Origin of the sequence: Klebsiella sp. Q11 (assembly GCF_964241505.1) — a bacterium.
GTDB lineage: Bacteria > Pseudomonadota > Gammaproteobacteria > Enterobacterales > Enterobacteriaceae > Klebsiella > Klebsiella michiganensis.
Genome location: NZ_CAXSXW010000023.1, coordinates 1 through 57,671 on the forward strand (window position 1 = coordinate 1; position 57,671 = coordinate 57,671).

Annotated in this window: 50 protein-coding genes and 1 other annotated feature; of the genes, 36 read left to right on the forward strand and 14 right to left on the reverse strand. The window is 54.0% G+C overall.

Features of this window, described 5'->3' with window-relative positions; genetic code table 11:
• Positions 1 to 98: 98 nt before the first annotated feature.
• Positions 99 to 1,766, reverse strand: coding sequence for an energy-dependent translational throttle protein EttA (gene ettA / locus ACESQ2_RS26875; protein ID WP_014227837.1), 1,668 nt, complete (start codon positions 1,764 to 1,766; stop codon positions 99 to 101).
• Between the two features lie 273 nt (positions 1,767 to 2,039).
• On the opposite strand from ettA, the gene sltY reads away from it, so the two are divergent.
• A complete protein-coding gene (gene sltY / locus ACESQ2_RS26880; RefSeq protein ID WP_014227838.1) occupies positions 2,040 to 3,977 on the forward strand; it encodes a murein transglycosylase in 1,938 nt (645 codons plus the stop codon).
• Between the two features lie 117 nt (positions 3,978 to 4,094).
• Entirely contained in the window at positions 4,095 to 4,427 is a 333-nt protein-coding gene (gene trpR, locus ACESQ2_RS26885) for a trp operon repressor (protein ID WP_004098417.1), read from the forward strand.
• On the opposite strand, the gene yjjX is transcribed toward trpR, so the two are convergent.
• The gene (gene yjjX, locus ACESQ2_RS26890) at positions 4,414 to 4,929 is read right to left on the reverse strand and encodes an inosine/xanthosine triphosphatase (protein ID WP_134897128.1); all 516 of its coding nucleotides are present in this window, start codon (positions 4,927 to 4,929) and stop codon (positions 4,414 to 4,416) included. The genes trpR and yjjX overlap by 14 nt on opposite strands.
• A gap of 114 nt (positions 4,930 to 5,043) precedes the next feature.
• Here yjjX and gpmB point away from each other — a divergent pair, with 114 nt between their 5' ends.
• Positions 5,044 to 5,691: a 2,3-diphosphoglycerate-dependent phosphoglycerate mutase GpmB gene (gpmB, locus tag ACESQ2_RS26895; protein WP_046878148.1), complete on the forward strand. Its 648-nt coding sequence runs from the start codon at positions 5,044 to 5,046 to the stop codon at positions 5,689 to 5,691.
• Here gpmB and robA read toward each other — a convergent pair.
• Positions 5,688 to 6,557: an MDR efflux pump AcrAB transcriptional activator RobA gene (gene robA, locus ACESQ2_RS26900; protein WP_014227841.1), complete on the reverse strand. Its 870-nt coding sequence runs from the start codon at positions 6,555 to 6,557 to the stop codon at positions 5,688 to 5,690. The genes gpmB and robA overlap by 4 nt on opposite strands.
• Positions 6,558 to 6,766: 209 nt before the next feature.
• Here robA and creA point away from each other — a divergent pair, with 209 nt between their 5' ends.
• Genes creA through creD form a run of 4 tightly spaced genes read left to right on the forward strand, consistent with a single transcriptional unit; the run spans position 6,767 to position 10,782 of the window.
• On the forward strand, positions 6,767 to 7,240 hold the full coding sequence (gene creA, locus ACESQ2_RS26905) for a protein CreA (RefSeq protein WP_004098425.1): 474 nt from the start codon (positions 6,767 to 6,769) through the stop codon (positions 7,238 to 7,240).
• 12 nt (positions 7,241 to 7,252) lie between these two features.
• On the forward strand, positions 7,253 to 7,942 hold the full coding sequence (creB, locus tag ACESQ2_RS26910; RefSeq protein ID WP_373171562.1) for a two-component system response regulator CreB: 690 nt from the start codon (positions 7,253 to 7,255) through the stop codon (positions 7,940 to 7,942).
• Positions 7,942 to 9,366, forward strand: coding sequence for a two-component system sensor histidine kinase CreC (gene creC, locus ACESQ2_RS26915; protein ID WP_014227844.1), 1,425 nt, complete (start codon positions 7,942 to 7,944; stop codon positions 9,364 to 9,366). The genes creB and creC overlap by 1 nt, the downstream gene beginning before the upstream one ends.
• Before the next feature lie 57 nt (positions 9,367 to 9,423).
• On the forward strand, positions 9,424 to 10,782 hold the full coding sequence (creD, locus tag ACESQ2_RS26920) for a cell envelope integrity protein CreD (protein ID WP_046878146.1): 1,359 nt from the start codon (positions 9,424 to 9,426) through the stop codon (positions 10,780 to 10,782).
• 54 nt (positions 10,783 to 10,836) lie between these two features.
• On the opposite strand, the gene arcA is transcribed toward creD, so the two are convergent.
• Positions 10,837 to 11,553 (reverse strand): two-component system response regulator ArcA, encoded by a 717-nt coding sequence (gene arcA, locus ACESQ2_RS26925; protein ID WP_002887843.1) that lies wholly within the window; start codon positions 11,551 to 11,553, stop codon positions 10,837 to 10,839.
• A gap of 95 nt (positions 11,554 to 11,648) precedes the next feature.
• Between arcA and yjjY the strand changes: the two genes are divergently transcribed.
• The 6 genes from yjjY to thrC all read left to right on the forward strand — a co-directional run bounded on the left by yjjY (position 11,649) and on the right by thrC (position 17,914).
• Positions 11,649 to 11,789: a protein YjjY gene (gene yjjY, locus ACESQ2_RS26930; RefSeq protein ID WP_001541509.1), complete on the forward strand. Its 141-nt coding sequence runs from the start codon at positions 11,649 to 11,651 to the stop codon at positions 11,787 to 11,789.
• A 398-nt stretch (positions 11,790 to 12,187) separates the two neighbouring features.
• Positions 12,188 to 12,874 (forward strand): tRNA/rRNA methyltransferase, encoded by a 687-nt coding sequence (locus tag ACESQ2_RS26935; RefSeq protein WP_025106860.1) that lies wholly within the window; start codon positions 12,188 to 12,190, stop codon positions 12,872 to 12,874.
• Between the two features lie 212 nt (positions 12,875 to 13,086).
• Positions 13,087 to 13,155, forward strand: a complete 69-nt coding sequence (gene thrL / locus ACESQ2_RS26940; RefSeq protein WP_004222578.1) for a thr operon leader peptide — start codon at positions 13,087 to 13,089, stop codon at positions 13,153 to 13,155.
• Positions 13,094 to 13,211, forward strand: a sequence feature (Thr leader region). It overlaps the preceding gene by 62 nt.
• Positions 13,212 to 13,236: 25 nt before the next feature.
• Positions 13,237 to 15,699 (forward strand): bifunctional aspartate kinase/homoserine dehydrogenase I, encoded by a 2,463-nt coding sequence (gene thrA, locus ACESQ2_RS26945; RefSeq protein WP_116280477.1) that lies wholly within the window; start codon positions 13,237 to 13,239, stop codon positions 15,697 to 15,699.
• Position 15,700: 1 nt separating this feature from the next.
• Positions 15,701 to 16,630: a homoserine kinase gene (gene thrB / locus ACESQ2_RS26950; RefSeq protein WP_004128739.1), complete on the forward strand. Its 930-nt coding sequence runs from the start codon at positions 15,701 to 15,703 to the stop codon at positions 16,628 to 16,630.
• Positions 16,631 to 16,633: 3 nt separating this feature from the next.
• Entirely contained in the window at positions 16,634 to 17,914 is a 1,281-nt protein-coding gene (gene thrC / locus ACESQ2_RS26955) for a threonine synthase (RefSeq protein ID WP_373171563.1), read from the forward strand.
• A gap of 52 nt (positions 17,915 to 17,966) precedes the next feature.
• Here thrC and yaaA read toward each other — a convergent pair whose 3' ends face one another.
• Both yaaA and ACESQ2_RS26965 read right to left on the reverse strand, forming a co-directional pair.
• Entirely contained in the window at positions 17,967 to 18,740 is a 774-nt protein-coding gene (gene yaaA / locus ACESQ2_RS26960; protein ID WP_004098454.1) for a peroxide stress protein YaaA, read from the reverse strand.
• A gap of 77 nt (positions 18,741 to 18,817) precedes the next feature.
• The gene (locus ACESQ2_RS26965) at positions 18,818 to 20,248 is read right to left on the reverse strand and encodes a sodium:alanine symporter family protein (RefSeq protein WP_049069364.1); all 1,431 of its coding nucleotides are present in this window, start codon (positions 20,246 to 20,248) and stop codon (positions 18,818 to 18,820) included.
• A gap of 203 nt (positions 20,249 to 20,451) precedes the next feature.
• On the opposite strand from ACESQ2_RS26965, the gene tal reads away from it, so the two are divergent.
• From tal to ACESQ2_RS26980, 3 genes are all read left to right on the forward strand, one after another.
• Entirely contained in the window at positions 20,452 to 21,405 is a 954-nt protein-coding gene (gene tal / locus ACESQ2_RS26970; RefSeq protein ID WP_004098458.1) for a transaldolase, read from the forward strand.
• 99 nt (positions 21,406 to 21,504) lie between these two features.
• Complete coding sequence (gene mog / locus ACESQ2_RS26975) at positions 21,505 to 22,092, forward strand: molybdopterin adenylyltransferase (RefSeq protein ID WP_004098459.1); 588 nt, start codon at positions 21,505 to 21,507, stop codon at positions 22,090 to 22,092.
• 120 nt (positions 22,093 to 22,212) lie between these two features.
• Entirely contained in the window at positions 22,213 to 23,523 is a 1,311-nt protein-coding gene (locus ACESQ2_RS26980) for an MFS transporter (RefSeq protein WP_014227850.1), read from the forward strand.
• Between the two features lie 42 nt (positions 23,524 to 23,565).
• On the opposite strand, the gene satP is transcribed toward ACESQ2_RS26980, so the two are convergent.
• The 3 genes from satP to ACESQ2_RS26995 form a co-directional block, all read right to left on the reverse strand.
• Positions 23,566 to 24,132 (reverse strand): acetate uptake transporter, encoded by a 567-nt coding sequence (satP, locus tag ACESQ2_RS26985; protein WP_373171564.1) that lies wholly within the window; start codon positions 24,130 to 24,132, stop codon positions 23,566 to 23,568.
• A gap of 88 nt (positions 24,133 to 24,220) precedes the next feature.
• The gene (msyB, locus tag ACESQ2_RS26990) at positions 24,221 to 24,970 is read right to left on the reverse strand and encodes an acidic protein MsyB (protein ID WP_049082063.1); all 750 of its coding nucleotides are present in this window, start codon (positions 24,968 to 24,970) and stop codon (positions 24,221 to 24,223) included.
• Between the two features lie 27 nt (positions 24,971 to 24,997).
• Positions 24,998 to 25,402 carry a DUF2541 family protein gene (locus ACESQ2_RS26995; protein WP_368768142.1) on the reverse strand — a complete coding sequence of 135 codons (405 nt, stop codon included), beginning with the start codon at positions 25,400 to 25,402 and terminating at the stop codon, positions 24,998 to 25,000.
• A 386-nt stretch (positions 25,403 to 25,788) separates the two neighbouring features.
• On the opposite strand from ACESQ2_RS26995, the gene dnaK reads away from it, so the two are divergent.
• From dnaK to ACESQ2_RS27015, 4 genes are all read left to right on the forward strand, one after another.
• Positions 25,789 to 27,705 carry a molecular chaperone DnaK gene (gene dnaK / locus ACESQ2_RS27000; protein WP_004128758.1) on the forward strand — a complete coding sequence of 639 codons (1,917 nt, stop codon included), beginning with the start codon at positions 25,789 to 25,791 and terminating at the stop codon, positions 27,703 to 27,705.
• Positions 27,706 to 27,792: 87 nt separating this feature from the next.
• Entirely contained in the window at positions 27,793 to 28,929 is a 1,137-nt protein-coding gene (gene dnaJ / locus ACESQ2_RS27005) for a molecular chaperone DnaJ (protein WP_014837364.1), read from the forward strand.
• 167 nt (positions 28,930 to 29,096) lie between these two features.
• Positions 29,097 to 30,044, forward strand: coding sequence for a LysR family transcriptional regulator (locus ACESQ2_RS27010; protein ID WP_025106854.1), 948 nt, complete (start codon positions 29,097 to 29,099; stop codon positions 30,042 to 30,044).
• A 124-nt stretch (positions 30,045 to 30,168) separates the two neighbouring features.
• Positions 30,169 to 30,516, forward strand: coding sequence for a phage holin family protein (locus ACESQ2_RS27015; RefSeq protein ID WP_046878141.1), 348 nt, complete (start codon positions 30,169 to 30,171; stop codon positions 30,514 to 30,516).
• A gap of 77 nt (positions 30,517 to 30,593) precedes the next feature.
• Here the strand turns inward: ACESQ2_RS27015 and ACESQ2_RS27020 are convergent, their stop codons facing one another.
• Positions 30,594 to 31,127: a glycoside hydrolase family 108 protein gene (locus ACESQ2_RS27020; RefSeq protein ID WP_046878140.1), complete on the reverse strand. Its 534-nt coding sequence runs from the start codon at positions 31,125 to 31,127 to the stop codon at positions 30,594 to 30,596.
• Between the two features lie 16 nt (positions 31,128 to 31,143).
• On the reverse strand, positions 31,144 to 31,587 hold the full coding sequence (locus ACESQ2_RS27025) for a transcriptional regulator (RefSeq protein WP_014227858.1): 444 nt from the start codon (positions 31,585 to 31,587) through the stop codon (positions 31,144 to 31,146).
• A 385-nt stretch (positions 31,588 to 31,972) separates the two neighbouring features.
• Here ACESQ2_RS27025 and ACESQ2_RS27030 point away from each other — a divergent pair, with 385 nt between their 5' ends.
• The 5 genes from ACESQ2_RS27030 (at position 31,973) to nhaR (ending at position 40,838) form a co-directional block, all read left to right on the forward strand.
• Entirely contained in the window at positions 31,973 to 34,072 is a 2,100-nt protein-coding gene (locus tag ACESQ2_RS27030) for a glycosyl hydrolase family 18 protein (RefSeq protein ID WP_224260765.1), read from the forward strand.
• 90 nt (positions 34,073 to 34,162) lie between these two features.
• Positions 34,163 to 37,222: a chitinase gene (locus ACESQ2_RS27035; RefSeq protein WP_224260766.1), complete on the forward strand. Its 3,060-nt coding sequence runs from the start codon at positions 34,163 to 34,165 to the stop codon at positions 37,220 to 37,222.
• Between the two features lie 328 nt (positions 37,223 to 37,550).
• Positions 37,551 to 38,243, forward strand: coding sequence for a winged helix-turn-helix transcriptional regulator (locus ACESQ2_RS27040; RefSeq protein WP_025108496.1), 693 nt, complete (start codon positions 37,551 to 37,553; stop codon positions 38,241 to 38,243).
• 467 nt (positions 38,244 to 38,710) lie between these two features.
• Positions 38,711 to 39,886, forward strand: a complete 1,176-nt coding sequence (gene nhaA, locus ACESQ2_RS27045; RefSeq protein ID WP_025108497.1) for a Na+/H+ antiporter NhaA — start codon at positions 38,711 to 38,713, stop codon at positions 39,884 to 39,886.
• A 52-nt stretch (positions 39,887 to 39,938) separates the two neighbouring features.
• Complete coding sequence (gene nhaR / locus ACESQ2_RS27050) at positions 39,939 to 40,838, forward strand: transcriptional activator NhaR (protein ID WP_014227863.1); 900 nt, start codon at positions 39,939 to 39,941, stop codon at positions 40,836 to 40,838.
• A 166-nt stretch (positions 40,839 to 41,004) separates the two neighbouring features.
• Here the strand turns inward: nhaR and rpsT are convergent, their stop codons facing one another.
• A complete protein-coding gene (rpsT, locus tag ACESQ2_RS27055) occupies positions 41,005 to 41,268 on the reverse strand; it encodes a 30S ribosomal protein S20 (protein WP_003018940.1) in 264 nt (87 codons plus the stop codon).
• Positions 41,269 to 41,598: 330 nt separating this feature from the next.
• Here rpsT and ribF point away from each other — a divergent pair, with 330 nt between their 5' ends.
• The 6 genes from ribF to rihC all read left to right on the forward strand — a co-directional run bounded on the left by ribF (position 41,599) and on the right by rihC (position 48,331).
• Positions 41,599 to 42,537, forward strand: a complete 939-nt coding sequence (ribF, locus tag ACESQ2_RS27060; protein WP_004098483.1) for a bifunctional riboflavin kinase/FAD synthetase — start codon at positions 41,599 to 41,601, stop codon at positions 42,535 to 42,537.
• A 44-nt stretch (positions 42,538 to 42,581) separates the two neighbouring features.
• Entirely contained in the window at positions 42,582 to 45,398 is a 2,817-nt protein-coding gene (gene ileS / locus ACESQ2_RS27065; RefSeq protein ID WP_373171565.1) for an isoleucine--tRNA ligase, read from the forward strand.
• Entirely contained in the window at positions 45,398 to 45,898 is a 501-nt protein-coding gene (lspA, locus tag ACESQ2_RS27070; RefSeq protein ID WP_004098485.1) for a signal peptidase II, read from the forward strand. The genes ileS and lspA overlap by 1 nt, the downstream gene beginning before the upstream one ends.
• 51 nt (positions 45,899 to 45,949) lie before the next feature.
• Entirely contained in the window at positions 45,950 to 46,399 is a 450-nt protein-coding gene (gene fkpB, locus ACESQ2_RS27075; RefSeq protein WP_004098486.1) for an FKBP-type peptidyl-prolyl cis-trans isomerase, read from the forward strand.
• Between the two features lies 1 nt (position 46,400).
• Positions 46,401 to 47,351: a 4-hydroxy-3-methylbut-2-enyl diphosphate reductase gene (ispH, locus tag ACESQ2_RS27080; RefSeq protein ID WP_014227866.1), complete on the forward strand. Its 951-nt coding sequence runs from the start codon at positions 46,401 to 46,403 to the stop codon at positions 47,349 to 47,351.
• Positions 47,352 to 47,416: 65 nt separating this feature from the next.
• The gene (gene rihC / locus ACESQ2_RS27085) at positions 47,417 to 48,331 is read left to right on the forward strand and encodes a ribonucleoside hydrolase RihC (RefSeq protein ID WP_025108499.1); all 915 of its coding nucleotides are present in this window, start codon (positions 47,417 to 47,419) and stop codon (positions 48,329 to 48,331) included.
• A 28-nt stretch (positions 48,332 to 48,359) separates the two neighbouring features.
• Here rihC and ACESQ2_RS27090 read toward each other — a convergent pair whose 3' ends face one another.
• Positions 48,360 to 49,298 carry a LysR family transcriptional regulator gene (locus ACESQ2_RS27090; RefSeq protein WP_004098489.1) on the reverse strand — a complete coding sequence of 313 codons (939 nt, stop codon included), beginning with the start codon at positions 49,296 to 49,298 and terminating at the stop codon, positions 48,360 to 48,362.
• Between the two features lie 280 nt (positions 49,299 to 49,578).
• Between ACESQ2_RS27090 and ACESQ2_RS27095 the strand changes: the two genes are divergently transcribed.
• From ACESQ2_RS27095 to ACESQ2_RS27110, 4 genes are all read left to right on the forward strand, one after another.
• Positions 49,579 to 50,634: a 4-oxalomesaconate tautomerase gene (locus tag ACESQ2_RS27095; RefSeq protein ID WP_046878532.1), complete on the forward strand. Its 1,056-nt coding sequence runs from the start codon at positions 49,579 to 49,581 to the stop codon at positions 50,632 to 50,634.
• Positions 50,635 to 50,742: 108 nt separating this feature from the next.
• Entirely contained in the window at positions 50,743 to 52,176 is a 1,434-nt protein-coding gene (locus ACESQ2_RS27100) for an anion permease (RefSeq protein WP_064406663.1), read from the forward strand.
• 108 nt (positions 52,177 to 52,284) lie between these two features.
• Positions 52,285 to 53,544, forward strand: coding sequence for an SLC13 family permease (locus tag ACESQ2_RS27105; protein ID WP_032747884.1), 1,260 nt, complete (start codon positions 52,285 to 52,287; stop codon positions 53,542 to 53,544).
• Between the two features lie 69 nt (positions 53,545 to 53,613).
• Positions 53,614 to 55,902 carry a hydratase gene (locus ACESQ2_RS27110; RefSeq protein WP_345911821.1) on the forward strand — a complete coding sequence of 763 codons (2,289 nt, stop codon included), beginning with the start codon at positions 53,614 to 53,616 and terminating at the stop codon, positions 55,900 to 55,902.
• Between the two features lie 66 nt (positions 55,903 to 55,968).
• Here ACESQ2_RS27110 and ACESQ2_RS27115 read toward each other — a convergent pair whose 3' ends face one another.
• Complete coding sequence (locus ACESQ2_RS27115) at positions 55,969 to 56,913, reverse strand: LysR family transcriptional regulator (protein ID WP_046878536.1); 945 nt, start codon at positions 56,911 to 56,913, stop codon at positions 55,969 to 55,971.
• 92 nt (positions 56,914 to 57,005) lie between these two features.
• Between ACESQ2_RS27115 and ACESQ2_RS27120 the strand changes: the two genes are divergently transcribed.
• Positions 57,006 to 57,635 (forward strand): alanyl-tRNA editing protein, encoded by a 630-nt coding sequence (locus tag ACESQ2_RS27120; protein ID WP_163586400.1) that lies wholly within the window; start codon positions 57,006 to 57,008, stop codon positions 57,633 to 57,635.
• The last annotated feature ends 36 nt before the right edge of the window (positions 57,636 to 57,671 follow it).

Sequence of the window (57,671 nt, forward strand, 5' to 3'; positions counted from 1 at the left end):
TGGTAAAGGAAAGACCCTGGAGATACCCCACAGCCCCGAAAAAGGGCCAGTCAGTTGCTTAACTGACTGGCATTACAACCTGCGTTGCCCTTTTGCTTTTATTTCGCGATACGTTTGTACTTAATACGCTTCGGCTCCAGCGCATCGGCGCCGAGGGTGCGTTTCTTGTACTCTTCGTATTCGGTAAAGTTACCTTCGAAGAACTCCACCTTACCTTCATCCTGGTAGTCCAGAATGTGGGTCGCGATGCGGTCGAGGAACCAGCGGTCGTGCGAGATAACCATCGCGCAGCCCGGGAACTCCAGCAGGGCGTTTTCCAGCGCGCGCAGGGTTTCGATATCCAGGTCGTTGGTGGGCTCATCGAGCAGCAGGACGTTACCGCCCACCTGCAGCAGCTTCGCCAGGTGCAGACGACCGCGCTCACCGCCGGACAGCTCGCCAACGCGCTTGCCCTGGTCAACGCCTTTGAAGTTAAAGCGGCCCACGTAGGCGCGGCTCGGCATCTCGGTGTTGCCAATCTTCATGATATCCAGCCCGCCGGAAACTTCTTCCCATACGGTTTTGCTGTTGTCCATCGCGTCGCGGAACTGATCGACGGAGGCCAGCTTGACGGTTTCACCCAGGGTGATTGAACCGGCATCAGGCTGTTCCTGACCGGACATCATGCGGAACAGGGTGGATTTACCCGCGCCGTTCGGGCCGATGATGCCGACGATAGCGCCTTTCGGTACCGAGAAGCTCAGGTCGTCAATCAGCAGACGGTCGCCGTAGGACTTACGCAGGTTGCTGACTTCAACCACTTTATCGCCCAGACGTGCGCCTGGCGGAATAAACAGTTCGTTAGTCTCGTTACGCTTCTGGTACTCGACGTTGTTAAGCTCTTCAAAGCGTGCCAGACGGGCTTTGCCCTTAGACTGACGGCCTTTCGCCCCCTGACGGACCCACTCCAGCTCTTTCTCGATTGACTTACGGCGCGCCGCTTCCTGAGAAGCTTCCTGCGCCAGACGCTGATCTTTCTGCTCCAGCCAGGAGGAGTAGTTGCCTTCCCACGGAATACCTTCGCCGCGGTCAAGCTCAAGGATCCAGCCGGCGACGTTATCGAGGAAGTAGCGGTCGTGGGTAATCGCCACGACGGTGCCTTCGAAATCGTGCAGGAAGCGTTCCAGCCACGCGACGGACTCTGCATCCAGGTGGTTAGTCGGTTCGTCGAGCAGCAGCATGTCTGGTTTTTCCAGCAGCAGGCGGCACAGCGCGACGCGGCGGCGCTCACCGCCGGACAGGTTGGCGATTTTCGCATCCCAGTCCGGCAGACGCAGGGCATCCGCCGCGCGCTCAAGCTGGACGTTCAGGTTATGGCCATCGTGCGCCTGGATAATCTCTTCGAACTTGCCCTGCTGAGCGGCGAGCTTGTCGAAGTCGGCATCCGGCTCCGCGTATTTGGCGTACACCTCATCCAGACCTTTCAGGGCGTTGACCACTTCGGCCACCGCTTCTTCAACCGACTCACGTACGGTCTGCTCCGGATTGAGCTGCGGCTCCTGCGGCAGATAGCCGATTTTCAGGCCCGGCTGCGGACGGGCTTCGCCTTCGATATCGGTATCGATGCCGGCCATGATGCGCAGCAGGGTAGACTTACCGGCGCCGTTCAGACCGAGAACGCCGATTTTTGCGCCAGGGAAAAAGCTCAGGGAGATATTTTTCAGAATATGACGTTTCGGCGGAACCACTTTGCCGACACGATGCATGGTATAAACGAATTGAGCCACGTTGGACTTCGCCTCTTTTATATACTCTTCATCCCTCAGGCTCGCTTGATGCAGCCAGAATGATTTTGAGTAGGGTAGTGAATAGTTTTCAAAGGCGAAGTGTAGCCTTTTTCGCGCTTTAATCCCAGCGAGGCGATGGGATTCACAAAAGCGTAAAAAAATGTCCGGGACGTGGCGCGATTCGCGTTGTCTGATTAGCATATCTACGTAATACCTGAAATTTTTGCCCGCGGCATGATGCTGCTGTGGTGTATCTGAATAGAGGAAGAGCTTGTGGAAAAAGCCAAAACTGTGACGTGGCGTCTTCTGGCCGCCGGCGTAAGTCTGCTGACGTTAAGCCAACTGGCGCATGCGGATTCACTGGATGAACAGCGCAGCCGCTATGCTCAAATTAAACAGGCGTGGGACAGTCGACAAATGGACGTCGTCAATCAGCTGATGCCCACCCTGACGACCTATCCGCTCTATCCTTATCTCCAGTACCGGCAGATTACCGACGATCTGATGAACCAGCCGGCGCTGGTGGTGACCAACTTTATCGCCGCCAACCCGACGCTGCCTCCCGCGCGCTCGCTGAAATCACGGTTCGTCAATGAACTGGCGCGCCGTAGCGACTGGCGCGGCCTGCTGGCCTTCAGTCCGGATAAGCCGACCGGCACCGAGGCGCAGTGCAATTACTACTATGCGAAGTGGAACGTCGGCCAGGCTCAGGAGGCCTGGGACGGCGCCAAAGCGCTGTGGCTGAGCGGCAAAAGTCAGCCAAACGCCTGTGATCAGCTGTTTGGCGCCTGGCGCGCCTCCGGCCAGCAGGATCCGCTGGCCTACCTTGAACGCATTCGCCTGGCGATGAAAGCGGGCAATACCAGCCTGGTGCGGGTCCTGGCCCAGCAGATGCCTGCCGATTATCAAACGATTTCGACGGCGGTCATCGCGCTGGCTAACGATCCCAATAGCGTGATGACGTTCGCCCGGACAACCGGCGCGACGGATTTTACCCGCCAGATGGCGGCGGTCGCGTTTGCCAGCGTTGCGCGGCAGGATGTGGAAAATGCGCGCCTGATGATCCCCTCATTAGCGCAGGCGCAGCAGCTCAATGAAGATCAGATTCAGGAGCTGCGGGACATCGTCGCCTGGCGCCTGATGGGCAGCGACGTGACCGAAGAGCAGGCCATCTGGCGCGACGATGCCATCATGCGTTCGCAATCCACCTCGCTGGTGGAGCGCCGGGTACGTATGGCGCTGGGTCTTGGGGACCGCCGGGGCCTGAACACCTGGCTGGCGCGCTTGCCGATGGAGGCGAAAGAGAAGGACGAATGGCGCTACTGGCAGGCCGATCTGCTGCTGGAGCGCGGGCGCGATGACGAAGCGAAAGATATTCTCCGCTCGCTGATGCAGCAGCGCGGCTTCTATCCGATGGTCGCCGCGCAGCGCCTTGGCGAGGAGTACAGGTTCCGCATCGATAAAGCGCCAGCGAATCTCGATCCGGCGCTGACCTCGGGGCCGGAAATGGCGCGGGTGCGCGAACTGATGTACTGGAATATGGATAACACCGCCCGCAGCGAGTGGGCCAATCTGGTCACCAGCAAGACCAAAGACCAGCAGGCGCAGCTGGCTCGTTACGCGTTTAATCAGAACTGGTGGGATCTCAGCGTCCAGGCCACCATCGCCGGTAAATTGTGGGATCAGCTGGAAGAGCGTTTCCCGCTGGCCTATAACGACCTCTTTACCCGCTATATCAGCGGTAAAGATATTCCGCAAAGCTACGCGATGGCCATTGCGCGTCAGGAGAGCGCCTGGAACCCGAAAGCCGGTTCACCGGTTGGCGCCCGCGGTCTGATGCAGATTATGCCGGGGACGGCAACGCATACGGTGAGCATGTTCAGTATCCCCGGCTATAGCGGTCCATCGCAGCTGCTCGATCCGGAAATGAACATCAACATTGGTACCAGCTATTTGCAATATGTTTATCAGCAGTTTGGCAATAACCGTATCTTCGCCTCCGCGGCCTACAACGCCGGTCCCGGGCGGGTGCGCACGTGGCGGGGCAACAGCGGCGGCCGCATTGACGCGGTGGCGTTTATTGAGAGCATTCCGTTCTCTGAAACGCGCGGCTACGTGAAAAACGTTTTGTCCTATGACGCCTACTATCGCTATTTTATGGGCCAGAAAGAGACGCTGCTGAGCGATGCGGAGTGGAAGCTGCGCTATTAATATCGCCGTCGTCGGGCAACATCGTATTTCGCGATGTTGCCCGAAATCCGTAGAGTCCGGACAGAAGTATGTTATGCTTTGTACTCGTTAGTGAGTACATTCGACAGGTGGCGTAACATGACCCAACAATCCCCCTATTCAGCGGCGGTGGCCGAACAGCGTCATCAGGAGTGGCTGCGTTTTGTTGCTCTCCTGCAGCAGGCGTACGCCGACGATCTCCATCTGCCGCTTTTACAGCTCATGCTGACGCCCGACGAGCGCGAGGCGCTGGGCACGCGGGTGCGTATTATTGAAGAGCTGCTGCGCGGCGAGATGAGCCAGCGCGAGCTGAAAAACGAGCTCGGCGCCGGGATCGCCACCATTACCCGCGGTTCGAACAGCCTGAAGTCAGCCCCGCCGGAGCTGCGTCTGTGGCTGGAGCAGGCGTTGATTAACGTTAACGATAAATAGCGTTATGAAACGGGCTTAGCGCCAGCACGACGGCCTGATGATAAACGCTGCTGCGCGTCAGTTTTCCGGCCGTAAATACGCCGATAGCGCCCTCTTTACGGCCAATTTCATCGATGCCGGTATACTGAGACATCACCGGCCCCAGCGCTTCTCCTGCCTGGACTTTTTCAAGAATGACCTGCGGCAGCGGCAGGGTCGCCGAGCGCGCTTCGCCGCGCAGGCTGCCGTTCTCGATCGTCACCCAGCTAAAGGTGCTGCCCTCATCGATGCCGGCTTCAATAGCGACCCAGAAGTCAGCATTGGGCTGCGCGCGACGCGCGTTAGCCACGCGGTTTCGTGCGCCAGCGCGCGTTTCGTCGCTGCCGAAAGGCTGTTCCGGCACGCCGCTCTCGACGGAGACGGACTCAATGTGGCAGGATCCTTCGCCGAAGATCTCGTTAAAAGCCTGCAGAATTGCCTGAATTTTGGCGGGATTAGTGGTAGCTGAGACAACATGGTGCATAATCAAAACAACTCAGAAATACTAAACATCATCGCAGTATACTCCAAATCATTCTTGTTGCAGGCGGCTATGCTTGTAGCTTAATGGTTAAGAGCTCATAACGGATAATAAAGCATGTTACAGGTATACCTTGTTCGCCACGGTGAAACGCAGTGGAACGCCGAGCGACGTATTCAGGGCCAGTCCGACAGTCCGCTTACCGCCCACGGTGAGCGTCAGGCCTGGCAGGTAGGCGAGCGCGCCAGAACGCTGGGGATTACGCATATTATCGCCAGCGATTTAGGCCGGACGCGGCGTACCGCAGAAATCATCGCTGAAGCCTGCGGATGCAGCGTCACGACCGATTCACGCTTGCGTGAGCTGGATATGGGCGTGCTGGAAAAGCGCCATATCGACTCGCTGAGCGAAGAAGAAGAGGGCTGGCGTCGACAGCTGGTTAACGGTACGCCCGACGGGCGCATCCCGCAGGGAGAGTCAATGCAGGAGCTGAGCGACCGTATGCACGCGGCGCTGACCTCTTGTCTGGAGCTGCCCGCAGGTAGCCGGCCGCTGCTGGTGAGCCACGGCATGGCGCTGGGGTGTCTGGTGAGTACGATTCTTGGCTTGCCCGCCTATGCGGAGCGTCGCCTGCGTCTGCGCAACTGCTCTATCTCTCGCGTTGACTATCAGCAAAGCCCCTGGCTGGCGTCGGGATGGGTCGTGGAAACCGCGGGGGATGTCTCGCATCTTGATGCCCCCGCGATGGATGAGCTACAGCGTTAACGACGAATCGGAATCAGGTATTCGCAGCGCAGCTGAATAGGCGGTTCCTGATTCCGGTTTTCATCTTCCGGGAAGAAGCGTTCGATATCCAGGCCCTTACGACGAGTGAGATTGAGCATCGGCATGCAGGTGCCGTAAACCGTCAGAATAAATTCCTGTAGCCCGGTGCCCAATCCTTCGTAGGTAAACATCACGTATTCGCCGCCTTCCAGCGTCACCGGGTGGGCGTTGTGCAGATGGCCGTTAGCCAGCTCCGGCGTCAGCGCGGTGGTGTAAAACACCTCCTGCTCATCGTCTTTATCGAGGCTCGGACGCGGCTCATGCAGGCCGTACAGCGTCGGAGGAATCGATGGCGTATTGGCGAGGAATTCACGCCAGAACTGCACGCGCATCTGATTACGGAAATCGGAGATCTCTTCCAGCTTGCAGGTATAGCTCTGGGTCACGCCGACCAGCTGAGTGGTGTTCAGCGTGACGAATTCGTACTGCGGCATGGTGAACTCGCCCAGGCGCAGCGGAGGACGCATACCGTAAGAGCTCCAGTCGGGGGAGCGTCGGTAAAGGGCTGGCGTCAACGAGAACTGTTTTTTAAATGCGCGAGTAAAAGTCTGCTGCGAGTCAAAGCGATACTGCAGCGCAATATCGAGAATCGGACGCGCGGTCAGGCGTAGGGCAACCGCTGACTTAGATAAGCGACGGGCGCGAATATAGGCACCAATGGCATGGCCGGTCACGTCCTTGAACATTCTTTGCAGATGCCACTTGGAATAGCCCGCCTTCGCTGCCACATTGTCCAGTGAGAGTGGCTGATCCAGGTGACCTTCCAGCCAGCTAAGGAGATCGCGAATAATCCCTGCTTGATCCATAAAATATCCCCATCCTTAAACTCAGGTGCCTGATACTAAAGGTAGCGGATAATAGCATTTTTTGATGTTTTAGCATTCAGTGTTTTTTTTGCTTTTAAATGCGATTCTTCCAGAAGTATCGGTGGTAATTTTGTAAAGCTGTGATCTATAAAACTTTTCTGCTTAATGTGTGATAATCACTCAGCTAAATTTTTAAGAATGGTAACAATATGAAATACAAGAAGTTAGTGGCAGGTATGCTTTTACTGGCGGGGTCTCAGATGGCGCAGGCGGAGCAAATTGGCTCTGTGGATACCGTGTTTAAGTTCCTTGGGCCGGATCATAAAATTGTCGTAGAGGCCTTTGACGACCCGGATGTACAAAACGTGACGTGCTACATCAGCCGGGCGAAAACCGGGGGAATTAAAGGCGGGTTAGGGCTGGCGGAAGATACCTCTGATGCCGCGATCTCCTGTCAGCAGGTGGGGCCGATTGAGCTGACGGATAAAATCAAAAACGGTAAAACGCAGGGCGATGTCGTGTTCCAGAAACGCACCTCGCTGGTATTTAAAAAGCTGCAGGTGGTACGCTTTTACGATGCCAAACGCAATGCGCTGGTCTATCTGACCTATTCGGATAAAATCGTCGATGGCTCGCCGAAGAACGCGATTAGCGCGGTGCCGATTATGCCATGGAATAAATAACAGGGAACGCCGATGCAACAACCGCGGATCTGGTTGGTGGAAGATGAGATGAGCATCGCCGATACGCTCGTCTACCAGCTGCAGCAGGAAGGATTTATCGTTACGGCGTTCGAGCGCGGGCTGCCGGCGCTCGATGCGGCACATCACCACCAACCCGACCTGGCGATTCTCGACGTCGGGCTGCCGGATATCAGCGGGTTTGAGCTCTGTCGGCGGCTGCTTGCCCGCTACCCGGCGCTGCCGGTGCTGTTCCTGACGGCCCGCAGCGAAGAGGTGGATAAGCTGCTTGGCCTGGAAATCGGCGCTGATGACTATATTGCCAAGCCATTTTCCCCTCGTGAAGTTTGCGCCAGAGTTCGCACCGTTCTGCGGCGGCTGCAGAAGTTCGCCGCCCCTCCACCGCTCTTGCATGTGGGGGAGTTCACATTGAACGACGCCGCGGCTCGGGTCACCTGGTGCGGTCAGAGCCTGAATCTGACCCGCTATGAGTTTTTATTATTAAAAACGCTACTGCACTCTCCGGGGCGTATTTTTTCCCGCCAGCAACTGATGGAGCAGGTATGGGGCGATGCGAACGAGAGCTTCGATCGTACCGTGGATACTCATATCAAAACGCTGCGCGCTAAGCTGCGAGAAGTGAACCCTGACATCTCCCCCATCAATACGCACCGCGGCATGGGATACAGCCTTGGAGGCTTCTGATGCGCATCGGTATGCGGCTGCTGATGGGCTACTTTTTGATTGTGGCGATCGCGGCCTGGTTTGTGCTTTCCATCTTCGTTCAGGAGATTAAACCCGGGGTCCGGCGGGCAACCGAAGGGACGCTGATTGATACGGCTACCCTGCTTGCCGAGCTGGCCCGCGAGGATTTACTCTCCGCCGATCCCCAGCACGGGCGCCTGGCCCAGGCTTTTCAAACGCTGCATCGCCAGCCGATCAACGCCAACATTGCCGGCATTAATAAAGTTCGCAATGAATATCACGTCTATATGACCGATGCGCAGGGCAAGGTGGTGTTTGATTCTGCGGGCAGTGCGCTGGGGCAAGACTACTCGCGCTGGAACGATGTCTGGCTCACTTTACGCGGGCAATACGGCGCGCGCAGCACGCGCAGCGATCCGAACGATGATAACAGCTCGGTGATGTATATTGCCGCGCCGGTGACTGACAGCGGCCGAATCATTGGCGTGCTAAGCGTCGGGAAACCCAATCTGGCCATGGCGCCGGTCATTAAACGCAGCGAGCGGCGTATTCTGTGGGCCGGCGGGGCGCTGCTGGGGATCGCGCTCCTGATAGGCGCTGCGATGGTATGGTGGATTAACTTTTCCATCGGCAAGCTGGTTCGCTACGCGGACTCCGTGACCGCCGATCGTCCGGTTCCGCTGCCGAATCTGGGCGGCAGCGAACTGCGTAAGCTGGCGCAGGCGCTGGAGAGTATGCGCCTTAAGCTTGAAGGTAAAAACGCCATTGAAAACTATATTTATGCGCTGACCCATGAGCTGAAGAGCCCGCTGGCGGCGATTCGCGGCGCGGCAGAAATTCTCCGTGAGGCTCCTCCGCCTGAGGTCGCCGCCCGTTTTACCCGTAATATTCTGGCGCAGAACGCGCGAATGCAGTCGCTGGTGGAAAATTTGCTTCAGCAGGCCCGGCTGGAGAACCGGCTGGAGATCGCCCGACGTCCCGTCCCCGTCGCTGAGCTATTTCATCGCCTGGCCGAGGAGCGCGAGATCGCGCTGGCGGCGAAAAAAGTGACGCTGCGCTGGCAGGATACGCCTCTGATGGTTGAAGGCGATCGGGAGCTTCTGGCGCAGGCGTTGGGTAATCTCCTTGATAATGCTATCGATTTCACGCCTTCCGCAGGTGAAATCCTGCTTGGGGCGGAAGAGCGTGATGGCGGCGTGCTGTTAACCGTATGCGATACGGGATGCGGCATTCCCGACTACGCCCTGGGGCGTATTTTTGAACGTTTCTATTCCCTGCCTCGTGAAAATGGGCAAAAAAGCAGTGGCCTGGGGCTGGCGTTTGTTCGTGAAGTCGCGCGCCTGCATCAGGGGGATATCCAGCTGGTTAATCGCCCTGAAGGCGGCGCGTGCGCTTTGCTGACACTTCACGCTCACTTCACATAGCTTCAAAGTCTCCCCACACGGCCCCTTTAAGGTGAGCGCATCACTAAGGAGAGGGCTATGTTGAAATCACCACTATTCTGGAAAATGAGTACCCTGCTGGGGTGCATTTTACTGTTGTCGATCCCGCTGATGCTGGTCCGGCAGCTGATCGTTGAACGCGCGGACTATCGTAGCGACGTGGTTGACGCGCTGGAGAGCAGCACCAGCGGATCGCAGAAACTGGCCGGACCGCTGATTGCCATTCCGGTGACTGAGACGCTAACGCGGGTTGAGGGAACGAAAACGGTAGAATATCAAACCCAATGGGTACACTACTGGCTGCCGGAGACGCTGGCGGTCACCGGTAATCAGGATGTTGAATCCCGGCGAATCGGTATCTATGAGGGGCAGATCTGGCACAATAATCTCAGCGTCAAAGCGCATTTTGAACCTTCGCGCATCAAGGCGCTCAGGAAGCAGACGATTACGCTGGGCAGACCGTTTCTGGTCGTCAGCGTCAGCGATGCGCGCGGTATTGGCGAGATTAAGTCACCAGAGCTCAATGGCGAGAGGCTACCCGTTGAGCCTGGGCCGGGTCTCGACGATAGCGGAGAGGGCATTCATATGCCGATGCCGCTGTTACTCCCTGAACAAAAAGGGCTGGATATTGAATTCACGCTCAATCTGAATGGCAGCGGCAGCTTCTCGGTGGTTCCGCTTGGGCGCAACAGTACCTTACAGCTTGCCGGCAACTGGCCGCACCCGGGTTTCCTTGGCGACTTTTTACCTGCAAAGCGGAAAGTCAGCCCAACAAGCTATAGCGCCCAGTGGCAAAGCACCTGGTTTGCCAACAATATGGCGAAGTTTTTTGTTGAGGGTCGGCAGATTGAGTGGCGTCAGTTGCCCGCTTTCAACGTGAATGTCACCACGCCCGCCGATCAATATCAGCTGACCGATCGGGCGACAAAATATGCCGTTCTGTTGATAACGCTGACGTTTATGGCATTTTTTGTTTTTGAAAGCTTAACGCGGTATCGCATGCACCCCATGCAGTATCTGCTGGTGGGGCTGTCGCTGGTCATGTTCTATCTGGTGCTGCTGGCGCTGTCCGAACATATCGGTTTTACGGCATCGTGGATTGCCGCCAGTTTGATCGGCGCGCTTATCAATGGCGTGTATCTTCAGGCGGTGCTGAAAGGGTGGCGTAACAGTTTACTGTTCGTCTGTGCGCTACTGCTGCTGGACGGCGTCATGTGGATGCTGTTGCGATCGGAAGATAGCGCATTGCTGCTGGGGACCGGCGTATTGCTGCTGGCGTTAAGTGCGCTGATGTTCCTGACCCGCCACGTTGACTGGTACGCGTTATCTCTGCCGAAGGCAAAAGGTGAGCTGCCGGACGCTGGTCAGGATGACGATAAGCTCAGGATCTGGAAATAAAAAAAACGGCGCGAATTGCGCCGTTTTTACGTTATGACAGCAAGAAAAACGGTGTTATTCCTGCAGGTCGCCACAGAAGCGGTACCCCTCGCCATGGATGGTGGCGATAATTTCCGGGGTGTCCGGAGTGGATTCAAAATGCTTACGAATGCGACGGATGGTCACGTCCACGGTACGGTCGTGCGGCTTCAGCTCACGGCCGGTCATTTTCTTCAGCAGTTCCGCACGCGACTGGATTTTGCCTGGATTTTCGCAGAAGTGCAGCATGGCGCGGAATTCACTGCGCGGCAGCTTGTACTGCTCACCATTGGGGCTTACCAGCGAGCGGCTATTGATATCCAGCTCCCAGCCGTTGAACTTATAGCTTTCCACGCTACGGCGCTCTTCGCTCACGGTACCCAGGTTCATGGTACGGGAGAGCAGGTTGCGCGCGCGGATCGTCAGTTCACGTGGGTTGAACGGTTTAGTGATATAATCATCGGCGCCAATTTCGAGGCCAAGGATTTTATCCACTTCGTTATCGCGGCCGGTGAGGAACATCAGCGCGACGTCCGCCTGCTCACGCAGTTCGCGTGCTAGCAGGAGACCATTTTTACCCGGCAGGTTGATATCCATGATCACCAGGTTGATATCATTTTCAGACAGGATCTGATGCATTTCCGCGCCATCGGTCGCTTCGAATACATCATAACCTTCTGCTTCGAAAATACTTTTTAACGTGTTGCGTGTTACCAACTCGTCTTCAACGATAAGAATGTGCGGGGTCTGCATGTTTGCTACCTAAATTGCCAACTAAATCGAAACAGGAAGTACCAAAGTCCCTGACCTGCCTGGTGCATGTCGCAAATTAACATGCCCGGCGTAACATGACTAAAGTACGTAATTGCGTTCTTGATGCACTTTCCATCAACGTCAACAACATCATTAGCTTGGTCGTGGGTACTTTCCCTCTGGACCCGACGGTGTCAAAAACGGCTGTCATCCTAACCATTTTAACAGCAACATAACAGGCTAAGTGAGGCATGACACCCAATAAAACTACGCTTCGTTGACATATATCAAGTTCAATTGTAGCACGTTAACAGTCTTGTGAAATCATTGCATCTAAACGGGATTCATCTTCACAATTTATACTTCGCTCAATTAGTTGCAATGAGAAAATAATAAACGCGGTGAATCCAAAGCCTCAAAACGTACTCGGACGTAAATTTCATTGCCAAACATACGGATAAAGCCGTTCTGTTAACATACTCTGTGTCATGGTGCCTTGGGAATAGTTTAGTTTTTTTTATGGGTGATAAAGCTCAAATTTAGTGATTTTTGTTGCAAATTTGTAAATTCACGGCGCGTAAAATGAGGGAAAAAATCGTTATTCCCACCGCCTAAAAGGTAAAAGAGAAACCGAATGCGTTTATCAATTGTATTAGTGTCCCCGGCTCGGGCGGAAAACGTCGGGGCGGCAGCCAGAGCGATGAAAACCATGGGGTTTAGCGACATGCGTATCGTCGATAGCGAGGCGCATTTGCAGCCCGCCGCGCGCTGGGTCGCGCACGGTTCTGGCGATATCCTCGATAATATCAACACTTATGCCACGCTGGAGCAGGCGCTGCACGATGTTGATTTCACCGTGGCCACGACCGCCCGCAGCCGGGCGCGTTTCCACTACTACGCGACGCCGCAGCAGCTCCTGCCGCTGCTGGAAGAAAAAGCGCAGTGGATGCATCATGCCGCGCTGGTGTTTGGTCGGGAAGATTCTGGTCTGACGAATGAAGAGCTGGCCCTTGCCGATGTGTTGACCGGTGTGCCGATGGCGGCTGACTATCCTTCGCTAAACCTGGGGCAGTCGGTGATGGTCTATTGCTATCAGCTGTCCTCATTGCTGCAGCAGGCCCCGTCAACCTCCGCCGACGCAGATGATAATCAGCTGCAGGCGTTACGCCTGCGAACGCGCGATCTGCTTAACCGCCTCGGCGCGGGTGACGATGTAAAACTGTCCGACTGGCTGGAGCAGCGGATAGGACTTTTGCAGCAGCGAGACACCGCGATGCTGCATCGTTTACTGCACGATATTGAAAAAAACCTCCCAGGGTAAAATGCTGTCATATTATTTTCATATGGTCTTATGTGCTAATTATTGGCGTCTGGATGCGTAAATCCGGATGAATTGTCAGGTTGCTATGGCGTATTGGCCAGGTGTGAAAAAAAGGGTTAAAAGTAGAAATTCGTTGACTTAAGTCGACAGATACTTTAACCAATATAGGCACAGGACACAGACAGATAAAAATTACAGAGTACACAACATCCATGAATCGCATCGGCATGATCACCACGATTATCACCACCACTATTACCACAGGTAACGGTGCGGGCTGACGCGTACAGGAAACACAGAAAAAAGCCCGCACCTGAACAGTGCGGGCTTTTTTTTCGATAAAAAATCAAGGGGTCATAACCATGCGTGTGTTGAAGTTCGGCGGTACATCAGTGGCAAATGCAGAACGTTTTCTGCGTGTTGCCGATATTCTGGAGAGTAATGCCAGGCAGGGGCAGGTAGCGACCGTACTGTCTGCCCCGGCGAAGATCACTAACCATCTGGTTGCGATGATCGAAAAAACCATTGGCGGGCAGGATGCGCTGACCAATATCGCTGATGCCGAACGCATTTTCGCCGAACTTCTGCAAGGCCTCGCCGATGCCCAGCCGGGCTTTCCGCACGCTCAGTTGAAAATGTTTGTCGAGCAGGAGTTTGCGCAAATCAAACACGTCCTGCACGGTATTAGCCTGCTCGGACAGTGCCCGGATAGCGTCAATGCGTCTCTGATCTGCCGGGGAGAAAAGCTCTCCATCGCTATTATGGCCGGCTTACTGGAAGCGCGCGGTCATAACGTCACGGTGATTAATCCGGTTGAAAAACTGCTTGCCGTTGGCCATTACCTCGAATCCACCGTGGATATCGCCGAGTCGACCCGCCGCGTTGCCGCCAGCCAGATCCCGGCTGACCATATGGTGCTGATGGCGGGCTTCACCGCCGGTAACGAAAAGGGCGAACTGGTGGTGCTGGGCCGTAACGGCTCTGACTACTCCGCAGCCGTGCTGGCCGCCTGCCTGCGCGCCGACTGCTGTGAAATCTGGACCGACGTTGACGGCGTTTATACCTGCGACCCGCGGCAGGTGCCGGATGCGCGTTTGCTGAAGTCGATGTCCTATCAGGAAGCGATGGAGCTCTCCTACTTCGGCGCCAAAGTTTTGCACCCGCGTACTATCGCCCCCATCGCCCAGTTCCAGATCCCCTGTTTAATTAAAAATACCGGCAATCCGCAGGCGCCGGGTACGCTTATCGGCGGCAGCAGCGATGAAGACGATCTGCCGGTGAAAGGTATCTCTAATCTCAACAATATGGCGATGTTCAACGTCTCCGGGCCGGGGATGAAGGGGATGGTTGGCATGGCGGCGCGCGTGTTCGCCACTATGTCCCGCGCGGGAATCTCCGTTGTTCTTATCACCCAGTCCTCTTCCGAATACAGCATCAGCTTCTGCGTGCCGCAGAGCGATTGCGCTCGGGCGAAGCGGGTAATGGAAGATGAATTTTATCTGGAGCTGAAAGAGGGGCTGCTTGAGCCGCTGTCGATCATGGAACGCCTGGCGATTATTTCGGTTGTCGGCGATGGTATGCGTACCCTGCGCGGGATTTCCGCTAAATTCTTCGCTGCGCTGGCGCGCGCCAATATCAACATTGTGGCTATTGCCCAGGGTTCTTCCGAGCGCTCTATTTCCGTTGTCGTGAGCAACGATGATGCGACCACCGGCGTTCGCGTGACCCACCAGATGCTGTTCAATACCGATCAGGTGATTGAAGTGTTTGTCATTGGCATCGGCGGCGTCGGCGGCGCGCTGATCGAACAGATCAAGCGCCAGCAGAGCTGGTTGAAGAGTAAACATATCGACCTCCGCGTTTGCGGGGTGGCTAACTCGCGCGCCTTGCTGACCAACGTACACGGCCTGAACCTTGAACACTGGCGCGATGAGCTGGCGGAAGCCAAAGAGGCGTTCAACCTGGGACGACTTATTCGTCTGGTGAAAGAGTACCATCTGCTGAACCCGGTGATTGTCGACTGTACCTCCAGCCAGGCGGTGGCCGATCAGTACGCCGATTTCCTGCGCGAAGGTTTCCACGTGGTAACGCCGAACAAAAAGGCCAATACCTCATCGCTGGATTACTATCATCAGCTGCGTCATGCCGCGAGCAGCTCACGACGTAAGTTTTTATACGATACCAACGTCGGCGCGGGGCTGCCGGTAATCGAAAACCTGCAAAATCTGCTGAACGCCGGCGATGAGCTGCTGCGCTTCTCCGGTATTCTGTCCGGCTCGCTGTCATTTATCTTCGGTAAGCTGGACGAAGGCGTAAGCTTCTCTGCGGCGACGAAGCTGGCGCGTGAAATGGGCTATACCGAACCGGATCCGCGCGACGATCTTTCCGGCGTGGATGTCGCGCGTAAGCTACTGATCCTCGCGCGTGAAACCGGGCGCGAACTGGAGCTGTCTGACATTATCGTAGAGCCGGCGCTACCGGCGGGTTTTGACGCCAGCGGCGATGTCGACAGCTTTATGGCTCGCCTGCCTTCTCTGGATGACGAGTTTGCCTCGCGGGTCTCAAAAGCGCGCGATGAAGGTAAGGTCTTGCGCTATGTCGGTAATATCGAAGAGGATGGCACCTGCCGCGTGAAAATCGCCGCGGTTGATGGAAACGATCCGCTGTTTAAAGTGAAAAACGGCGAGAATGCGCTGGCGTTCTACAGCCACTATTACCAGCCGCTGCCGCTGGTGCTGCGCGGTTATGGTGCGGGTAACGATGTGACGGCAGCTGGCGTTTTCGCCGACCTGCTGCGTACCCTGTCATGGAAGTTAGGAGTTTAAGATGGTCAAAGTATATGCCCCGGCTTCCAGTGCTAATATGAGCGTCGGGTTTGACGTGCTGGGCGCGGCGGTAACGCCGGTTGACGGCACGCTGCTGGGGGACAATGTCTCGGTTGAGGCGGCGACGAGCTTTAGCCTGCAAAACGTGGGTCGCTTCGCCAGCAAACTGCCGACGGCGCCGCAGGAAAATATCGTCTATCAATGCTGGGAGCGTTTCTGCCAGGAGATTGGCAAGAAGGTACCGGTGGCGATGACCCTGGAAAAAAACATGCCGATTGGTTCCGGCCTGGGTTCCAGCGCCTGTTCCGTCGTCGCCGCGCTGGTCGCGATGAACGAGTTCTGCGGCAAGCCGCTCAATGAGAGCCGAATGCTGGCGCTGATGGGCGAGATGGAAGGGCGGATTTCCGGCAGTATCCATTACGATAACGTCGCGCCGTGCTATCTGGGCGGGATACAATTGATGCTTGAGGAAAACGGCATCATCAGCCAGCAGATCCCGGCCTTCGACGAGTGGCTGTGGGTGTTGGCCTATCCGGGTATTAAGGTCTCCACCGCGGAAGCGCGGGCAATTTTGCCGGCGCAGTATCGCCGTCAGGACTGTATTGCCCACGGTCGTCATCTGGCGGGCTTTATTCACGCCTGCTACTCCCGTCAGCCTCAGCTGGCGGCGAAGTTGATGAAAGATGTGATTGCCGAACCGTATCGTACCAAACTACTGCCGGGCTTCAGCGAAGCGCGTCAGGCAGCAATGGAAATTGGCGCGCAGGCGTGCGGCATTTCCGGTTCCGGTCCAACGTTGTTTGCATTATGCGATAAACCGGAAACCGCGCAGCGCGTCGCCGACTGGCTGGCTACGCACTATCTGCAAAATCAGGAAGGCTTCGTTCATATTTGCCGGCTGGACACGGCGGGCGCTCGAGTAGTGGGATAACCAATGAAACTCTATAACTTAAAAGATCATAACGAACAGGTCAGCTTTGCGCAGGCCGTCACGCAGGGGCTTGGCAAGCATCAGGGGCTTTTCTTCCCGCACGATCTGCCGGAATTCAGCCTGACTGAAATCGACGAGATGCTGAAGCAGGACTTTGTGTCGCGTAGCGCAAAAATCCTGTCGGCATTTATCGGCGATGAGATCCCGCAGGGCGTTCTGCAAGAGCGCATCGGCAACGCCTTTACCTTCCCGGCCCCGGTCAGCAAAGTGCAGGACGACGTCGGCTGCCTCGAACTGTTCCACGGCCCGACTCTGGCGTTTAAAGACTTCGGCGGCCGCTTTATGGCGCAGATGCTCACCCATATCGCAGGCGACAAACCGGTCACTATTCTGACGGCCACCTCCGGGGACACCGGTGCGGCGGTTGCGCACGCGTTTTATGGCCTGCCAAACGTCAAAGTGGTGATTCTCTATCCGCGCGGCAAAATCAGCCCGCTGCAGGAAAAGCTGTTCTGCACCCTCGGCGGTAACATTGAAACTGTGGCAATCGACGGCGACTTTGACGCCTGCCAGGCGCTGGTTAAACAGGCCTTTGATGATGAAGAGCTGAAAGCTGCGCTGGGTCTTAACTCGGCTAACTCAATCAATATCAGCCGCCTGCTGGCGCAGATTTGCTATTACTTTGAAGCCGTGGCTCAGCTGCCTCAGGAAGCCCGTAACCAGCTGGTTATCTCGGTACCCAGCGGTAACTTTGGCGATCTGACCGCCGGCCTGCTGGCCAAATCTCTGGGTCTGCCAATCAAACGCTTTATTGCGGCGACTAACGCCAACGACACCGTGCCGCGCTTCCTGCAGGACGGTAACTGGTCGCCGAAAGCAACCCAGGCCACGCTGTCTAACGCCATGGACGTCAGCCAGCCGAACAACTGGCCGCGCGTGGAAGAGCTGTTCCGTCGTAAAATCTGGCGCCTGAACGAGCTCGGCTACGCGGCGGTGGATGATGAAACCACCAAAGAGACCATGCGTGAGCTGAAGGCTATCGGCTATACCTCAGAACCGCATGCGGCGATTGCTTATCGCGCGCTGCGCGACCAGCTGCAGGCGGGTGAGTACGGCCTGTTCCTCGGCACGGCGCATCCGGCGAAGTTTAAAGAGAGCGTGGAAGAGATTCTGCAAGAGACGCTGCCGCTGCCGAAAGAGCTGGCCGATCGTGCCGATCTGCCGCTGCTGTCGCATAATCTGCCGGCCGATTTTGCCGCGCTGCGTAAGCTGATGATGGGCTAAGTCTGAATCAGCGCTTCCCTGCTGCGTGATTGGCGGCAGGGAAGCGGTTTTTTTATTGCTCGTGGCGTTTAAAGACCAGCTCTCCGTTACCCGAAGCGTCGGCGTCAAAGAAATAACCTTCGCTATCAAAGCGGGTCAGCTGCTCCGGCTTCGTTAAGCGATTCTCAATGATGTAACGACTCATCAAGCCGCGCGCTTTTTTAGCGTAGAAGCTGATCACTTTAAACTTACCGTTTTTCTCATCAAGGAATACCGGCTTAATCAGCTGGCCCTCAAGCCGTTTGGGTTTCACCGACCTGAAGTACTCATCAGAGGCCAGATTTACCACGATATCGTCGCCCTGGGCTTTCAACGCCTGATTCAGCTTATCGGTAATAACGTCTCCCCAATACTGATACAGATCTTTGCCTTTCGCGTTCTCAAGCTTAATCCCCATCTCCAGACGATAGGGCTGCATCAGATCCAGCGGGCGCAGAACGCCGTACAGGCCGGAAAGCATCCGCAGATGCTGCTGGGCAAAATCGAAATCGGCTTCGCTAAAGGTCTCTGCCCGCAGGCCGGTATAGACATCACCCTTAAACGCCAGGATCGCCTGACGGGCGTTGTCCGGGGTGAAGTCTGGCTGCCAGTCGTGAAAGCGGGTCGCGTTCAGGTCAGCCAGCTTGTCGCTGATGCCCATCAGTTTACCAATCTGCGGTGCCGACAGCTGACGGGCAATGCCGATAAGCTCCTGAGAGTGTTCCAGTAGCTCTGGCTGGGTATAACGCGTCGTTGCCAGCGGGCTTTGATAATCGAGCGTTTTTGCAGGTGAAATCAGAATGAGCATATCCAGTCCTTACAGGAAATTTTTGACGACTTTAGCAAAAAAACGTCATGAGAGGATCGATAGCTGCGATTGCCGCGCTATTCGCGCGGCAGGTTGTCCCATGTTCCCGGTACCAGCTGCTGATGAATTTCAGGGTAGCGGGTGACGTCAAATTCCGGCCGCTGGCCCAGCTTCCGCTGTCGCAGATAATCGCTGGCAATGATCCGCACCGTCGGCGACAGCAGCAGGATAGCCGTCAGGTTAGTTATAGCCATCAGCGCCATGATGATATCCGCCATCTGCCAGACCACCGGTAGGCTGACCATCGCGCCGGTGACGACCATACACAGCGTGAGCAGACGCAGCAGCCAGATGTTACGCAGGCTATCCATGCGGAGAAAAATGAGATTATTTTCGGCATAGATATAGTTTGCGACGATCGAACTGAAGGCGAACAGCAGCACGATAAAAGCGACAAAGCTGGAACCCCAGTCGCCGACGAGGTTGCTCATCGAATGCTGGATAGCCTGAATGCCGCTTGCCGCTTCTTCGTTGCCGTCTCGCGGCGCCAGCATGATGATCACTGCGCTGGCGGTACAGATCACGATGGTATCAATAAAGACGCCAATCATTTGTACGATCCCCTGCGCCGCGGGATGAGGGGGCCAGGAGGCGGCAGCGGCGGCGGAATTTGGCGTCGAACCCATACCCGCTTCATTGGAAAACATCCCGCGCTGAAAGCCGCTGGTGAGCGCCTGGCTGATGGTGTAGCCCACCGCGCCCGCAGCGGCCTCTTGCCAGCCGAAAGCGCAGCGGAAAATGATTTCAAAAATCGTCGGCAGGGCGGTGATATGCCACAGGCCGATAATCAGGCTGGTCAGCACCCACAATAAAGCCATAAGCGGCACGAGCCACTGCATCAGCCGCGCTACGCCGCGAATCCCGCGAACGATGACCAGCAGGGTCAGCGCCGCCAGGACGCCGCCGGTGATAACATCGGGTAAACGAAACGCATACTCCATGGCATGGGCAACGGAGTTGGCTTGTACGGTATTAAAGATGACGCCGTAGGCCAGCAGGAGAAGAATAGAAAACAGCACGCCCATCCAGCGCATGCCGAGTCCCCGGGCCATATACCAGGCCGGGCCACCGCGAAAGTGCCCGCGGGAGTCGCGCTCTTTATAAAGCTGCGCGAGAGAACATTCGGCGAAACTGCTGGCCATGCCGAGCAGCGCCGAGACCCACATCCAGAAAACGGCGCCGGGGCCACCTGCGGCAATGGCCAGCGCCACGCCTGCCATATTGCCGCTGCCCACGCGGGCCGCCAGACTCATACAGAGCGCCTGAAAAGAGGTTAACCCGCCGGGCTGCGGCTGAAGGCTCTTTTTCAGACTTCTGCTAAACTGGCGGATATAACGGAACTGAATATATTTTGTTCGCCAGGTAAACCAGACGCCAGCGCCCAGTAACAGATAAATCATTACCGAGCCCCAGAGTATTTCATTGATAAACGACAGAAAATCAGGCATCAAGCATCCTCTTGCCCATATCGGTGCGCGAGTGTAAGCGCTACCAATCCAGTGACAATCCTTTAGTGTTCAGGGAATTAATTGGCCCAGTTTATCACACTCTGCGCTCATGCATTGTAGGCGGTTGCGCTGCCCCGGCAGCGTGTTATCATCTTGGCAGACCGGTTACATCCCCTTAACTGCTGTTTAAGAGAAACACTATCATGACGGATAAATTGACTTCTCTGCGTCAGTACACCACTGTCGTAGCTGATACCGGAGATATCGCGGCAATGAAGCTGTATCAGCCTCAGGACGCCACGACTAACCCTTCTTTGATTCTCGGCGCGGCTCAGATCCCTGAGTACCGTAAGCTGATTGATGACGCCGTTGCCTGGGCTCGCGGCCAGAGCAGCGACCGCGCGCAGCAGATTATCGATGCTTCCGATAAGCTGGCGGTGAACATTGGTCTCGAAATTCTTAAGCTGATCCCTGGCCGTATTTCCACCGAAGTTGATGCTCGCCTGTCCTATGACACCGAGGCTTCTATCGCCAAAGCTAAGCGCCTCATCAAACTGTACAACGATGCTGGTATCGGCAACGATCGCATTCTGATTAAACTGGCTTCTACCTGGCAGGGCATTCGCGCCGCTGAGCAGCTGGAAAAAGAAGGCATCAACTGTAACCTGACGCTGCTGTTTTCCTTCGCTCAGGCGCGTGCCTGTGCGGAAGCGGGCGTATTCCTGATTTCTCCGTTCGTTGGTCGTATCCTCGACTGGTACAAAGCCAACACCGATAAGAAAGAGTACGCGCCGGCAGAAGATCCGGGCGTGGTGTCCGTAAGCGAAATCTACGAATACTACAAACAGCACGGTTACGAAACGGTGGTTATGGGCGCAAGCTTCCGTAACCTCGGCGAGATCCTCGAACTGGCCGGCTGTGACCGTCTGACTATCGCTCCTGCGCTGCTGAAAGAGCTGGCGGAAAGCGAAGGCGCCATCGAGCGCAAACTGGCCTTCAGCGGCGAAGTTAAAGCGCGTCCGGCGCGTATCACCGAATCTGAATTCCTGTGGCAGCACAACCAGGATCCGATGGCGGTAGATAAACTGGCGGAAGGCATCCGCAAGTTTGCGATCGACCAGGAAAAACTGGAAAAAATGATCGGCGATCTGCTGTAATCCCCCATGTGGCCGGCGTCCGTCGGCCACATTAAACTGTCTGCCTTGCTCCCCTCGGTGTATTATTCTGTCTATTAATACTGTTTGAACGGAATAATCATGAACACCTTACGAATCGGCTTAGTTTCCATTTCCGATCGCGCCTCCAGCGGCGTCTATCAGGATAAAGGCATTCCCGCGCTTGAAGCGTGGCTGGCCCGTGCGCTCTCCACGCCTTTCGAATTGCAAACCCGCTTGATCCCGGATGAACAGGTTATTATCGAGCAAACCCTATGTGAACTGGTCGATGAAATGGGCTGCCATCTGGTCCTGACTACAGGCGGCACGGGCCCGGCCCGCCGTGATGTCACCCCGGATGCGACGCTGGCGATTGCCGATCGGGTGATGCCCGGCTTTGGTGAGCAAATGCGCCAGGTGAGCCTGCACTTTGTGCCGACGGCCATTCTGTCTCGTCAGGTTGGCGTTATCCGCAAGCAGGCGCTGATCCTTAACCTGCCCGGGCAGCCAAAGGCGATTGAGGAAACGCTGGAAGGTGTGAAAGATGCGGAAGGTAACGTGCTGGTGCACGGCGTTTTCGCGAGTGTACCGTATTGTGTACAGCTGCTTGAGGGGCCTTACGTGGAAACAAACGGCGAAGTAGTAGCAGCTTTCCGTCCTAAAAGCGCCAGGCGTGAAACATTATCCTGAATTTACCGTATTCCTGATATAACCTGCATCACCAGTGGTGTGTTGTTTTATTTACGATATAGTGTTTTTTACTTTACACCGTGCGTAGAATATCTTCATACCTCTGGATGATTGCCCGTTATGTCACACTACACCCGACCTCTGAATCGACAGGATTATAAAACGCTGACGCTGGCCGCCCTCGGCGGCGCGCTGGAGTTTTACGATTTCATTATCTTTGTCTTCTTCGCCGCCGTTGTCGGCGAGCTATTTTTCCCGGCCGATATCCCGGAATGGCTGCGCCAGGTGCAGACCTTCGGCATTTTTGCGGCGGGCTATTTAGCTCGTCCTCTTGGCGGCATCATTATGGCCCATTTTGGCGATCTGGTCGGGCGTAAGAAGATGTTTACCCTGAGTATTTTACTGATGGCGCTGCCTACGCTGGCGATTGGCCTGCTGCCCACCTACGCGTCGGTAGGCATCGTGGCGCCGCTTTTGCTGCTGCTTATGCGCATTCTTCAGGGGGCGGCGATTGGCGGTGAAGTCCCCGGCGCCTGGGTCTTTGTGGCGGAGCATGTACCGGAAAAAAGAATAGGTATCGCCTGCGGTACGCTGACCGCTGGCCTGACGGTGGGGATATTACTGGGGTCGGTCGTCGCGACGCTGATTAATACTCATCTGACTCCTCAGGGTATCCACGATGGCGGCTGGCGTATTCCGTTCCTGTTAGGCGGCGCGTTTGGTCTTGTCGCCATGTATCTGCGCCGTTGGCTCCAGGAGACGCCGATTTTCCTCGAAATGCAGCAGCGTAAAGCGTTAGCGCAGGAGCTGCCGGTTAAAGCCGTCGCGCTGAAGCATCAGAAAGCGGTGGTGGTCTCAATGCTGCTGACCTGGCTTTTATCCGCCGGCGTGGTGGTGGTGATCCTGATGTCGCCGGTCTGGCTGCAAAAGCACTACGGTTTTGCCCCCGCAATCACCCTGCAGGCGAACAGTATTGCCACTATCATGCTGTGTATCGGCTGCCTGCTGGCAGGGCTGGCCGCTGACCGTTTTGGCGCCAGCCGCACGTTTATTGTCGGCAGCGTATTCCTCGCGGCGGCAAGCTGGGCGTTCTATCATCTTTCCGGCGATAGCCCGCAGCGCCTGTTCCTGCTTTACGGTGCGGTGGGGCTGTGCGTCGGCGTGGTCGGGGCGGTTCCGTATGTGATGGTGCGCGCGTTCCCGGCTGAAGTGCGTTTTACCGGTATCTCATTCTCTTATAACGTCTCTTACGCCATCTTTGGCGGTCTGACGCCGATTGCGGTGACCATGCTGATGGGCGTTTCGCCGATGGCGCCCGCGTGGTACGTGCTGGCACTGTCGTTGATGGGATTGGGGCTGGGGATCTGGCTGCGCCAGGGGCTGGAACAACAGGTCGCTGCGCCGAAAGCTGAACTGCAGCGCCTGCCGTAAATCGATAGGGCTCACGTCGCCGCTCGCGAGCGGCGACGTTAATTAATGCTTTTCGCCGATTGGCAGAACGGTGCGGCCAAACTGCTCGTTCAGCACTTCACCCATCGCCAGATAGATGGCGCTAGCGCCACAGACCAGACCGACCCAGCCCGCAATCTTAACGATGCCTTCGTTATCAGCCAGGTGACCAATCGCCAGCAGCGCGAACAGCATGGTCAGACTGAGGAAAACAAACTGCAGCATACGCGCGGCTTTCAGGGTGCCAAAGAACATAAACAGGGTAAAAACGCCCCATAGTCCCAGGTACATACCGAGGAAGTGCGCGTTGGGTGCTTCTGCAAGGCCCATTTTCGGCATCAGAAGAATAGCAACCAGCGTCAGCCAAAAAGCGCCGTAAGACGTGAATGCGGTTAAACCAAAGGTGTTGCCTTTTTTAAACTCCAGCAGGCCGGCAAAAATCTGCGCAATGCCGCCGTAAAAAATGCCCATCGCCAGGATAGCTACATCAAACGCGAACAGGCCGCTATTTGCCAGGTTAAGCAGAATAGTGGTCATGCCGAAGCCCATAAGGCCCAGCGGTGCCGGATTAGCCAACTTAGTGTTGCCCATAATTCCTCAAAATAATGATTAGAAAGGGAAGCATTCCCCGTCTCTCAGCGACGGGGCGCGGCATAATAATTAGGCGCTGCGAAACTGTCTATGATCTGGCGGGGTATTTTTCACCAATTTCATTTTTCACCTGATAAAGACTGGTCATTTGCCGTAAACAGGCAATATGCAGTACGGCCGGGATGGTCACGCGATAAGCGCTGCCGCTCACGGCTTTGACGCCATTAAACGCGGCGCCGAGGGGGCCGCCAAGCCCCGCGCCGCGAACCAGACCGTGGCCGATGACGCTAACCGCGGCGTGCGTGCGCAGGATCTTCGCCAGCCGGATTTCCAGAAGGTGGTTGACGCCCTGCGCCAGCTTATTTGTCTGCAGCAGATGGGGAAGTAATGCTTTATGGTCGTTGACCCGACACTCAACGGCAGTGAAGAAGTCAGCTTTCTGCCGATCGTCCATCTTCTTCCAGCTGTGTTCAAGGAAGTGCTCCAGAAGATGCTGTTCTATTTCCGGCGTAGAGGTGTGCTTATCGGCTTTGATTTTTAGCCGCTTGCAAACATCCAGCAAAATTTCCCGGTAGAACTTTCCGTGACGACGCAGCGTGTTGGCGATGCTGTCGCCGCCGAAGTGCTGGAGCTCGCCGGCAATGAGCTGCCAGTTGCGACGATAGCGTTCGGGATGCCCTGCCATCGCCTGGAAAGTTTGATTACGTAATAGCGTACTTGAAAGGCGCGGCTTTCCATTCTCATTGTGGGTCAGAATTCGGGTGAATGTTTCCAGATGCTCTTCGCTACAGCGATGAAGAAAAGAGAGGTCTTCATCATCCAGATAATTAATTTTCATAAATACCAGACAAGGTGAACAGTAATATTAATCGTCGCCAATGATTTTTAGCGAGGCCATGTCAGAAGAGTTAATCGTGTGGCCAGAAAAAGCGATTTTTTTTACGCAGCGCTTGTTATCGTTGTCGCTATTAATGTTAATCCAGTCGGTGGTTGCCCCCTGTTTGATGGTTGATGGAACGTTGAGGCTCTGGCTGGCGCTATTGCTGGCTTTAAAGTACACCGTCGCGCCGGAGAGCTGGATGTCGCCGCGATCGGCAGTGAGCTGGATACGCTTAATCACCCGGCATACCGGTAGCTTCAGCGTGAGATCGTTAGTCTCATTTCGCGGCATGGCGACAATCCCTAAAATTTTATGATCGTTAGCGGATGCTGACGTTATTAAGGCGGTGCTTAAAAATAACCCTGCTGATATATGAATCAGTGATTTCATGAGGATTTCCTGAATATTGGATGAGTCATAGCGGGGGCGTATTTTATCACCGGAACTTTATTGTCTTTAGCACGTAATCATTGCGGATTATGTCAATTGTTTTATGAATATATTTAACTTTAATTATTATCATTAATTATATTTTGTGCGTTTTTAGGCCCGCTTTCCGGACCGCTTATGAGGCCTGCTTGCCACCCGTCGGCGCGGGCAGGGCAAAAATTTTTTTGTATCCCCCCTTGATGCCGCGGTGGGCGACCCCATCTTGTAGTCAACCGCAGTGAATGAACCTGAAAAAAAATGATGTCTGGGTAGTTGAAACCGCACGTTTCGCCCTTATTACAGGTTCACAACCACATGTTGACTGAATTTTTAGTGGAGACGTTTAGATGGGTAAAATTATTGGTATCGACCTGGGTACTACCAACTCTTGTGTAGCGATTATGGATGGCACTACTGCACGCGTGCTGGAGAACGCCGAAGGCGATCGCACCACGCCTTCTATCATTGCCTATACCCAGGATGGTGAAACTCTGGTTGGTCAGCCGGCTAAACGTCAGGCAGTGACAAACCCGCAAAATACCCTGTTTGCGATTAAACGCCTGATTGGCCGCCGCTTCCAGGACGAAGAAGTCCAGCGTGACGTTTCTATCATGCCGTACAAAATCGTTGCCGCAGACAATGGCGACGCATGGCTTGATGTGAAAGGCACTAAAACCGCACCGCCGCAGATCTCTGCCGAAGTGCTGAAGAAAATGAAGAAAACGGCTGAAGATTACCTGGGTGAACCGGTAACTGAAGCGGTTATTACCGTACCTGCTTACTTTAACGATGCTCAGCGTCAGGCAACCAAAGACGCCGGCCGTATTGCAGGTCTGGAAGTCAAACGTATCATCAACGAACCGACTGCCGCTGCGCTGGCTTACGGTCTGGATAAAGAAGTCGGCAACCGCACTATCGCGGTGTACGACCTCGGTGGTGGTACCTTCGATATCTCCATTATCGAAATCGACGAAGTTGATGGCGAAAAAACCTTCGAAGTTCTGGCGACCAACGGTGATACCCACCTGGGCGGTGAAGACTTCGATACCCGTCTGATCAACTACCTCGTTGACGAGTTTAAGAAAGATCAGGGCATTGACCTGCGTAACGACCCGCTGGCGATGCAGCGCCTGAAAGAAGCCGCTGAGAAAGCGAAGATTGAACTCTCTTCCGCTCAGCAGACCGACGTGAATCTGCCGTACATCACCGCAGATGCCACCGGTCCGAAACATATGAACATCAAAGTGACCCGTGCGAAACTGGAAAGCCTGGTAGAAGATCTGGTTAACCGTTCCATCGAGCCGCTGAAAGTTGCTCTGCAGGATGCTGGCCTGTCCGTATCCGATATCCAGGACGTTATCCTGGTCGGTGGTCAGACCCGTATGCCGATGGTGCAGAAAAAAGTTGCTGAGTTCTTCGGTAAAGAGCCGCGTAAAGACGTTAACCCGGACGAAGCCGTTGCCATTGGCGCTGCTGTTCAGGGCGGCGTCCTGACGGGTGAAGTGAAAGACGTTCTACTGCTGGACGTTACCCCGCTGTCTCTGGGTATCGAAACCATGGGCGGCGTGATGACTGCGCTGATCAATAAGAACACCACCATCCCGACCAAGCACAGCCAGGTGTTCTCAACTGCTGAAGACAACCAGTCTGCGGTAACCATCCATGTTATTCAGGGTGAGCGTAAACGCGCATCGGATAACAAATCTCTGGGTCAGTTCAACCTGGATGGTATCAACCCGGCACCGCGCGGTATGCCTCAGATCGAAGTGACTTTCGACATCGATGCTGACGGTATCCTGCATGTGTCCGCGAAAGATAAAAACAGCGGTAAAGAGCAGAAGATCACCATCAAAGCCTCTTCTGGTCTGAACGAAGAAGAGATTCAGAAAATGGTACGCGATGCTGAAGCTAACGCGGAAGCTGACCGTAAGTTTGAAGAACTGGTACAGACCCGTAACCAGGGTGACCACCTGCTGCACAGCACGCGTAAGCAGGTTGAAGAAGCAGGCGATAAACTGCCGGCTGACGATAAAACCGCTATCGAGTCTGCGCTGACCGCGCTGGAAACTTCGCTGAAAGGTGAAGATAAAGCCGATATTGAAGCGAAAATGCAGGCGCTGGCCCAGGCTTCCCAGAAGCTGATGGAAATCGCTCAGCAGCAGCACGCTCAGCAGCAGGCTGGCGGCGCTGACGCTTCCGAGAGCAACGCGAAGGACGACGATGTTGTTGACGCTGAGTTCGAAGAAGTGAAAGACAAAAAATAATCGCCCTTTGAACGGGTAAAACACTGGCACGGGCGAAGAGGTTTCCTCTCCGCCCGTGCACGCATGTTAAGGGGCTGAAAAACACCAATGGCAAAGCAAGACTATTACGAGATTTTAGGCGTTTCCAGAACAGCGGAAGAGCGTGAAATCAAAAAGGCGTATAAGCGCCTGGCCATGAAGTATCACCCGGACCGTAACCAGGGTGATAAAGAGGCTGAAGCTAAATTCAAAGAAATCAAAGAAGCGTATGAAATCCTGACCGATGCCCAGAAGCGTGCAGCCTACGATCAGTACGGTCACGCCGCATTTGAGCAGGGCGGCATGGGCGGCGGCGGCGGTGGTTTTGGTGGCGGCGCGGATTTCAGCGATATCTTTGGCGATGTTTTCGGCGATATCTTTGGCGGCGGACGCGGTCGCCAGCGCGCAGCGCGCGGCTCGGACCTGCGCTATAACATGGATCTGACGCTCGAAGAAGCCGTTCGCGGCGTAACCAAAGAGATCCGTATCCCGACTCTGGAAGAGTGCGACGTTTGCCACGGCAGCGGAGCCAAAGCGGGTAGCCAGCCGCAGACTTGCCCAACCTGTCACGGTGCGGGCCAGGTCCAGATGCGCCAGGGTTTCTTCGCCGTTCAGCAGACCTGTCCGCATTGCCAGGGGCGCGGTACGCTGATTAAAGATCCGTGCAATAAATGCCACGGTCATGGTCGCGTTGAGAAAACCAAAACGCTGTCGGTTAAAATCCCGGCGGGCGTCGATACCGGCGACCGTATTCGTCTGGCAGGTGAAGGTGAAGCGGGCGAGCATGGCGCACCTGCTGGCGATCTGTATGTACAGGTCCAGGTTAAGCAGCACGCCATTTTCGAGCGTGAAGGAAATAATCTGTACTGCGAAGTCCCGATTAACTTCACCATGGCTGCTCTCGGCGGAGAGATTGAGGTTCCGACGCTGGACGGTCGTGTAAATCTTAAAGTGCCGGGCGAGACGCAGACAGGTAAGCTGTTCAGGATGCGCGGTAAAGGCGTGAAGTCCGTGCGCGGCGGTGCGCAGGGCGATCTGCTGTGCCGCGTGGTGGTTGAAACTCCGGTTGGTCTTAACGATAAACAAAAGCAGCTGCTGAAAGATCTTCAGGAGAGCTTTGGTGGACCAACGGGTGAGAAGAACAGTCCGCGCTCTAAAAGTTTCTTCGATGGTGTGAAGAAGTTTTTCGATGATTTGACGCGCTAATTGCTATTCATTTCCTGACTTTCTCCAAGCCCGGGCCTTCGTGCCCGGGCTTTTTTCTATCCGGCTTCCACACTATTTAAATTAACCTATTATTTATCAGGGCTAACAATTGATTTATTTTGAGTATTATCTATATTGCTTTTTTCATTTTTAGAGGCCTGCAGCGGATGGGATCGAAAGGTGCCAATAAGGATTTTGATTATAATTTAATCAAGACTCTTGACGCTGTTATTTCGGCTGGAAATGCTGCTAAAGCAGCCAAAAAACTTGGAATTACCCCTTCTGCCGTGTCATTGGCGCTCCGCCGTTTACAAGGGTATTATCAGGAAGAGTTGTTTGTTCGTGGTAAAGATGGTTTGTTACCTACCGCGAAGGCGATTGAAATCTATCAAAATTTCCGTCAGGTGATGGAATTGGTAGAGAGCACATTTATTTCCGACAAAAAAGATAACGCTGACGCCAGGATGACTATTTTAGGCGGAGATATCGTTGAGACTTACTACCTCTCTCAGCTTTATGCAGACGATATCTTTGAGCACGTGTTACTAAATCATTATTCATCACGAAATCTTTCCCGCGAGGTGCTGGCTGATTTACTACTCACTGCGGAATGCGATCTTCTGATTAGCAGCGAGCCGTTGAATATCCCGGGAATTGATAATCAGCTTATCGACAGCTTCAGGAGCTTTGTTTGCATTTTCGCCAGCAACCATATCCTGAGTACCTTACCTCATATCTCATTACATCATTTCTATTCTTCTCGTCACGCGATGTATCAACTGGGTAGGTATTCTCCGATGATTATAAATGATAAAGGCCTTTTTAAAGATAATCTTTATTATAAAGGATCACGCATTATCGGCTATCGCACCGATTCACTTAATGGGATGTTAAGTATGATTGAACGCACCTCATTAATCGCATTAATGCCGTTAAAGCTGGCACTTTTTTATAAAAATCAGCGCAAATATGATATTAAGTTTGTTCAGCCGCCACCTGAACTCACGTTCAAATCTATACAGATTTATGCATCATGGGACAAAAATAGTAAAAATATATCCATCATTAACGAAGTTGTCTCCCGGTTACACACGCTGTCATCATTTCGTCGCTGAGGAGTATCTTTTCAAACACTATATCAAATATGGTTTGGTTTGATACTCTTTGATTATTTTAAAATAGTCAACCTACCTACACTCTGGTGGTGCCTTTTTATATGAGTTAATCAAGGAGTGTACTATGTCTATTCCCAACCATCTCGAAACCACGGAAGTCGTTTTGCTGGAAGTCGAAATATTGTTCACAATTATTGCTACCGGCGCCTGGGGGGGATTTGTTAGCTATCTTATCCGCCGTGATAAGCAAGAGGGTGACGACCATTCCCATAAGGGAATTATGCACTGTCTGACCCAGGTGGTGGTTTCCTGTTTTACCAGTTTTTTGCTCAGCGCTGTGGCGATTGAAAAAGAGCTTAGTTTTAATATGGTGCTAATCGCCGCCGGTCTTGGCGGAGTATTCGCAGGGCCGATTTTAAAAATTCTTGGCGAGAAAATTAAAAAAGCGCTGGACGACGCAAAAATACATTAACTACATATTTAATGTATATCGATCATGATAAAAGGCTCATCCCTGAGTCTTTTATTAGCTATAATTAAATGATCGTGTTATTTGACTCTGGCTTTCATCCAGCCAAAAATGAACTCTTCATTTTGTCTGTTTTTTTCAGTGATATCCAGGTAGTAGGCGCCCTGGCTACAGTTAAGCGCTTTGACTAATACCTCCTCCCCCTGCTGACCCCGCAAGGTCAGAAAATGCTTGAGGGCCGCGAGCGTTCGGGGGCCAATCTTGCCATCGGTGTTGATATCCTGGTAGCTTCTTTCTTCCCGATTGAGTGCATTTAGCCAGCGCTGTAGCCACACGCAGGGATAGTGGGGGCCAATATTGACTGCGGCATCGCAGAGTTCAAAGGAAATGGGCCAGGAGAGTGTTGATATCTGCTCGAAGCCGGGTTTAATCCAATAATCCTCTTCGAGAATAGAAAATGCTTCAGTGCGCGTCAGGTTGATCATCTCACCGGTATAACCATGGGCCCGGGCTGTTGCCTCAGTGATTCCCCAGTTGGTTGCACCACCTTTATCTTTCGGGTTCAGGCTATAACCGCCTTCCATCGCCAAAATACCATCAATGATTGGGTTCATTTTTTCTCTCCTTGAATTAATGAATATGCAAATACATCACTGTGCCGAGGGTGACAGAAAATACCGTGGTTAATGCTGCCAGCGTCTTTCTGAAAACCTGTCTTTTATTTTCTTTCTTTTTGCTTTCCATTGCTTTAATCGGGATCTCTTTATTAACCTGAATGCCTTGTCTGGGGATGGTGATGAAGAGATCGTTTATTCCAAGTGACTTCAGGTCTCGTCTGATCAGGTAGAGTATTTGCGTTAAATTTGCATCATTGACAAAATGGCTACGACTTCCCCATAACTCTGTGGTTATTTTTTGGCGCTCAATAATATCCATATCAGCATTTTCGATGATGAAGCTAAGACACTTTGCCCTCATTGCCGTCATTTTAATGACCTTTGAGTTGGAAGCGGTTCTCAGTTCATACTTTCCTTCATTATAAACGCAATTGTCGTTGATGAGATAAGTTTTCATATTGTCGTCCTTTAGATATGATCCTGTTTTCTTGCGTTAAATATATTGTACGAGAATTGTCTTAATCTATTACTTGTCATCCGTATTATTGTAATGTCATTTGATGGTGAGAGCTTAATCACATAATCTCATGTAAGTTAAATGATATTTAACTAGTTGATTAATGATATTTACTATGCTGCTGATGTTTTAACCCTGCTTTGATGAGATGCGTTTACCTGCTGATGAGCCGGAGATTATTACTATCATTTTAGCCTCATAAATTAGTACGAGGCCCGTATCGAAAACGTGATGTTTTGTGATTAGCCATCACCTCGTAAGGATTGGATTATTGGCCCGGCAGAACGAACTGCGACAATTTTTCAAACTTAAAAGGAAATTAAACATGGCTACCAGCAAATTGATTCAAGGCGATACGCTGACCGAAACCAGCAACGCCGCTGACGGCTTTAACCCGGCAACAGAAGTGAGCGCATACAGCTATACCTCCGCTCGCGTCGCTAAACCGGTCTATAACAAATACAAAGCCTCCACCAGCAAACCCAAAGTCTTCGGCTACTACACCGACTGGTCACAGTATGACGGTCGTCTGCAGGGCGATGATTCAAAAGATAACCGCGGTCGCGGCTACGACCTGTCCAACGTCTCCCCTACCGCCTACGACAAAATCATCGTCGGTTTCGTCGGCGTGACCGGCTTCCACAAAGTAGACAACCTGTGGCGCGACGTGGTTGCTGAAGGTGCCGATCAGTGCGGGAAAGTCAAATATGAGCCGACCTTCCTCGACCCGTGGGGCGACTTCCAGTCTTACGTTAACGTTGGCCACACCGTCAGCGGCTGGGATGTCGATCCGAAGACCGTGACCCAGAGTAATACTAAAGGCCTGCTCGGCGGCCTGCGCGATCTGCAGGCCAAAGCGAAGCAGCAGGGCCACGACCTGGTGCTGTCCATGAGCATCGGCGGCTGGAGCATGAGTAACGGCTTCCACGAAACCGCGGCTTCTGATTCCGCGCGTAAAACCTTCGCCAAAGGCGTGGTAAAACTGTTCAAACAGTTCCCGATGTTCAGCGAAGTGGATATCGACTGGGAATATCCGAATGCCGAAGGCGCGGGCAACCCGTACGGCCCGGAAGACGGCGAGAACTACGCGCTGCTGATTGGCGAACTGCGTAAGCAGCTGGATTCCGCCGGTCTGAGCAACGTCAAAATCTCCATTGCCAGCTCCGCGGTGGTGAAGACCTTCGACTACTCCAACGTGAAAGCGCTGATGCAGGCCGGTCTGTACGGCATCAACGTGATGACCTATGACTTCTTCGGTACGCCGTGGGCGGAAACCCTGACTCATCACACCAACCTGAAGGCGCTGGAAGAAGGCGGCTGGGCGGTCGATACCATCGTCGACCATCTGCTTGCCGAAGGCTTCCCGGCAGAGCGCATTAACATTGGTTACGCTGCCTACACCCGTAACGGCCGCAACGCGGAGCTGGAATCCCTGTCTCCGCTGAAGGGCACCTATAACCCGGGTACCGGCAACACCGTCGGCTCCTTCGAATCGGGGACCACCGAATGGTACGACACCATTTATAACTACCTGGATCTGGAAAACCAGAAAGGCCGTAACGGCTTCAACGTCTACACCGACAAGGTTGCCGACGCAGACTACCTCTACAACCCTGACAGCAAACTGTTTATGTCCCTGGATACGCCGCGCACGGTGAAAGCCAAGGGCGAATACGCCGCCAGCCTCGGCCTGGGCGCGCTGTTCACCTGGACAATCGACCAGGACAACGGCGTGCTGGTTAACGCCGCCCGTGAAGGTCTGGGCTATGAAATAGCGTCTGAAGTTATCGATATGGAGCCGTTCTATTTCGAAGGCATCAACGTCGACCCGGCGGATACACCGGATGAAGAGGATGCGACTACCGACGTGAACCACGCGCCGAAAGCCGTCGTTGAACTGCGCGTCGTCGGCGGTTCTACCGTACAGCTTTCCGGTGAAGGATCCTCTGACGAAGATAAAGACGATATCACCTTCAGCTGGGGTGTTCCGTCTGAAATCACCGTGGCTGACAAAACCGTTCCTGTGATCGAGTTCGTCGTTCCGGACGTTTCCGTTAAAACCAACTTCCAGTTCACCCTGTTTGTCCGGGATGTCTGGGGCGAGCCTTCTTCCCAGCAACGTTTCGTGCTGGTCGCCGTTCCGGCTGCGTCTCAGATTCAGCCTGAGCCGGAAGAGGAAGATAGCGTTGTGCCAGTAGAGCCGGAAGAGGATACCACGCCGGCAGAAGATGAGACTTCGGGGGATGACGCGACTACGCCTTACCCGCTGTGGGATGCCGCTACCGTGTACGGTGGGAACTGGGGATCATTCGAAACGGTAAGCTGGAAAGGCCATAACTACCAGGTGAAATGGTGGTCTCAGGGCGACCAGCCGGACCTGAACTGCGCTGCGGGCCAGGCGTGGACTGACCTTGGTGCTTACTAATCTTTTTCATTAAAGGAAAAGGATTGAGTTCAACAATACAAGCCCCGGAAAACCGGGGCTTTTTCCACCAGGGAACGAGGAGTGTTGTCAATGACGGTCTCGATTAAAAACAGCCAGATCGATGTGAATAGCTGGTATCAAAAAATCACGTTAACCATCACCAATGAAAATAACCGTGCCGTGGATATGAATCATGCGGTCATTAGCTTTACCGGGTCCGGCCATCAGGATCCGTGGGGAAATTTTGGCGGTACACTCAAAGGGGACATGCCTCTTACGTTAAGCGGTAAATCACAGGGGACCGTTGACGTCAATGAAATCATTATTAATAACAGCCGGCAGCTGTTACTGCAGCCGGGCGAAAGCGGTACGTTATTCTTCAGTTTTGCCGCCACTCAGGTTCCGGTAAAACTCTCGACCTTCACATTAACGCTGGCCTCTTCGGCACAAGACGAGACAACGGATGACGCTGCAGATGAGGTTGAGCCAGAACCTGAAGTTCCCGCCGATGATGATACTGATAGCCTGAAGCCCGAACCTGAAGACAATATCCCTGCTGATGAGGAAACGGATGAGGTTGCTCCGGAACCTCAAGAGCAGGGCGATGATGCGGTTAAGGAAGAGGAAGGGATAGTTATTGCGGCAAGCCAGCTGAGTACGACCAGCTGGTATCAGCGCGTCACCCTGACGCTGACCAATCTCTATTCCCACTCTATCGATCTTAATCAACTTAAGCTGGAGTTTACCGCCAGCGGGCATCCCGATCCTTACAGCCCGTTCAGCGGTTCTTTGCTCGGCAATAAGCCCGTGACGCTGGGCAGCGACGGCGGTTGGCCCATCGAGAAAAATACGATTACCATTCATCATGATGGCGAGTTCTGGCTGACGGCCGGGGCCAGCGCCGAGCTGCAGTTCTTTCTTTCCGCGACCCAAACTCCGGTCACGATGAGCGGCTTAACCGCAACCCTGGCGCACGATCCTGGCCGTCAGGGGACGATTGAAATTCAGTTTCCACCGTTGGCGGAAAGCACAATCCTCAAGCCGACCATCGATCTGCGCTATCCAGACGCAACATCACAACGCTTTGCCGGCGAGTGGGGGCAGGCTTTAGTCATCGGCGATCTTAGCGCCGGCGATTACGCTATCACCGTGCTGGAGCTGTGCAATGATGATATGCGGATCGCGCCCGTTGAATCGACGTATCCGCTTAAGCTTGTTTCCGGCCATGACGCCCAGACCTGCCGGGTTGCGTATCAACCGCCAGTACCGTTGGCTTCGGTACGCCTGACTGTCGATGGCCCTGAGTTCATCGGCGCGGAAATGGTGGTTGAGCTGTGGACGGAATCTGGTGTCTGCGAAAGAACCCTGACAATGCCCGTCAATCAAATGCAGCTGGTGACCCGGCTTACCGCGGGGCACCGCTATCAGATGGGTTTGCAACCTGCGGTTATCAATAACCAGATGGTGACGACTCCCGCCCAGCCGACTATTTTTACCCCTGAACAAGGGGTGGCGAAAGAGGTGCTCGTCGGTTTCCGGCAGACGGAGGTTGATAGCCATGGTTTTGTTGAGGTTCAGGCCACTATACTGGGCTTGCCTGAGGGCGTTTCGCCCCAGCGCTATCGGTTCTGCTATGGGCAATATCAATATACTCTGATGCTGGAGAGCACTCCCCATCTGCAAACGCTGGCGATGCCTATGGCTCCTGGCCAGTACAGCGTTGAGGCGCCAGAGGTTTATCTCTCCGGGACGCCGTGGCGCTGTGAACCGGACGCGCCGCTGCGGCTGTTGCAAAGCGTCAACCATATCACCCTGGAGTTTGTTCAGGGCGTTCCCTTGCAGGTTAAAGGCTGGCCAAACTATCTCGCCCACGGTGGCGTGACGGTGAATGCGGCGGACACCGTATCGCTATACCGCGACGTCCCCTTCAGCGCCCTGTTTAAATACGATGGTTTTGATGGCGGCGGTGACCCCGTCCCGGCTGCGGAAGTGGATAAAAACGGCGACGGCTTTCTTGATTATGATTCGCTCCCGATTCACAAAACCGTTCCTCTGGTACGTGAGATTGAAAAAGAGGCGGGCCGTTGCGTAATGCCGGTCATGGTGGTGTATACCGCCAATGCCAGCGGCGGCAGCGCGCTCGCCGATCTCCAGGACGCTCAGCGGTTGCGTAACCATTTTGGCAACTTCATCACCCAGTGTCTCGCGGCGCAATCCTGGAAGGATGACGAGCATCCGGTTCCCGCCACCTTTGTGCTGAACCCCGATTTTCTTGGCGCGATGCAGCAGGAGCCGTATGGCTACGCTGCGGTGCGTCAAGCGAATAGCATGCAGGTTAATGTCCAACTGGCGGCCGCGATTAACGCTTTGCCTGCGCTTCCGGGATTCAGCGCGCCGGTGTTGCCGACTTTCTCTAACGATCTCTACGGTTATGTCCAGGCGATCAACTACCTTGTGCGGCAGTTCGCGCCGGATGTGGCATTCGGCTGGCAGACAAACGTATGGGCGACAGGAACGGCAGATTGGGTACTCAGGCCGAACGCCGATCCGGCCGCGCAGGGGACCGCTATCGCCAACTTTATCAATGAGCTGGGTGTCTATAGCGGTGAGTATGCGCCAGACTTTATCGCCTTTGATAAATTTGAGCGCGATTGCTTTAGCCCTGATGCATTAGCGCACTATGCCTGGAACGCGACCTGCTGGTTTAATTATCTGGGGATGGTAAAACACGCGGCTAAAGCTCTGCGTAAACCGGCAATGCTGTGGCAAATTCCGGGCGGCCATATGCCAACCGTGGATGAAGGCAACAGTAAAATTGCCGCCGCGCATTACGCATCGGGCGGAAGCTTCTTCATGGGCGATGCGCGTATTGGCTGCGATCTCGATACCATCGCGTCAGATCTGCTCAATACGACGGTGAATAGCGCAACTTACGGCGCGGCGACCGTCGGTGACTTTTTACGCCAGGATAAGGGTTACGACTGGGGGCAAATGCAGGCATTGAATCTACCCGGCTACCATGTTTTCTCAGTACTGTGGGGCGGCGGCTCGACGGTAAGCATAACCACCATTCACTCTAATGGTGAAGATGGCGGTTGGCTTGCAGATAAAATGGTTGAGTATTATACCGCACCGGCCTATTTCAGTTAATGTCACATTTACCCCGCCATAGCGCCTGAAAAATGCATCGCTGTTCATAGTGATTCAGAATATTTAATTTCTGAATCACTATTTTTTAGTGTATTTTTATTTCGTGAGAGATAGTTTCAGCAGTTATTTTATTGTTATGTTAATTTTTTGTTTTGCGATTTATTTGTGGTTGTTGAAGTTTACATTAAGAATTTGCGCTTTGTGCTAAGTATTGCGTTTTCGTGCTTGCGGCTAAAAATATACTTCCGGGAGGATGTTTATAATGAATTGAAGATAACCTCCGTTAAGTATATCTTGGGGTAATCTATGATTATGGTAATAATGAAAAATGAAATTAGACGTTGCTGAAAATGATAATGGGAATACCCTGCATTCCTATCTTTTTTCCCAACAGGCTAAACCGCATGCAGCGCTTGATGCACTCTTCGCCTCGCTATGGCCCTTCGGTAAACCTTTTAATTTGGCTCCCGGAGATGAGTTTTTACTGAATTCAGACGGGGAAAATAAAATTGTGCTGCTGGAGTCCGGTATATTTTCGTTTTGCCGCTGTGGCAGCGGACTTCATGTTAATTCCTCTTTTGCTCCCGCCATTATCGGATTAGTCGATAGCTATGGGGTGACCTACAATGTTCCGACCCGGCCAGAACACTTTCTGATAGCAGAAACGAAGTGCAGCGGGCGCGCAGTGTCTCTGCCCGACTTTATCAAGACTGTTGATGAGTGCGATCTGTGGCACGATGTCGCACGAATACTTGCCTATCGTCTGATGGTCATGAGCGTACGCGATCGTGAACTGGTTGGCGTGGACTCTTATCTGAAGGTGAGATCGTTATTAATCGAGCTTTGGGCTTATGCCAGCGAATATCGACAAAGTATTAATGTGCTTAACTTCATTCAACGCCGAACAGGAATATCCCGTAGCCGTACCATGAAGCTTCTCTCTGAACTGAAAAAAGGCGGCTATATAACTATTGATGGCGGCCGTTTAATCGATATGAAAAAATTACCCACGGCTTTTTAATACTTTTCAGGGCAAAGGTGTTTATTAGATTAGTAGTCACCTTTTAAACTTTCTTGGTACAGCAATTGTCGAGATATTCATATATTGATTATCCTGTCAATCATGCTAATGACGTAAAGAGAGATTTCCCATTGGTATAATTTTTAAATATCTTATGGGGACATAAAAAGCGTCGACGATCGCGGCAATCGCTCATGCTTCATCCCATTCACGCTAAGCTAATACGCATAACCTTGAAGATGGCGATACGGATTCTTTCCTTATGGTCCGTTGAGGATGGATCTGGCGTACCTCTGACTTCCTGTCCGGACAACGCAGCGCCCCCACTGACGATCGGACGGCCAATCTCTTAATGAGGGTTAATTCGTAAAAATCGAGTCTAATGGCAATTTAAAACTGATTTTTTCGAGGTTTCCGCATATGTATTATACTTTTATCGAGTTGTTTGCGGATAAGGTGAGGTAAAAGTGAAACATCTGCAGCGTTTTTTTCAGAGCGATGCTTCCGGGGGCATTATCTTAATCCTGGCCGCCATCATGGCCATGTTATTAGCCAATACCGGCATGACCAGCGGCCTGTATCGCTCTTTTCTGGAAACGCCCGTCCAGCTGCGCGTAGGTGCGTTAGAGATCAACAAGAACATGCTGTTGTGGATTAACGACGCGCTGATGGCGGTATTTTTCCTGCTTATCGGTCTGGAAGTGAAGCGTGAAATGAATCAGGGGGCATTGGCCAGCCGTCGCCAGGCGGTGTTTCCGGTGGTCGCGGCGTTGGGCGGCATGGTGGTGCCGGCGCTGGTCTACCTGGCGTTTAACGGCCAGGATTCGATTGCCAGAGAAGGGTGGGCAATTCCGGCCGCCACCGATATTGCCTTCGCGCTGGGCGTACTGGCGCTGCTGGGAAATCGGGTGCCCGCCGCGCTGAAGATTTTCCTGATGGCGCTAGCCATTATCGACGATCTGGGCGCCATTATTATTATTGCGCTGTTCTATACGCACGATCTTTCCGTCGTCTCATTGGTTGTCGCTGCCGGAGCCATTGCTGTGCTGGCGGGGTTAAATCTGTGCGGCGTACGGCGTACTGGGATCTATATTCTGGTGGGCGCCATACTCTGGACCGCGGTTCTTAAGTCGGGGGTTCACGCAACGCTGGCCGGGGTCATTGTCGGCTTTATGATCCCGCTAAAAGAGCAGAACGGCAAATCGCCGGCGAAGCAGCTTGAGCACGTGCTGCATCCGTGGGTGGCATTCCTGATCCTGCCCCTGTTCGCCTTCGCTAACGCGGGCGTTTCTTTGCAGGGCGTCACGGTCGAAGGGCTGACCTCACTGCTGCCGTTGGGTATTATTGCCGGGCTGTTTATCGGTAAGCCGTTGGGTATTAGCGTCTTCTGCTGGCTGGCACTTAAGCTGAAATGGGCTTCGTTACCCGAAGGAACCACCTGTAAGCAAATTATGGCGGTCGGCATCCTGTGTGGGATTGGCTTCACAATGTCGATCTTTATTGCCACCCTGGCCTTCGGTAGCGTCGACCCCGGATTGATCAACTGGGCCAAGCTTGGCATCCTGATTGGATCGATATTATCGGCCGTCACGGGGTACATAATATTGCGTAAGCGCGTAACGGATTCGGGCTACGCGGCTTAACATCTCACGGAGAGCCGCTACGGCTCTCCTGGACATTATCAGGGAGAGAAGCATGTCGCATATCAACTACAACCACCTGTATTACTTCTGGCATGTCTACAAAGAGGGCTCCGTTGTTGGCGCGGCGGAAGCGCTGTTCCTGACGCCGCAAACCATTACCGGGCAAATAAAGGCGCTGGAAGAACGTCTGCAGGGGAAATTGTTCAAGCGCAAAGGAAGGGGGCTGGAGCCTAGCGAATTAGGTGAACTGGTGTTCCGCTATGCGGATCGCATGTTTACGCTGAGCCAGGAGATGCTCGACATCGTTAACTACCGTAAAGAGTCGAATCTGCTGTTTGATGTTGGCGTTGCGGACGCGCTGTCGAAAAGGTTGGTGAGCGGCGTACTGGATGCCGCGGTCGTCGAGAATGAACAGATCCATTTACGCTGCTTCGAGTCGACCCACGAAATGCTGCTGGAGCAGCTAAGCCAGCATAAACTCGATATGATTATCTCCGACTGCCCCATCGATTCCACCCAGCAGGAAGGGCTGTTTTCGGTGAAAATCGGCGAGTGCAGCGTGAGCTTCTGGTGCATGAATCCGCCGCCGGAAAAACCGTTCCCCGGCTGTCTGGAAGAACGTCGACTGCTGATCCCCGGTCGCCGTTCCATGTTAGGGCGCAAGCTGCTGAACTGGTTTAACTCGCAGGGTTTGCAGGTGGAAATTCTGGGCGAGTTTGATGATGCGGCGTTGATGAAGGCCTTCGGCGCGGCGCACAATGCGATATTTGTCGCACCGACGCTCTATGCGCATGATTTCTATAGCGATGAGTCGATAGTCGAGATCGGACGCATGGACAACGTCATGGAGGAGTATCACGCCATCTTTGCCGAACGAATGATCCAGCATCCGGCGGTGCAGCGTATTTGTCATCGCGACTATTCGGCGCTCTTTACGCCGCCTCAGGCATAGGCCAGAACGGTTTCTTGCCGCGCGGAAAATACCCCACCAGTTCATGCGGAAGCATGAGCTGGCTGCGATAACCAGAACGCGAGTCGTGACGTATTACGTGATAAACGACAGGCATAAAAAAACCCGCTTTCGCGGGTTTTTTTACAAAGCGACAACAAGCAGGCGATTAAGCCAGTTTGTTGATCTGAGCGGTCAGGTTTGCTTTATGACGCGCAGCTTTGTTTTTGTGGATCAGACCTTTAGCAGCCTGACGGTCCACGATTGGTTGCATTTCGTTAAATGCTTTCAGTGCAGTAGCTTTGTCGCCAGCTTCAATAGCTGCGTATACTTTCTTGATGAAAGTACGCATCATAGAGCGACGGCTAGCGTTGTGCTTGCGGGCCTTTTCAGACTGAACGGCGCGCTTCTTAGCTGATTTGATATTAGCCAAGGTCCAACTCCCAAATGTGTTCTATATGGACAATTCAAAGGCCGAGGAGAATGCCCGTTTAGCCTTCTTTTGTCAATGGATTTGTGCAAATAAGCGTCGTTTAAACCAACAACGCTTTATTACGTAGTGATGGCGCAAGATTCTACCAGCTTGTTGCAGGCGAATACAGCCTTTCGACCATAAAAATCGACGACCCCGGAGAGATTTTCCCGCAATCTCGCGCTGAGTGAATGAATTCCCGGGATCTTTCGGTGAAGAGGTGCAATCGCTGGTTAACGTCGCCAGTTGTACAAGGTATACTCGGACGATTTTCACTGTTTTGAGCCAGACATGAAGCTGATACGCGGCATACATAATCTCAGTCAGGCCCCGCACGGGTGCGTGCTGACCATTGGAAATTTTGACGGCGTGCATCGCGGGCACCAGGCATTATTGCAGCGTTTGCGCGCAGAAGGTCGCCAGCGTGGCTTACCGGTGGTGGTGATGATTTTTGAACCACAGCCGCTTGAGCTTTTTGCCGCCGATAAAGCGCCCGCGCGTTTAACGCGCCTGCGTGAGAAGCTGAATTATCTGGCCGAAAGCGGCGTCGATTACGTACTGTGCGTGCGCTTCGATCGGCGCTTTGCGGCATTGACCGCCCAGGACTTTATCAGCGAACTGCTGGTGCGCCAGCTGGGCGTCCAGTTCCTCGCCGTTGGCGATGATTTCCGCTTTGGCGCCGGTCGCCAGGGGGATTTCTTGTTACTGCAAAAAGCCGGCGTGGAGTTCGGCTTTGACGTCACCAGCACTCAAACCTTCTGTGAAGGCGGCGTGCGCATCAGCAGCACGGCGGTGCGCCAGGCGCTGGCGGACGACGATCTGCCCCTCGCGGAGACGCTGCTGGGGCATCCGTTTACCATCTCCGGTCGCGTCGTGCACGGCGATGAGCTCGGGCGCACAATAGGCTTCCCGACGGCGAATTTACCGCTGCGCCGTCAGGTTTCCCCGGTAAAAGGGGTCTATGCGGTAGAAGTGACAGGGCTTGGCGACAAACCTTTTATGGGCGTCGCCAACATTGGTACTCGTCCAACGGTCTCCGGCGTGCGTCAGCAGCTGGAAGTTCATCTCCTGGATGTTGTAATGGACCTCTACGGTCGCCATATAGATGTAATACTGCGTAAAAAAATACGTAATGAGCAGCGATTTGCGTCGCTTGATGAGCTGAAAACGCAAATCGCACGTGATGAGTTAACGGCCCGCGACTTCTTTGGGCTAACCGGCCAGGCATAACCCTGACGGTGTTTATCAAACCGAAATACGGAACCGAGAATCTGATGAGTGACTATAAATCGACCCTGAATTTGCCGGAAACAGGGTTCCCGATGCGCGGCGACCTCGCCAAGCGTGAACCGGGAATGCTGGCGCGTTGGACCGATGATGACCTGTACGGCATCATTCGTGCAGCCAAAAAAGGCAAAAAAACCTTCATTCTGCATGATGGCCCTCCTTATGCGAATGGCAGCATTCATATTGGTCACTCGGTTAACAAGATTCTGAAAGACATTATCGTTAAGTCCAAAGGGCTGGCGGGCTATGACTCTCCGTACGTACCGGGCTGGGACTGCCACGGTCTGCCGATCGAGCTGAAAGTGGAGCAAGAGTACGGTAAGCCGGGTGAGAAATTCACCGCCGCCGAGTTCCGCGCTAAGTGCCGCGAATACGCCGCCACCCAGGTTGACGGACAGCGTAAAGACTTTATCCGTCTGGGCGTGCTGGGCGACTGGTCGCACCCGTACCTGACCATGGACTTCAAAACCGAAGCCAACATCATCCGCGCGCTGGGTAAAATCATCGGCAACGGCCATCTGCACAAAGGCGCTAAGCCGGTGCACTGGTGCGTAGACTGCCGTTCCGCGCTGGCGGAAGCGGAAGTCGAGTATTACGACAAAACCTCTCCGTCCATCGACGTGGCGTTCCACGCGGCCGATAAAGCGGCGGTGCTGGCGAAATTTGGCGTGGCCGACGTCAACGGCCCGGTTTCTCTGGTTATCTGGACCACCACCCCGTGGACCCTGCCGGCGAACCGCGCCATCTCGCTCTCCCCGGAGTTTGACTATGCGCTGGTGCAGGTTGACGGTCAGGCTCTGATTCTGGCAAAAGACCTGGTCGACAGCGTGATGAAGCGCGCCGGCATTGCTGATTACACCATCCTGGCGGTGGTGAACGGCGCCGAGCTGGAACTGATGCGCTTTAAGCATCCGTTCCTCGATTTTGACGTCCCGGCGATCCTGGGCGATCACGTCACGCTGGACGCGGGTACCGGTGCGGTGCATACCGCGCCAGGTCACGGTCCGGATGACTATGTTATCGGTCAAAAATATGGCCTGGAAGTGGCGAACCCGGTTGGCCCGGACGGCGCCTATCTGCCGGGAACCTATCCAACGCTGGACGGCGTAAACGTCTTTAAAGCCAACGATGTTGTCGTTGCGCTGCTGTCAGAAAAAGGCGCGCTGCTGCACGTTGAAAAAATGCAGCACAGCTACCCGTGCTGCTGGCGTCACAAAACGCCGATCATCTTCCGCGCCACGCCGCAGTGGTTCGTGAGCATGGATCAAAAAGGTCTGCGCAAACAGTCGCTTTCCGAAATCAAAGGCGTGCAGTGGATCCCTGACTGGGGCCAGGCGCGTATCGAATCGATGGTCGCCAACCGTCCTGACTGGTGTATCTCCCGTCAGCGCACCTGGGGCGTACCGATGTCGCTGTTCGTGCATAAAGAGACGCAGGAGCTGCACCCGCGCACGCTGGAACTGATGGAAGAAGTGGCGAAACGCGTAGAAGTCGACGGCATCCAGGCGTGGTGGGATCTCAATTCCCGCGACATCCTCGGCGCCGACGCGGATAGCTACGAGAAGGTGCCGGATACGCTGGACGTCTGGTTTGACTCCGGCTCGACCCACTCTTCCGTCGTTGACGTGCGTCCTGAATTCGCCGGTCACGCCGCCGATATGTATCTGGAAGGCTCCGACCAGCACCGCGGCTGGTTTATGTCATCCCTGATGATCTCTACCGCGATGAAGGGCAAAGCGCCTTACCGCCAGGTACTGACCCACGGCTTTACCGTTGATGGCCAGGGCCGCAAGATGTCCAAGTCTATCGGCAACACCGTTTCTCCGCAGGACGTGATGAACAAGCTGGGCGCGGATATTCTGCGCCTGTGGGTGGCATCCACCGATTACACCGGCGAAATGGCGGTCTCTGACGAGATCCTCAAACGCGCCGCTGACAGCTATCGTCGTATCCGTAACACTGCGCGCTTCCTGCTGGCGAACCTCAACGGTTTCGATCCGGCAAAAGATATGGTGAAACCGGAAGAGATGGTCGTGCTGGACCGCTGGGCAGTAGGCTGCGCGCAAGCGGCGCAGGACGATATCGTCAAAGCCTACGAATCCTATGACTTCCACGAAGTGGTGCAGCGCCTGATGCGCTTCTGCTCCATCGAAATGGGCTCGTTCTGGCTCGATATCATTAAAGATCGCCAGTACACTACCAAGGCTGACAGCATCGCGCGTCGTAGCTGCCAGACCGCGCTGTACCATATTGCCGAGGCGCTGGTGCGCTGGATGGCGCCGATCATGTCCTTCACCGCTGACGAAATCTGGGGTTACCTGCCGGGCGACCGCGAGAAATACGTCTTTACCGGCGAATGGTATACCGGCCTGTTTGGCCTGGACGCTGACGAAGCGATGAACGACGGCTTCTGGGACGCGCTGCTGAAGGTGCGTGGCGAAGTCAACAAGGTTATCGAACAGGCTCGTACGGACAAGCAGGTGGGCGGCTCTCTGGAAGCGGCGGTGACGCTGTACGCCGATGCCGATCTCGCGGCGAAGCTGAACGCGCTGGGCGATGAATTGCGATTTGTCCTGTTGACCTCAGGGGCGAACGTTGCCGATTATGCGCAGGCTCCGGCCGACGCCTGGCAGAGTGAACTGCTCAAAGGCCTGAAAGTCGTGCTGAGTAAAGCCGAAGGTGACAAGTGCCCGCGCTGCTGGCATTACACCACGGATATCGGCAAGGTGGCGGAACACGCGGATATCTGCGGACGCTGTGTCAGCAACATCGCCGGTGACGGCGAAAAACGTAAGTTTGCCTGATGAGTAAACCGATTTGTTCAACGGGGCTACGCTGGCTGTGGGTCGTCGTAGCCGTGCTGATTATCGATTTAGGCAGTAAATTCCTGATCCTCCAGAACTTCGCTCTGGGGGATACGGTGTCGCTGTTCCCATCGCTTAATCTGCACTATGCGCGCAACTATGGCGCGGCTTTTAGCTTCCTCGCCGACAGCGGCGGCTGGCAGCGCTGGTTCTTCGCCGGTATCGCTATCGGTATCTGCGTGATCCTTGCGGTGCTGATGTATCGTTCTAAGGCGACGCAAAAGCTGAATAATATTGCCTACGCCCTGATTATTGGCGGCGCGCTGGGGAATTTATTCGACAGGCTGTGGCATGGTTTTGTCGTCGATATGATCGATTTCTACGTCGGGAACTGGCACTTCGCCACCTTCAACCTCGCCGATACCGCTATCTGTATCGGCGCGGCGCTGATTGTGCTGGAAGGCTTCTTACCGAACGCGGCTGCGAAGAAACAGGCGTAACAAAACTCGCCCGGCGGCGCTGCCGCCGGGCAAAACAAGTGAGCAACCTGCATGTCTAAATCAGTACAGAGCAACAGTGCGGTGCTGGTGCACTTCACCTTAAAGCTCGACGATGGCTCCACCGCAGAGTCAACCCGCAATAACGGTAAACCCGCGCTCTTTCGCCTGGGCGATACCTCGCTTTCTGAAGGTCTGGAACAGCATCTGCTGGGGCTGAAAGAAGGGGATAAAACCACCTTTTCGCTGGAGCCGGACGCCGCGTTTGGCGTACCGAGCCCGGACCTGATTCAATATTTCTCGCGCCGGGAGTTTATCGACGCGGGCGAGCCGGAAGTCGGCGCGATAATGCTCTTTACCGCAATGGATGGCAGCGAAATGCCCGGCGTGATCCGCGAAGTGAACGGCGATTCGATCACCGTTGATTTCAATCATCCGCTGGCCGGGCGTACCGTTCATTTTGATGTTGAAGTGCTGGAGATCGATCCGGCGCTGGAGGGGTAAAATGCAGATTCTGTTGGCTAACCCGCGCGGCTTCTGCGCAGGCGTTGACCGCGCTATCAGCATTGTTGAAAACGCGCTGACGCTATACGGCGCGCCGATCTACGTGCGTCATGAAGTCGTGCACAACCGCTATGTTGTCGACAGCCTGCGTCAACGCGGCGCTATTTTTATCGAGCAGATTAGCGAAGTGCCGGACGGCGCCATCCTGATTTTCTCCGCCCACGGCGTCTCTCAGGCCGTTCGCAACGAGGCGAAAAGCCGCGATTTGACGGTTTTTGACGCCACCTGCCCGCTGGTGACTAAAGTGCATATGGAAGTCGCCCGCGCCAGCCGCCGCGGCGAAGAGTCCATTCTGATTGGCCACGCCGGTCACCCGGAAGTTGAAGGCACCATGGGGCAGTACAGCAACCCGCAGGGGGGGATGTACCTGGTGGAATCGCCGGACGATGTCTGGACGCTGGACGTGAAAAACGACGCTAAGCTGTCGTTTATGACCCAGACGACGCTCTCCGTCGACGATACCTCCGACGTGATTGACGCTCTGCGCGAGCGTTTCCCGAAAATCGTCGGGCCGCGTAAAGATGATATCTGCTACGCCACGACTAACCGCCAGGAAGCCGTCCGCGCGCTGGCCGGGCAGGCCGACGTGGTGCTGGTGGTGGGGTCGAAGAACTCCTCGAACTCTAACCGCCTGGCCGAGCTGGCGCAGCGGATGGGGAAAGCGGCCTATCTGATTGACGACGCGACCGATATCCAGGAAGCCTGGGTCAAAGAAGCGGATTGCGTCGGCGTGACCGCGGGCGCATCGGCGCCGGATATCCTGGTACAGAATGTGATTTCGCGTTTGCAGGAGCTGGGCGGCGGCGAAGCGGTGCCGCTGGAAGGCCGCGAAGAGAACATCGTTTTCGAGGTGCCGAAAGAGCTGCGCGTAGATGTCCGTGAAGTAGAGTAAGTTCTTTTCCGCCGCAGTATGAGAAGATGCCAGACTTAACGTCTGGCATTTTTTATGGAGAAACGATGCGCTTACCTATCATTCTGGATACCGATCCCGGCATTGATGACGCCGCGGCGATTGCCGCCGCGCTGTTCGCCCCCGAGCTTGATCTGCAGCTGATGACCACGGTGGCGGGCAACGTGTCGGTGGAGAAAACGACCCGCAACGCCCTTCAGCTTCTGCATTTCTGGAACGCCGATGTTCCCCTGGCCCAGGGCGCGTCGATGCCGCTGGTTCGGCCTCTGCGCGACGCCGCCTCGGTGCACGGCGAGTCCGGTATGGAAGGCTACGATTTCGTTGAACATCACCGCCAGCCGCTGGCGAAACCGGCATTTCAGGCGATCCGCGACGCGCTGATGCACGCCCCGGAGCCGATGACGCTGGTGGCGATCGGCCCGTTAACCAACATTGCGCTTCTGCTGACCCAGTACCCGGAATGCCGCTTTAACATCCGTCGCCTGGTTATCATGGGCGGCTCCGCCGGGCGCGGCAACTTTACGCCGAATGCGGAATTTAACATCGCCATCGACCCGGAAGCGGCGGCTAAAGTGTTCAACAGCGGGCTGGATATCGTCATGTGCGGGCTGGACGTCACCAATCAGGCGATGCTGGCGCCGGATTACCTCGCCACTCTGCCAACGTTGAATCAGACCGGGAAAATGCTGCACGCGCTGTTTAGCCACTACCGTAGCGGCAGCATGAGCAGCGGGCTGCGTATGCACGACCTGTGCGCGATTGCGTGGTTGGTTCGCCCGCAGCTCTTTACCCTTGAACCGTGCTTTGTGGCGGTAGAAACCCAGGGCACATGGACCTCAGGCACCACGGTGGTTGATATCGAGGGCAGGCTGGGCCAGCCGGCAAATGCACGGGTGGCGCTGGGGCTGGACGTCGAAGGATTTCAGCGCTGGGCGGCCGAGGTGATTGCCCTGGCGCCTTAACCGGGGGACGAAGCGGCCGGCGTGGCGCTCAGGTATTGTGAGTGGAATCAACGACGTTGCGCCATAGCGCGCCCGCTTCATCCGTCCACATAAGCAGTAAGAGCGAAGCTAATCGTTCTGCCGCCGCAGAGAGAGGTCTGTTCTTTACGCGGATCATACCAAGCGTCCGCCGGATAACCGGCTCCACGAGCGGAACGCTCACGACGGTGCTATTGCCGCTATGGGGCATAGCCAGACAGGGAAGCGCCGAGACGCCCAGTCCGGCTTCGACAAGGCCGAGCGAGGTCGACAAATGCCTGACTTCATAAAACCAATCCAGTCGCCAGGGCTTATCCGCCAGGCATTTCTCTATTAACTGTCGGTTGCCGCTTGATTTCCTGACGCCGATTAAGGTCTGGCTCACCAGTTCCCGCCATTCGACTAATTTTCGACACGCCAGAGGGTGGTCTTGCCGACAGGCCAGAACAAAAGGTTCATTCACCAGGGGGATAAAATCGATGTCTGGATATGTGATGAAGTTCATGTTTATTCCAAAATCAACTTCGCCTTTTCGTACCGAGTTCATGCACGTTTCTATACCTTGTTCATAAATTCGTACTTTGATGTTGGGGTAGTTTTTATTAAATTGCACGATAGCGCGCGGTAAAAAGTAAAATACGGCGGTCGGAATGCAAGATAGCGTAACGGTATCATGTAATTGAGACGTTGAATCGTTGAGGTTAAATATTGCCGCATCAAGACTGGAAATCAACGCTTTGGCCTTGGGGAGCAGTATTTTTCCGGCCTGGGTAAGCGCAAGTTTTCGCGTGGTTCGTTCGAACAGCGCAATATTCAGATGACTCTCTATTTTTTTTATCTTTTTGGTGAGTGCCGGCTGCGAGAGGCTGAGCTGCTCGGCGGCTTTGCTAAATGAGCCAAGCTCTGCCACCGTGACAAAGGCTTTCATACCGGATAGTTCATTTTTCATTATTGCTCCGTAGGGTTTAATAAGCGTTGTTCTAAGTAGACGACAAGTCATTATTAAGCAGGCATGCTTTTTTATTAATACTTAGCAGGAATAACTCTTATGGCAAAATTTTATCAACCAGCGAAATTCTTGCAAGTAGAATGCATTGGTAAAATACCTGACGTGATTTATCTGGCCGTTAATTAAGTAAATAAAAACCTTAAAGAACATAAAACCAATTAAATTCACGCAGCGTTTTATTCAATTCTTCTATTTATTTCTGGCGGATAAGGAACATGCTATGAAGAGCATTCCCTGTGTATTAATGCGTGGAGGGACATCAAAAGGTGCCTTTCTATTAGCAGATGATTTACCCAAGGATATTCAGAAACGTGATGAGTGCTTGTTAACCATAATGGGATCCGGTCACGAGCTGGAGATTGACGGTATTGGCGGAGGGAGCCCGCAAACCAGTAAAGTGGCCATTATTAGCCAATCCCTTAGCGACAAAGCGGATATCGATTATCTGTTTGTTCAGGTCATCGTCAATGAACGGCGGGTGGATACGACGCCAAACTGCGGCAATATGCTGTGCGCGGTTGGCGGCTTTGCCATTGAACATGGGTTGGTTAAGGCGGTGTCGCCGGTTACGCGAGTGCGTATAAGAAATGTGAACACCAATACCTTTGTTGACGCTGACGTTCAAACACCAGATGGAAAGGTTATTTATGAAGGCGATACGCAAATTGATGGCGTTCCAGGCCATGCCGCGCCGGTTGCGCTGACTTTTTTGAATGCCGCGGGCGCAAAATCCGGCCAGCTTTTCCCAACGGGCAATCGTATGGAAGTTTTTGATAATGTGCGAGTGACCTGTATTGATATGGCGATGCCTATGGTGGTGATCCCGGCCCAGAGTCTGGGAAAAACCGGATATGAATCTGCCAGCGAATTAGATCGGGATACAGCCTTACTCAAATCGCTGGAATCTATTCGCCGTCAGGCCGGGAAGGCGATGGGGTTTGGGGATGTGAGCAATATGGTTATCCCTAAACCGGTTCTGATTTCTCCGGCGCTAAGCGGCGGAACGCTAAATGTACGTTATTTTATGCCGCATAACTGTCATAAATCGCTGGCGATTACCGGCGCTATCGGTCTGGCAAGCGCATGTGTTATTCCAGGCACTATTGCGAATGAACTGACGAAGCTATCGGGCGATGGCGTTATTACAGTCGAACACCCCAGCGGGGGGATCGACGTCGATTTAAGTCATACTGCTGAGCGCCCGGAGGATATTCGGGCATCGGTTATACGCACCGCGCGCAAAATCCTTTCAGGAACGGTTTACATCCCCGAATAAATATCCACCCTCCGATTATCTATCAATCCACCGTAGAAGAGGAGAGGGGAGGCATGTGAATACGTTCAGCAAGCATCCTCAAATATTGATTGCAGGTAAGGAATGGAAATGCAAAATAATAAATTATGGAAGCTGCTTGTTATTATAGCAATACCGTTACTCATCAGTTTATGCCCGGCGCCAGAAGGATTATCAACACTTGCCTGGGTATTATCCGGTATCTATCTGGCAGCGATTGTGGGTTTAGTGATTAAACCGTTTTCTGAACCCGTGGTATTGCTGATCGCCGTTGCGGCATCAATGGTGATTGTGGGAAATTTGGGTGACGGTTCGATAAAAGCCGCCAGCGTATTAAGCGGATACTCATCAGGTACCACCTGGTTAGTCTTTTCTGCATTTACCCTGAGCGCGGCATTTGTGATTACCGGATTGGGTAAAAGAATAGCTTATATTCTTATCGGCAAGATTGGCAGCACGACGTTGGGCCTTGGCTATGTTACCGCTTTTCTTGACCTGATTCTGGCGCCCGCCACGCCGTCGAATACGGCCCGCGCCGGCGGCATCGTCTTACCCATAATCAATAGCGTCGCCGTCGCCTTAGGGTCAGAGCCGGAGCGGAGCGCGAAGCGCGTGGGCCACTACCTCATGCTGAACATCTATATGGTCACTAAAACGACCAGCTACATGTTCTTCACCGCCATGGCCGGGAATATCCTTGCGCTGAAAATGATCGAAGATATTTGCCACATAAAATTGAGCTGGGGAGGATGGGCGCTGGCCGCAGGACTACCTGGCATCATTATGTTGCTGCTGACGCCGCTGATTACCTACAAGCTGTATCCGCCAGAATTAAAGCGGGTTGATAATAAAAAGATCGCTCAGACAGGCATAGACGCTTTGGGGCCGATGACGGTGCGGGAGAAGATGCTGTCTTGCCTCTTTGTTCTTGCGCTCGGCGGTTGGGTATTCAGCAGCGCCCTGGGGGTCAATGAGTCTACCGTTGCAATCTGCGTAATGGCGCTGATGCTGGTATTGAAAATCGTCACCTGGGATGACGTGATTAAGAATAAAGGAGGATGGAATACGCTCATCTGGTACGGGGGCATTATTGGTTTAAGCTCATTGCTCTCTAAGGTTGGATTTTTCGTATGGCTTGCAGAGGCGCTTAAAAATAATATTTCCTTTGATGGCCACGGCAATATCGCTTTTATTGTGATTGTCGCACTGAGCATATTGGTTCGTTATTTCTTCGCGTCAGGGAGTGCTTATATTGTCGCGATGGTACCGGTCTTTGCCATGCTGGCGAATGTTTCTGGTGCACCGATAATGCTCACCGCGCTCGCGCTATTATTCAGCAACTCTTATGGGGGCATGGTAACCCACTACGGCGGTGCGGCAGGGCCAGTTATTTTTGGCGTTGGCTATAATGATATCAAATCATGGTGGATTATTGGTGGGATATTAGCATTGCTGACTTTTATTCTGCAAATTACCCTCGGGGTATGGTGGTGGGAGATGTTAATCGCCTGGGGGGTAATTTAAATAATCTTTAAGGAGATGAAGGTTTGCCCGGGCATCCTCTGATGCCCGGGGGGAAGTCCTCTTATTAAGAAAACATAGCCTTTTAGCAAGGTGAGGTGCGATATATTTATGTCTCCAGTTACGATTACGTTGTCGCTATTGGTTTTTTCTATTGTCATGTTTGTTTGGGAAAAAATACCTTTAGCGGTAACGGCCATGATTGTTTGTATTACTCTGGTGGTGACCGGGGTTTTTGATGTCAAAACGGCTTTTGCCGGTTTTATTAATCAAAATGTGATTTTGTTTGTGGCTATGTTTGTGGTTGGCGGCGCCTTATTCGAAACCGGGGTGACGGATAAAATTGGTAGTATGGTTACACGCTACGCCAGGACAGAAAAGCAGCTGATAGTTGTCATTATGCTGGTCTGCGGAACGCTTTCCGGGCTGCTATCCAATACCGGCACGGCGGCGGTCCTCATTCCTGTGGTGATTGGCGCAGCGATGAAATCAGGATATGCCCGGTCGCGCTTGCTTATGCCGCTGGCTTTTGCCTCGGCGCTGGGGGGAAATTTATCGCTGATCGGCTCACCCGGCAATCTGATCGCGCAGTCGGCGCTGGAGCAGGTTGGTCAACGCTTCGGGTTTTTTGAATATGCTAAGTTAGGCATTCCGATGCTGGCCTGCGGCATACTCTATTTTGTGACAATCGGCTATCGCATATTGCCAAAAACGAATGCGGCCCAGCCGCAAAGTGTTAATAATATTAAAGCGCAGGCATGCCCGAAATATAAGCAGGTGATTGCGCTATCGGTATTAATCCTGACCGTACTGGGCATGATTTTCGAAAAACAGCTGGGTTTGCCGATTGCGATCGTCGGTTCAATTGGCGCATTGTCGTTGATTGTGACCCGGGTCATTACGGAAAAACAGGCTTACCAGGCTATCGACTCGCAGACGATTTTCCTCTTCGGCGGCACTCTGGCATTAGCAAAAGCGCTGGAAACCACCGGCGCTGGCGCCATTATGGCGCGCTCAATTATCGCGTTATTAGGCCAGCAGGCGTCGCCTTTCTTACTTCTGAGCGCCGTATTGATAATCTCCTGCGCGTTAACCAATTTCATGTCGAATACGGCAACTGCCGCTTTATTAATGCCGATTGGCCTGTCTATTGCTCACTCTATGGGCGCCGATCCCCGGGCGGTGTTAATGGCGATTGTTATCGGCTGTTCATGTGCTTACGCAACGCCGGTGGGCACCCCGGCCAATATGATGATTTTTTCCGCGGGTGGCTACAAATTTGTCGATTACGTTAAGGTTGGATTACCGCTTATTTTGATATCGGTCATTGTCAGCTTTATTTTGCTGCCTGTTTTCTTCCCATTTTATTAATCGCGGTCAGCCATTTTTACCGAATGGCTAATGTCAGGCGTGTTTTTTCAACATCTAAGGATATATGTGATGATTAAATTGTATGACCACGGAGTCTATATATCACATCAGCACGGTATTATTGCTGCTGATAAGGGGTCAGTCGCGGTAGAGAAGGAGGAGGCGCGCAAGGGAACAATCTCGTGGTCGATCCTCTCCGCCCATAATACGTCAGGGAATGAGCATAAGTTAAAAATAAAATTTGATTCAATGGCCTCCCACGATATTACTTTTGTGGGCATCATCCAGACTGCCAAGGCCTCGGGAATGGAACGTTTTCCATTACCCTATGTTCTGACGAATTGCCATAATTCGCTTTGCGCTGTCGGCGGCACTATCAACAGCGACGATCATATATTTGGTTTGTCCTCAGCGCAAAAATATGGCGGCATTTATGTCCCGCCCCATATCTCAGTTATTCATCAATATATGCGCGAGATGATGGCCGGCGGTGGGAAAATGATCCTGGGCTCAGACAGCCATACGCGCTATGGCGCTTTAGGGACCATGGCGGTTGGTGAGGGGGGCGGCGAGTTGGTTAAGCAACTGCTCGGAGAGACCTGGGATATTGATTATCCTGAGATTGTCGCCGTGTATTTGACAGGAAAACCCTCGCCCGGCGTTGGTCCTCAGGATATTGCCCTGGCGATAATTGGCGCGGTGTTCGAGCGCGGTTATGTGAAAAATAAAGTTATGGAGTTTGTGGGGCCGGGCGTGGCGACAATGTCTACCGACTTCAGGAATAGCGTAGATGTGATGACCACGGAGACCACCTGTTTATCGTCCATCTGGCAAACGGATGAAGAGACAAAAAACTACCTGCGTATTCACGGCAGGGAACAAGACTATTGTCCGCTCTCAGCAAAAGAGATGGCCTACTATGATGGCTGCATAGAAGTGAATTTAAGCACCATCAAGCCGATGATCGCCTTGCCTTTTCACCCTGCCAACGTATATGAAATTGATACGCTTAATGAGAATTTGCAGGATATTTTGCACGAGATTGAGATTGCGGCGGATAACATTTCCCAGGGACGCGCCAGGCTCTCTCTGCTGGATAAAGTCGAACATGGGAAGCTGCGGGTTCAGCAGGGGATCATCGCCGGCTGCGCTGGCGGAAATTATGTTAACGTGGTCGAAGCGGCTCATGCCTTGAAAAATCACGCCTGCGGCGATAGCGCTTTCTCTCTCGCGATATACCCTTCTTCCCAGCCGGTGCTGATGGATCTGACCAAAAAAGGGATAACGACCGATTTATTAAGCGCTGGCGCGATTATGCGTACCGCATTTTGCGGCCCCTGCTTCGGCGCAGGCGACACGCCCATGCATAATGGACTGAGCATTCGCCACACGACGCGTAATTTTCCCAACCGGGAAGGGTCCAAACCTGGAAATGGGCAAATGTCTGCCGTTGCGCTGATGGATGCCCGCTCCATAGCGGCGACGGCTGCCAATGGGGGCGTGCTGACATCGGCTTCCGCGCTCGATTGCTGGGAAGATATTCCGCAGTATGAATTTGATGCTTCACCTTATCGGAGCCGGGTTTATCAAGGGTTTATTAAAGGAGCGTCCCGGCAATCGCTGATCTACGGCCCCAATATAAAAGACTGGCCGGAGATGAGTGAGCTAACGGACAATATTTTGTTAAACGTGACCTCAAAAATCATGGATCCGGTGACCACCACCGATGAACTGATTCCATCAGGTGAAACCTCATCATTTCGTTCCAATCCGTTAGGGCTGGCTGAGTTTACCCTTTCGCGGCGCGATCCGGGCTATGTCGGCCGTAGTAAGAAGATTGCGGCGCTGGAAAAATTACGGATCGAAGGGGACGATCCTTGTCGCCTGGATCCGCAGCTAGAGGCGGTTTTTTCCCGGATCCGCCAACTGCCGGGGCAGGAAAATGTCACGCTTGAGCAGACGGAGATTGGCAGCATGGTTTATGCGGTTAAACCCGGCGATGGTTCCGCACGAGAGCAAGCCGCCAGCTGCCAGAGAGTCCTTGGTGGCCTGGCAAATATTGCCCAGCAGTATGCCACAAAGCGCTATCGTTCGAACGTGATTAACTGGGGAATGCTGCCATTGCAGATGAAGGCGCTGCCGGAGTTTGAGGTCGGCGACTTCATCTATATCCCGGGGATCAGGTCAGCCCTGGAAACCGATCTGCATCAGATTACCGCTTTCGTGATCGGCCACGATCGCCCCATTAAAGAGATCTCTCTTTACATGGAGGGGCTCACCTCAGCAGAGCGGGAGATAATTAAGGCGGGAAGCCTGATTAATTATAATAAATTACGCTTAACAACCCACCATCAGTAAACGATATTGATCATCAGGATGAATCAACGGGGGTGATATCGCATCCCCGTTTTTATTCATAGCCGCTTATTCCGTGGTTTTCGATCGCGGCGCTAAAGCTGGGCTGCCTGATGCCGGCTTCATCTTCTCGCTAAGATAATCAATCATCGCCCGCATTCTGGCGGGCATATGCTTATTGCCCGACCACAGTAGCCAGAGCTGGCCGGAATAGCGGCTGATAAACTCCCACTCCGGTAAAACCTGCACAATCTCGCCGCGCGCCAGCGCCTCACGGGCGGTAAACAGCGGCAGGCTGCCGATGCCCAGATTCTGCTTCACGGCATCAAGGCGCACGGCCGTATGGTTGGCGGCGTAGCGGCCGTGAGTCTGAATCGTTTCCGTTTTCCCCCCGCGGCGGAACTTCCAGCGCGAATCTGCGGGCGTCTCGCCAAGGCTGATACAGCTATGTTCGCGCAGATCCTGCGGCGTTTGCGGCGTGCCATAGTGCTCCAGATAGCCGGGCGTCGCGCAGATGACGTGGCTGATGGTCATCAAAGGCTTACCGTGCAGCCCCGGCGAGGGGGTAGGGGTGATACGCAGCGCCAGATCGATGCCATCATCAATAAAATCGAGAACCCGATCCTCAAGCCGCAGACAGACGTCGATCTTCGGGTAGCGGTTAAAAAATTCCAGCATCAGCGGGTGAATGGCAAACCGTCCCACGGCTTTCGGCACGCTGAGCGTGAGCTTGCCCTGCGCCACCGCTTGGGTACTGCTGGCGGAGTCCATGGCCATACGCGCCGATTCCAGCATCTCCAGCGCATGTTCATACACCATTTTCCCGGCATCGCTGAGGCGCAGCTTGCGCGTGGTGCGGTGTAGCAGCTTGCAGCCCATCTCCTGCTCCAGGCGCGAGACGCTGCGGCTGATCGCCGAAGGCGTTGCGCCGGCCTGGCGTGCGACGGCGGAGAAGCTGCCCTGTTCCACAATCTGTACGAACAGGGCGAGGTCGGGCAGTAGGCTCAGATTCATTTGTGCTTCCGGAGCAAAATTGCGTTGATGTCAGGCGGGATTATCGCCGCCAGCAATATCAATATACTGTCCTGACAGAGAGGAGGACAACCATGACTGAACGCCTTTATTACACCAGCGACGCCGAGGAATGCCTTGCGCAAGTCGTCAACTGCCTGAGCGAAGCCGATGGCCGCTATGCCATTGAGCTGGATCGCACGCTGTTTCACCCGCAGGGCGGCGGGCAGCCGGCGGATCGTGGCTGGATTGCCGGCCTCGCCGTCGAGGGCGTGGTTAGCCGCGGCGATAGCGTGGCGCATATCGTTTCACAGCCGCTGCCGGCCGGCGAGGTCACGATCCGCATCGATCCAGAGAGCCGGCGGCTGCACGCGCGTCTGCACTCCGCCGGGCACGCGCTTGCCCAGGCCGGGGAGCTGTCGGGCTGGCAGCCGATCAAAGGACATCACTGGCCGGGAGAAAGCCGTATTATTTTTGCCCCAGGCGCGCATGGTGGGCTGCCCGAGGCCAGCGCGCTGCTGGAAAAAGTTGAGTCCTGGCAGGCAGACAATTTACCGCGTCAGCTTACTTTTGCCGATGGCCTGCGCAAGGTCGGGTTCGGCGACATGCAGAGCTATCCCTGCGGCGGGACGCACGTGGCCAGCCTGTCCGAACTGGGTAAAGTCGTCATTTCCCAGGTGAAGATGAAAAAAGGGCAAATTATTGTCAGCTACACGGTGGAATAAGCGAGTGAAAGGAGATGCACACTCAACAGGGCATCT

Coding starts and splice junctions, on each gene's coding strand:
- yjjX (WP_134897128.1), bottom strand. CDS start 4,929: ATGCACCATGTTGTCTCAGCTACCACTAATCCCGCCAAAATTCAGGCA.
- ACESQ2_RS27090 (WP_004098489.1), bottom strand. CDS start 49,298: ATGAAAAATGAACTATCCGGTATGAAAGCCTTTGTCACGGTGGCAGAG.
- rihC (WP_025108499.1), top strand. CDS start 47,417: ATGCGCTTACCTATCATTCTGGATACCGATCCCGGCATTGATGACGCC.
- creA (WP_004098425.1), top strand. CDS start 6,767: ATGAAATACAAGAAGTTAGTGGCAGGTATGCTTTTACTGGCGGGGTCT.
- ACESQ2_RS27095 (WP_046878532.1), top strand. CDS start 49,579: ATGAAGAGCATTCCCTGTGTATTAATGCGTGGAGGGACATCAAAAGGT.
- trpR (WP_004098417.1), top strand. CDS start 4,095: ATGACCCAACAATCCCCCTATTCAGCGGCGGTGGCCGAACAGCGTCAT.
- ACESQ2_RS27100 (WP_064406663.1), top strand. CDS start 50,743: ATGCAAAATAATAAATTATGGAAGCTGCTTGTTATTATAGCAATACCG.
- creB (WP_373171562.1), top strand. CDS start 7,253: ATGCAACAACCGCGGATCTGGTTGGTGGAAGATGAGATGAGCATCGCC.
- fkpB (WP_004098486.1), top strand. CDS start 45,950: ATGTCTAAATCAGTACAGAGCAACAGTGCGGTGCTGGTGCACTTCACC.
- ACESQ2_RS26935 (WP_025106860.1), top strand. CDS start 12,188: ATGCGTTTATCAATTGTATTAGTGTCCCCGGCTCGGGCGGAAAACGTC.
- creD (WP_046878146.1), top strand. CDS start 9,424: ATGTTGAAATCACCACTATTCTGGAAAATGAGTACCCTGCTGGGGTGC.
- ACESQ2_RS26965 (WP_049069364.1), bottom strand. CDS start 20,248: ATGCCTGATTTTCTGTCGTTTATCAATGAAATACTCTGGGGCTCGGTA.
- thrB (WP_004128739.1), top strand. CDS start 15,701: ATGGTCAAAGTATATGCCCCGGCTTCCAGTGCTAATATGAGCGTCGGG.
- satP (WP_373171564.1), bottom strand. CDS start 24,132: ATGGGCAACACTAAGTTGGCTAATCCGGCACCGCTGGGCCTTATGGGC.
- arcA (WP_002887843.1), bottom strand. CDS start 11,553: ATGCAGACCCCGCACATTCTTATCGTTGAAGACGAGTTGGTAACACGC.
- yaaA (WP_004098454.1), bottom strand. CDS start 18,740: ATGCTCATTCTGATTTCACCTGCAAAAACGCTCGATTATCAAAGCCCG.
- dnaJ (WP_014837364.1), top strand. CDS start 27,793: ATGGCAAAGCAAGACTATTACGAGATTTTAGGCGTTTCCAGAACAGCG.
- ACESQ2_RS27040 (WP_025108496.1), top strand. CDS start 37,551: ATGAAATTAGACGTTGCTGAAAATGATAATGGGAATACCCTGCATTCC.
- dnaK (WP_004128758.1), top strand. CDS start 25,789: ATGGGTAAAATTATTGGTATCGACCTGGGTACTACCAACTCTTGTGTA.
- ACESQ2_RS27120 (WP_163586400.1), top strand. CDS start 57,006: ATGACTGAACGCCTTTATTACACCAGCGACGCCGAGGAATGCCTTGCG.
- ACESQ2_RS26980 (WP_014227850.1), top strand. CDS start 22,213: ATGTCACACTACACCCGACCTCTGAATCGACAGGATTATAAAACGCTG.
- ACESQ2_RS27025 (WP_014227858.1), bottom strand. CDS start 31,587: ATGAAAACTTATCTCATCAACGACAATTGCGTTTATAATGAAGGAAAG.
- ACESQ2_RS27015 (WP_046878141.1), top strand. CDS start 30,169: ATGTCTATTCCCAACCATCTCGAAACCACGGAAGTCGTTTTGCTGGAA.
- ACESQ2_RS27110 (WP_345911821.1), top strand. CDS start 53,614: ATGATTAAATTGTATGACCACGGAGTCTATATATCACATCAGCACGGT.
- ribF (WP_004098483.1), top strand. CDS start 41,599: ATGAAGCTGATACGCGGCATACATAATCTCAGTCAGGCCCCGCACGGG.
- creC (WP_014227844.1), top strand. CDS start 7,942: ATGCGCATCGGTATGCGGCTGCTGATGGGCTACTTTTTGATTGTGGCG.
- ACESQ2_RS27030 (WP_224260765.1), top strand. CDS start 31,973: ATGGCTACCAGCAAATTGATTCAAGGCGATACGCTGACCGAAACCAGC.
- ACESQ2_RS27115 (WP_046878536.1), bottom strand. CDS start 56,913: ATGAATCTGAGCCTACTGCCCGACCTCGCCCTGTTCGTACAGATTGTG.
- mog (WP_004098459.1), top strand. CDS start 21,505: ATGAACACCTTACGAATCGGCTTAGTTTCCATTTCCGATCGCGCCTCC.
- ACESQ2_RS27035 (WP_224260766.1), top strand. CDS start 34,163: ATGACGGTCTCGATTAAAAACAGCCAGATCGATGTGAATAGCTGGTAT.
- gpmB (WP_046878148.1), top strand. CDS start 5,044: ATGTTACAGGTATACCTTGTTCGCCACGGTGAAACGCAGTGGAACGCC.
- thrA (WP_116280477.1), top strand. CDS start 13,237: ATGCGTGTGTTGAAGTTCGGCGGTACATCAGTGGCAAATGCAGAACGT.
- ACESQ2_RS27105 (WP_032747884.1), top strand. CDS start 52,285: ATGTCTCCAGTTACGATTACGTTGTCGCTATTGGTTTTTTCTATTGTC.
- tal (WP_004098458.1), top strand. CDS start 20,452: ATGACGGATAAATTGACTTCTCTGCGTCAGTACACCACTGTCGTAGCT.
- thrC (WP_373171563.1), top strand. CDS start 16,634: ATGAAACTCTATAACTTAAAAGATCATAACGAACAGGTCAGCTTTGCG.
- ACESQ2_RS27020 (WP_046878140.1), bottom strand. CDS start 31,127: ATGAACCCAATCATTGATGGTATTTTGGCGATGGAAGGCGGTTATAGC.
- yjjY (WP_001541509.1), top strand. CDS start 11,649: ATGACTAAAGTACGTAATTGCGTTCTTGATGCACTTTCCATCAACGTC.
- ileS (WP_373171565.1), top strand. CDS start 42,582: ATGAGTGACTATAAATCGACCCTGAATTTGCCGGAAACAGGGTTCCCG.
- lspA (WP_004098485.1), top strand. CDS start 45,398: ATGAGTAAACCGATTTGTTCAACGGGGCTACGCTGGCTGTGGGTCGTC.
- msyB (WP_049082063.1), bottom strand. CDS start 24,970: ATGAAAATTAATTATCTGGATGATGAAGACCTCTCTTTTCTTCATCGC.
- ACESQ2_RS27010 (WP_025106854.1), top strand. CDS start 29,097: ATGGGATCGAAAGGTGCCAATAAGGATTTTGATTATAATTTAATCAAG.
- robA (WP_014227841.1), bottom strand. CDS start 6,557: ATGGATCAAGCAGGGATTATTCGCGATCTCCTTAGCTGGCTGGAAGGT.
- ACESQ2_RS26995 (WP_368768142.1), bottom strand. CDS start 25,402: ATGAAATCACTGATTCATATATCAGCAGGGTTATTTTTAAGCACCGCC.
- nhaR (WP_014227863.1), top strand. CDS start 39,939: ATGTCGCATATCAACTACAACCACCTGTATTACTTCTGGCATGTCTAC.
- ispH (WP_014227866.1), top strand. CDS start 46,401: ATGCAGATTCTGTTGGCTAACCCGCGCGGCTTCTGCGCAGGCGTTGAC.